Annotated in this window: 62 protein-coding genes, 1 other RNA gene and 8 pseudogenes (1 of these 71 running past the window's edge); 15 read left to right on the top strand and 56 right to left on the bottom strand. The window is 34.0% G+C overall.

The window, feature by feature from the left end; genetic code table 11:
- The 22 genes and pseudogenes from AB3I42_RS03125 to AB3I42_RS03020 all read right to left on the bottom strand — a co-directional run.
- Positions 1-23: the 5' portion of a DUF4231 domain-containing protein gene (locus AB3I42_RS03125; protein ID WP_181914422.1), read on the bottom strand. Its footprint begins 409 nt before the window's first position; only the first 23 of its 432 coding nucleotides appear in the window; the start codon lies at positions 21-23; the stop codon falls past the left edge of the window.
- Positions 24-273: 250 nt separating this feature from the next.
- A pseudogene (locus AB3I42_RS03120) lies at positions 274-1,008 on the bottom strand (N-acetylmuramoyl-L-alanine amidase); the annotation flags it as partial.
- Positions 980-3,286: a phage tail spike protein gene (locus AB3I42_RS03115; protein WP_368022261.1), complete on the bottom strand. Its 2,307-nt coding sequence runs from the start codon at positions 3,284-3,286 to the stop codon at positions 980-982. The pseudogene AB3I42_RS03120 and the gene AB3I42_RS03115, both read right to left, overlap by 29 nt.
- On the bottom strand, positions 3,283-4,023 hold the full coding sequence (locus AB3I42_RS03110; RefSeq protein ID WP_002298038.1) for a hypothetical protein: 741 nt from the start codon (positions 4,021-4,023) through the stop codon (positions 3,283-3,285). Before AB3I42_RS03110 ends, AB3I42_RS03115 begins: the two co-directional genes overlap by 4 nt.
- Positions 4,013-6,802 (bottom strand): tape measure protein, encoded by a 2,790-nt coding sequence (locus AB3I42_RS03105; RefSeq protein ID WP_368022352.1) that lies wholly within the window; start codon positions 6,800-6,802, stop codon positions 4,013-4,015. The genes AB3I42_RS03110 and AB3I42_RS03105 overlap by 11 nt, the downstream gene beginning before the upstream one ends.
- A 241-nt stretch (positions 6,803-7,043) precedes the next feature.
- A complete protein-coding gene (locus tag AB3I42_RS03100) occupies positions 7,044-7,385 on the bottom strand; it encodes a hypothetical protein (RefSeq protein WP_081123700.1) in 342 nt (113 codons plus the stop codon).
- Positions 7,385-8,002 (bottom strand): major tail protein, encoded by a 618-nt coding sequence (locus tag AB3I42_RS03095; protein WP_063627281.1) that lies wholly within the window; start codon positions 8,000-8,002, stop codon positions 7,385-7,387. The genes AB3I42_RS03100 and AB3I42_RS03095 overlap by 1 nt, the downstream gene beginning before the upstream one ends.
- Positions 8,003-8,380, bottom strand: a complete 378-nt coding sequence (locus AB3I42_RS03090; RefSeq protein ID WP_086272852.1) for a DUF6838 family protein — start codon at positions 8,378-8,380, stop codon at positions 8,003-8,005. It lies immediately after the preceding gene.
- A gap of 1 nt (position 8,381) precedes the next feature.
- Complete coding sequence (locus AB3I42_RS03085) at positions 8,382-8,777, bottom strand: HK97 gp10 family phage protein (RefSeq protein ID WP_368022260.1); 396 nt, start codon at positions 8,775-8,777, stop codon at positions 8,382-8,384.
- The gene (locus tag AB3I42_RS03080) at positions 8,770-9,141 is read right to left on the bottom strand and encodes a hypothetical protein (RefSeq protein WP_086272854.1); all 372 of its coding nucleotides are present in this window, start codon (positions 9,139-9,141) and stop codon (positions 8,770-8,772) included. Before AB3I42_RS03080 ends, AB3I42_RS03085 begins: the two co-directional genes overlap by 8 nt.
- Positions 9,141-9,481: pseudogene (locus AB3I42_RS03075) on the bottom strand (hypothetical protein). The gene AB3I42_RS03080 and the pseudogene AB3I42_RS03075 overlap by 1 nt, the downstream one beginning before the upstream one ends.
- Positions 9,482-9,492: 11 nt before the next feature.
- Positions 9,493-9,708: a hypothetical protein gene (locus tag AB3I42_RS03070; RefSeq protein WP_002311614.1), complete on the bottom strand. Its 216-nt coding sequence runs from the start codon at positions 9,706-9,708 to the stop codon at positions 9,493-9,495.
- Positions 9,709-9,730: 22 nt separating this feature from the next.
- Complete coding sequence (locus AB3I42_RS03065; protein WP_368022259.1) at positions 9,731-10,621, bottom strand: DUF5309 family protein; 891 nt, start codon at positions 10,619-10,621, stop codon at positions 9,731-9,733.
- A gap of 13 nt (positions 10,622-10,634) precedes the next feature.
- Complete coding sequence (locus tag AB3I42_RS03060; protein ID WP_238652733.1) at positions 10,635-11,249, bottom strand: DUF4355 domain-containing protein; 615 nt, start codon at positions 11,247-11,249, stop codon at positions 10,635-10,637.
- A 229-nt stretch (positions 11,250-11,478) separates the two neighbouring features.
- Complete coding sequence (locus tag AB3I42_RS03055; protein ID WP_368022258.1) at positions 11,479-11,799, bottom strand: hypothetical protein; 321 nt, start codon at positions 11,797-11,799, stop codon at positions 11,479-11,481.
- A 1-nt stretch (position 11,800) separates the two neighbouring features.
- Positions 11,801-12,852, bottom strand: a pseudogene (locus tag AB3I42_RS03050) (minor capsid protein).
- Positions 12,770-14,299: pseudogene (locus AB3I42_RS03045) on the bottom strand (phage portal protein). Before AB3I42_RS03045 ends, AB3I42_RS03050 begins: the two co-directional pseudogenes overlap by 83 nt.
- A gap of 11 nt (positions 14,300-14,310) precedes the next feature.
- A complete protein-coding gene (locus AB3I42_RS03040; RefSeq protein ID WP_368022257.1) occupies positions 14,311-15,726 on the bottom strand; it encodes a DEAD/DEAH box helicase family protein in 1,416 nt (471 codons plus the stop codon).
- Positions 15,716-16,513, bottom strand: coding sequence for a phage terminase small subunit (gene terS, locus AB3I42_RS03035; RefSeq protein ID WP_368022256.1), 798 nt, complete (start codon positions 16,511-16,513; stop codon positions 15,716-15,718). The genes AB3I42_RS03040 and terS overlap by 11 nt, the downstream gene beginning before the upstream one ends.
- Before the next feature lie 48 nt (positions 16,514-16,561).
- On the bottom strand, positions 16,562-17,389 hold the full coding sequence (locus tag AB3I42_RS03030) for a hypothetical protein (protein WP_368022255.1): 828 nt from the start codon (positions 17,387-17,389) through the stop codon (positions 16,562-16,564).
- 425 nt (positions 17,390-17,814) lie between these two features.
- Positions 17,815-18,261: a GNAT family N-acetyltransferase gene (locus AB3I42_RS03025; RefSeq protein WP_368022254.1), complete on the bottom strand. Its 447-nt coding sequence runs from the start codon at positions 18,259-18,261 to the stop codon at positions 17,815-17,817.
- Between the two features lie 505 nt (positions 18,262-18,766).
- Positions 18,767-19,234 (bottom strand): annotated as a pseudogene (locus AB3I42_RS03020) (ArpU family transcriptional regulator).
- Between the two features lie 208 nt (positions 19,235-19,442).
- Here AB3I42_RS03020 and AB3I42_RS03015 point away from each other — a divergent pair.
- From AB3I42_RS03015 to AB3I42_RS03000, 4 genes are all read left to right on the top strand, one after another.
- Complete coding sequence (locus AB3I42_RS03015) at positions 19,443-19,829, top strand: hypothetical protein (protein ID WP_010737832.1); 387 nt, start codon at positions 19,443-19,445, stop codon at positions 19,827-19,829.
- Between the two features lie 209 nt (positions 19,830-20,038).
- Positions 20,039-20,284 (top strand): hypothetical protein, encoded by a 246-nt coding sequence (locus tag AB3I42_RS03010; protein WP_368022253.1) that lies wholly within the window; start codon positions 20,039-20,041, stop codon positions 20,282-20,284.
- A gap of 190 nt (positions 20,285-20,474) precedes the next feature.
- Positions 20,475-20,834, top strand: coding sequence for a YxeA family protein (locus tag AB3I42_RS03005; RefSeq protein WP_010737833.1), 360 nt, complete (start codon positions 20,475-20,477; stop codon positions 20,832-20,834).
- 223 nt (positions 20,835-21,057) lie between these two features.
- Complete coding sequence (locus tag AB3I42_RS03000; RefSeq protein ID WP_368022252.1) at positions 21,058-21,273, top strand: DUF3955 domain-containing protein; 216 nt, start codon at positions 21,058-21,060, stop codon at positions 21,271-21,273.
- Between the two features lie 36 nt (positions 21,274-21,309).
- Here AB3I42_RS03000 and AB3I42_RS02995 read toward each other — a convergent pair.
- From AB3I42_RS02995 to AB3I42_RS02935, 13 genes and pseudogenes are all read right to left on the bottom strand, one after another.
- Positions 21,310-21,510: pseudogene (locus AB3I42_RS02995) on the bottom strand (hypothetical protein); the annotation flags it as partial.
- A gap of 92 nt (positions 21,511-21,602) precedes the next feature.
- Entirely contained in the window at positions 21,603-21,890 is a 288-nt protein-coding gene (locus tag AB3I42_RS02990; protein ID WP_368022251.1) for a hypothetical protein, read from the bottom strand.
- A gap of 17 nt (positions 21,891-21,907) precedes the next feature.
- On the bottom strand, positions 21,908-22,102 hold the full coding sequence (locus AB3I42_RS02985) for a hypothetical protein (protein WP_161638245.1): 195 nt from the start codon (positions 22,100-22,102) through the stop codon (positions 21,908-21,910).
- Entirely contained in the window at positions 22,103-22,432 is a 330-nt protein-coding gene (locus AB3I42_RS02980; RefSeq protein WP_113821206.1) for a hypothetical protein, read from the bottom strand.
- A gap of 15 nt (positions 22,433-22,447) precedes the next feature.
- Positions 22,448-23,326 carry a Lin1244/Lin1753 domain-containing protein gene (locus AB3I42_RS02975; protein WP_368022250.1) on the bottom strand — a complete coding sequence of 293 codons (879 nt, stop codon included), beginning with the start codon at positions 23,324-23,326 and terminating at the stop codon, positions 22,448-22,450.
- Between the two features lie 39 nt (positions 23,327-23,365).
- On the bottom strand, positions 23,366-24,241 hold the full coding sequence (locus tag AB3I42_RS02970) for a recombinase RecT (protein ID WP_368022249.1): 876 nt from the start codon (positions 24,239-24,241) through the stop codon (positions 23,366-23,368).
- A 1-nt stretch (position 24,242) separates the two neighbouring features.
- A complete protein-coding gene (locus tag AB3I42_RS02965) occupies positions 24,243-25,184 on the bottom strand; it encodes a YqaJ viral recombinase family protein (protein ID WP_088775714.1) in 942 nt (313 codons plus the stop codon).
- A gap of 71 nt (positions 25,185-25,255) precedes the next feature.
- Complete coding sequence (locus tag AB3I42_RS02960) at positions 25,256-25,501, bottom strand: hypothetical protein (protein WP_010718397.1); 246 nt, start codon at positions 25,499-25,501, stop codon at positions 25,256-25,258.
- Between the two features lie 40 nt (positions 25,502-25,541).
- Positions 25,542-25,727, bottom strand: a complete 186-nt coding sequence (locus tag AB3I42_RS02955; RefSeq protein WP_010718398.1) for a hypothetical protein — start codon at positions 25,725-25,727, stop codon at positions 25,542-25,544.
- 16 nt (positions 25,728-25,743) lie between these two features.
- Positions 25,744-25,974: a DNA-binding protein gene (locus AB3I42_RS02950; protein ID WP_010718399.1), complete on the bottom strand. Its 231-nt coding sequence runs from the start codon at positions 25,972-25,974 to the stop codon at positions 25,744-25,746.
- Positions 25,971-26,525, bottom strand: coding sequence for a hypothetical protein (locus AB3I42_RS02945; protein ID WP_034866881.1), 555 nt, complete (start codon positions 26,523-26,525; stop codon positions 25,971-25,973). Before AB3I42_RS02945 ends, AB3I42_RS02950 begins: the two co-directional genes overlap by 4 nt.
- Positions 26,526-26,588: 63 nt before the next feature.
- Complete coding sequence (locus tag AB3I42_RS02940) at positions 26,589-26,741, bottom strand: hypothetical protein (protein ID WP_167844238.1); 153 nt, start codon at positions 26,739-26,741, stop codon at positions 26,589-26,591.
- Positions 26,742-26,762: 21 nt separating this feature from the next.
- On the bottom strand, positions 26,763-27,017 hold the full coding sequence (locus AB3I42_RS02935) for a helix-turn-helix transcriptional regulator (protein WP_034698492.1): 255 nt from the start codon (positions 27,015-27,017) through the stop codon (positions 26,763-26,765).
- Positions 27,018-27,154: 137 nt separating this feature from the next.
- Between AB3I42_RS02935 and AB3I42_RS02930 the strand changes: the two genes are divergently transcribed.
- From AB3I42_RS02930 to AB3I42_RS02920, 3 genes are all read left to right on the top strand, one after another.
- Positions 27,155-27,547 carry a helix-turn-helix domain-containing protein gene (locus AB3I42_RS02930; protein WP_034698495.1) on the top strand — a complete coding sequence of 131 codons (393 nt, stop codon included), beginning with the start codon at positions 27,155-27,157 and terminating at the stop codon, positions 27,545-27,547.
- Between the two features lie 6 nt (positions 27,548-27,553).
- A complete protein-coding gene (locus AB3I42_RS02925; protein ID WP_010718404.1) occupies positions 27,554-27,982 on the top strand; it encodes an ImmA/IrrE family metallo-endopeptidase in 429 nt (142 codons plus the stop codon).
- A 170-nt stretch (positions 27,983-28,152) separates the two neighbouring features.
- A complete protein-coding gene (locus AB3I42_RS02920; RefSeq protein WP_034698498.1) occupies positions 28,153-29,376 on the top strand; it encodes a site-specific integrase in 1,224 nt (407 codons plus the stop codon).
- 103 nt (positions 29,377-29,479) lie between these two features.
- On the opposite strand, the gene AB3I42_RS02915 is transcribed toward AB3I42_RS02920, so the two are convergent.
- Positions 29,480-30,826 carry a glucose-6-phosphate isomerase gene (locus AB3I42_RS02915; RefSeq protein ID WP_010718407.1) on the bottom strand — a complete coding sequence of 449 codons (1,347 nt, stop codon included), beginning with the start codon at positions 30,824-30,826 and terminating at the stop codon, positions 29,480-29,482.
- A gap of 113 nt (positions 30,827-30,939) precedes the next feature.
- Entirely contained in the window at positions 30,940-32,289 is a 1,350-nt protein-coding gene (gene gdhA / locus AB3I42_RS02910) for an NADP-specific glutamate dehydrogenase (protein ID WP_368022248.1), read from the bottom strand.
- A 113-nt stretch (positions 32,290-32,402) separates the two neighbouring features.
- Between gdhA and AB3I42_RS02905 the strand changes: the two genes are divergently transcribed.
- A complete protein-coding gene (locus AB3I42_RS02905; protein ID WP_010737843.1) occupies positions 32,403-33,656 on the top strand; it encodes an NAD(P)/FAD-dependent oxidoreductase in 1,254 nt (417 codons plus the stop codon).
- Between the two features lie 99 nt (positions 33,657-33,755).
- Here AB3I42_RS02905 and ybaK read toward each other — a convergent pair whose 3' ends face one another.
- Genes ybaK through AB3I42_RS02890 form a run of 3 tightly spaced genes read right to left on the bottom strand, consistent with a single transcriptional unit; the run spans position 33,756 to position 36,203 of the window.
- Positions 33,756-34,241: a Cys-tRNA(Pro) deacylase gene (gene ybaK / locus AB3I42_RS02900; RefSeq protein ID WP_025480513.1), complete on the bottom strand. Its 486-nt coding sequence runs from the start codon at positions 34,239-34,241 to the stop codon at positions 33,756-33,758.
- A 26-nt stretch (positions 34,242-34,267) separates the two neighbouring features.
- Positions 34,268-35,017, bottom strand: coding sequence for a type I 3-dehydroquinate dehydratase (aroD, locus tag AB3I42_RS02895; RefSeq protein WP_081125520.1), 750 nt, complete (start codon positions 35,015-35,017; stop codon positions 34,268-34,270).
- A 13-nt stretch (positions 35,018-35,030) separates the two neighbouring features.
- On the bottom strand, positions 35,031-36,203 hold the full coding sequence (locus AB3I42_RS02890; RefSeq protein WP_010737846.1) for a class I SAM-dependent rRNA methyltransferase: 1,173 nt from the start codon (positions 36,201-36,203) through the stop codon (positions 35,031-35,033).
- Positions 36,204-36,432: 229 nt separating this feature from the next.
- Between AB3I42_RS02890 and AB3I42_RS02885 the strand changes: the two genes are divergently transcribed.
- The 3 genes from AB3I42_RS02885 to AB3I42_RS02875 all read left to right on the top strand — a co-directional run bounded on the left by AB3I42_RS02885 (position 36,433) and on the right by AB3I42_RS02875 (position 40,125).
- On the top strand, positions 36,433-38,574 hold the full coding sequence (locus AB3I42_RS02885) for an LTA synthase family protein (RefSeq protein ID WP_131773437.1): 2,142 nt from the start codon (positions 36,433-36,435) through the stop codon (positions 38,572-38,574).
- 329 nt (positions 38,575-38,903) lie between these two features.
- Entirely contained in the window at positions 38,904-39,632 is a 729-nt protein-coding gene (locus AB3I42_RS02880; RefSeq protein ID WP_368022247.1) for a hypothetical protein, read from the top strand.
- On the top strand, positions 39,619-40,125 hold the full coding sequence (locus AB3I42_RS02875; protein ID WP_010718415.1) for a hypothetical protein: 507 nt from the start codon (positions 39,619-39,621) through the stop codon (positions 40,123-40,125). The genes AB3I42_RS02880 and AB3I42_RS02875 overlap by 14 nt, the downstream gene beginning before the upstream one ends.
- Before the next feature lie 274 nt (positions 40,126-40,399).
- Here AB3I42_RS02875 and AB3I42_RS02870 read toward each other — a convergent pair whose 3' ends face one another.
- From AB3I42_RS02870 to AB3I42_RS02860, 3 genes and pseudogenes are all read right to left on the bottom strand, one after another.
- On the bottom strand, positions 40,400-41,842 hold the full coding sequence (locus tag AB3I42_RS02870) for a HAMP domain-containing sensor histidine kinase (protein ID WP_010718416.1): 1,443 nt from the start codon (positions 41,840-41,842) through the stop codon (positions 40,400-40,402).
- A complete protein-coding gene (locus AB3I42_RS02865; RefSeq protein ID WP_010718417.1) occupies positions 41,842-42,558 on the bottom strand; it encodes a response regulator transcription factor in 717 nt (238 codons plus the stop codon). Before AB3I42_RS02865 ends, AB3I42_RS02870 begins: the two co-directional genes overlap by 1 nt.
- Positions 42,533-42,890: pseudogene (locus tag AB3I42_RS02860) on the bottom strand (SdpI family protein). Before AB3I42_RS02860 ends, AB3I42_RS02865 begins: the two are co-directional and overlap by 26 nt.
- A 142-nt stretch (positions 42,891-43,032) precedes the next feature.
- Here AB3I42_RS02860 and AB3I42_RS02855 point away from each other — a divergent pair.
- From AB3I42_RS02855 to AB3I42_RS02845, 3 genes are all read left to right on the top strand, one after another.
- Positions 43,033-43,806: a Cof-type HAD-IIB family hydrolase gene (locus AB3I42_RS02855; RefSeq protein WP_010737850.1), complete on the top strand. Its 774-nt coding sequence runs from the start codon at positions 43,033-43,035 to the stop codon at positions 43,804-43,806.
- Between the two features lie 189 nt (positions 43,807-43,995).
- Positions 43,996-44,363, top strand: a transfer-messenger RNA (tmRNA) gene (gene ssrA / locus AB3I42_RS02850).
- Positions 44,364-44,583: 220 nt separating this feature from the next.
- A complete protein-coding gene (locus AB3I42_RS02845) occupies positions 44,584-44,886 on the top strand; it encodes a DUF5960 family protein (RefSeq protein WP_081125522.1) in 303 nt (100 codons plus the stop codon).
- 250 nt (positions 44,887-45,136) lie between these two features.
- On the opposite strand, the gene AB3I42_RS02840 is transcribed toward AB3I42_RS02845, so the two are convergent.
- The 3 genes from AB3I42_RS02840 to AB3I42_RS02830 all read right to left on the bottom strand — a co-directional run bounded on the left by AB3I42_RS02840 (position 45,137) and on the right by AB3I42_RS02830 (position 46,615).
- On the bottom strand, positions 45,137-45,400 hold the full coding sequence (locus AB3I42_RS02840; RefSeq protein WP_002337238.1) for a hypothetical protein: 264 nt from the start codon (positions 45,398-45,400) through the stop codon (positions 45,137-45,139).
- Positions 45,401-45,929: 529 nt separating this feature from the next.
- Entirely contained in the window at positions 45,930-46,127 is a 198-nt protein-coding gene (locus tag AB3I42_RS02835; RefSeq protein WP_285760938.1) for a cold-shock protein, read from the bottom strand.
- Positions 46,128-46,420: 293 nt separating this feature from the next.
- Positions 46,421-46,615 (bottom strand): hypothetical protein, encoded by a 195-nt coding sequence (locus tag AB3I42_RS02830; protein WP_053766822.1) that lies wholly within the window; start codon positions 46,613-46,615, stop codon positions 46,421-46,423.
- A gap of 392 nt (positions 46,616-47,007) precedes the next feature.
- Here AB3I42_RS02830 and AB3I42_RS02825 point away from each other — a divergent pair.
- A pseudogene (locus AB3I42_RS02825) lies at positions 47,008-47,273 on the top strand (transposase); the annotation flags it as partial.
- A 382-nt stretch (positions 47,274-47,655) separates the two neighbouring features.
- Here AB3I42_RS02825 and AB3I42_RS02820 read toward each other — a convergent pair.
- From AB3I42_RS02820 to AB3I42_RS02775, 10 genes are all read right to left on the bottom strand, one after another.
- Positions 47,656-49,206, bottom strand: coding sequence for a hypothetical protein (locus tag AB3I42_RS02820; RefSeq protein WP_368022246.1), 1,551 nt, complete (start codon positions 49,204-49,206; stop codon positions 47,656-47,658).
- A gap of 33 nt (positions 49,207-49,239) precedes the next feature.
- Positions 49,240-50,256, bottom strand: a complete 1,017-nt coding sequence (locus tag AB3I42_RS02815; protein WP_368022245.1) for a hypothetical protein — start codon at positions 50,254-50,256, stop codon at positions 49,240-49,242.
- Positions 50,257-50,506: 250 nt separating this feature from the next.
- Positions 50,507-51,523 (bottom strand): N-acetylmuramoyl-L-alanine amidase, encoded by a 1,017-nt coding sequence (locus tag AB3I42_RS02810; RefSeq protein WP_161440307.1) that lies wholly within the window; start codon positions 51,521-51,523, stop codon positions 50,507-50,509.
- A 10-nt stretch (positions 51,524-51,533) separates the two neighbouring features.
- The gene (locus AB3I42_RS02805; protein WP_034698416.1) at positions 51,534-51,731 is read right to left on the bottom strand and encodes a phage holin; all 198 of its coding nucleotides are present in this window, start codon (positions 51,729-51,731) and stop codon (positions 51,534-51,536) included.
- Positions 51,731-51,952, bottom strand: a complete 222-nt coding sequence (locus AB3I42_RS02800; protein WP_053766721.1) for a hypothetical protein — start codon at positions 51,950-51,952, stop codon at positions 51,731-51,733. The genes AB3I42_RS02805 and AB3I42_RS02800 overlap by 1 nt, the downstream gene beginning before the upstream one ends.
- Positions 51,953-52,005: 53 nt before the next feature.
- Positions 52,006-52,824 (bottom strand): glycerophosphodiester phosphodiesterase family protein, encoded by an 819-nt coding sequence (locus AB3I42_RS02795; RefSeq protein WP_181914388.1) that lies wholly within the window; start codon positions 52,822-52,824, stop codon positions 52,006-52,008.
- A gap of 53 nt (positions 52,825-52,877) precedes the next feature.
- Entirely contained in the window at positions 52,878-53,600 is a 723-nt protein-coding gene (locus tag AB3I42_RS02790) for a glycerophosphodiester phosphodiesterase family protein (RefSeq protein WP_058128549.1), read from the bottom strand.
- Positions 53,600-55,549 carry a hypothetical protein gene (locus tag AB3I42_RS02785; RefSeq protein ID WP_181914387.1) on the bottom strand — a complete coding sequence of 650 codons (1,950 nt, stop codon included), beginning with the start codon at positions 55,547-55,549 and terminating at the stop codon, positions 53,600-53,602. The genes AB3I42_RS02790 and AB3I42_RS02785 overlap by 1 nt, the downstream gene beginning before the upstream one ends.
- Positions 55,550-55,551: 2 nt before the next feature.
- On the bottom strand, positions 55,552-55,731 hold the full coding sequence (locus AB3I42_RS02780) for a phosphoribosyl-ATP diphosphatase (protein WP_073460762.1): 180 nt from the start codon (positions 55,729-55,731) through the stop codon (positions 55,552-55,554).
- A partial coding sequence (locus AB3I42_RS02775) for a phage tail protein (RefSeq protein ID WP_368022244.1) occupies positions 55,731-57,671 on the bottom strand: 1,941 nt, incomplete at its 5' end. The genes AB3I42_RS02775 and AB3I42_RS02780, both read right to left, overlap by 1 nt.

The raw sequence follows: 57,671 nt of genomic DNA, 5'->3' as shown, positions 1-57,671 counted from the left end.
TCCATCATTTTCTCTCCAATCATTTTATTAAAATCATTAACAAAAATATTATAATAGGATTTAAGTAAGTTCTAACTAATCACACATAAAAATAAAAAAACATTTGTATTTTATCAAAGTTTTATTATACTTGTCAATTTGTGTACATCCTAAAATATAAGCTATTTGTTTACTTCTGTAGAATATATACTTTCTTGTTAGATAAGTTGCACATGTTTATAGAATCTAAATAATAAATTTTTATGTACCGCCCCTCAAAGAGGGGGGAATTTTTTATCGTTGTGGAATATTTAAATACCAACGCTTGTCATGAAAATCTTGTGCTCCACCCTTAGTATTTCCTTCTGGATCGTTTGTTGCACGCATCATTACGTAAACTTTTTTATTAGGGAAGTTACGCATATTGAAAGATACATGATAACCAACATTTCCAGAAGTATTATAAGCTTGATTTACATCTGGTCTATATATTCCATCAGCTTTTACTCGAGCTAATTCTTTCCCAGTATTGTAATCCATAATGAAGATATACTCGTATTTATAGTTAGCAATGTGCCATCCAGCTACATGCAAGTTTGCGTTTTCGATTTCTCCAAACTGATCAATGTGGGCGTAATTTGTTCCATCTGTCAGTGTAGGATTTGCTGCACCTGCTCTAGTTGGATCAATGACTGGTTTATCCTCCGAAGTAGTTGGATTATCATCCGTAAAACCATGAGCTAAATCATATGCTAATTTTTCTTTACTTACGCCCATTTCAGAAAGATAACCGTAAGGATCTGTATGATCCCCCCAAATATTTTGTGTTACCCATAAATGCGATTTGATTCCTGGTTGGTTATAAGGCGTGTCCAATGTTAATGGAATACCATATTTCATTGCTGAATCTCTAGCCAATTCAACGTATGCTTTATAGTTTTTTTCAAAAGTTGCTTTATCATGTGTGTGCTGTAACTCAATCTGCACAGGACTGTTAGCATTAGCATACGAACCAGCACCGTTCTGGACTAGTTAATCCATGTAATTTGTTATACCAAGATTGGGCATAATTTTGGCGTTCTGGATGTGCAGAAGCTGGGCGTTCGAAGTTCATTTCAAAAGCATACGCTGCACTTTGGGCATCATTAATCGATTTAAATCCTGATACTGTGGTTGGATTTACTTTTCCGAGCCATTGACCGTTGAACATACACCAATCTAATAATTTTACTTGGGCTTCAATACTTCGATAATCTTCTTGAATCCCTGCGGTGTTCATCAAACGCTGAACATACTCTCGTCCGTTCCAAGTTGGTGATCCGACTAACGGATAAGCAGAACCATCCCATTGAACAATCCCATAAGCTGGACCACCAAGTTGTTCTGTATCAGGGTTCATACTTGCTCCAACTTCCCCTTGAATATTTCCTAGAATACCTGCAGCTGCATATTCAGAATAGCCACGAGCTTTCAGCATTGTCCAAATTTTCCATGCTCTTTTTTCAGCTTCCGTCATCAATTGAGGAGGGATGGTTCCAGGATCACTTCCTCCACTGTTGTTCCCTGTGATTTCTTTTCCGTTGACTGTGAGTTTGCCTTGTACATCTAAGTCTCCAAAATAAATTGCTTTACCATTTCCTAATAAAACTAATCCTTTACCAACTTTAGGAGAAATCAAAATATATTTGCCGTCTCCATTTGTACGAATAACTAAAGAATTATCTTCAATAGGTGTGGGAGTAGAAGCTCCAGGAAAAGGATTACCAGCAGAATCAGTTGTTCCAATCGTTCCAATTGAACTATTAGAATTCCAAAACTCCATTCCTTTTTTGGTTAACTCCATTATTTTCTTTTTGTTATTCCAAATTTGAAGTAGTCCATTAACTAATTTCAATACATCTCCAGTTTTATTAAAAGAGTTTTGAAAGATATCTGCCTTTATTAATCCTGTTTGAATAAAATTAGCATTGAATATACTATCCAATGTCCAAGCGGAATTAAAAGGACCATTCCAACCATTTTTAGAAAAGGCAATTCCATTTTTGTTCATTCTTAATACTTCTTTTGCCTTGTTTAAATCAGGGCTATCCATTATAAAAATATTTGAAGGTTTTTCTTTTGGCCATAAAACTACATAACCGCCTGCATTTCCTTGACCTGCAATCATAGAGGACACATAATCATTAAAACTACTCATATAATTATTCGTAGCATAATCTTTTAATTTATCTTGAATAGTAACAGCTTGTTGTTGATAAAAAGCAACTTGAGTATCCCCAGCTTCCAATTTCAAAACCTTTTCAGATAATGAATCATATTGAACACCGCTAACTTTCGATTCAAAATATAGTTTATATTTTCGATGATATATTTTAAACGTATCAAATAACCCATAATTTCTTATCTTAGCGAATTCTTTTCCTTCTTCGGTGTCCGTTAATTTATCGAACTCAACGGTAATAGAAATCTTCGGTTTATCACAGCCTGGATTAATTGTTTTGAAATAATTCTTAGCTATTTTATTTAAGCTATTAACGTCTTTAACTCCCTGTTCTTCTGTGAATTGAACGTGTTCTGTATATACATCAGGATAATTATTAATATATTCGCTATCTACTGGCGAGCCATAAATTCGGCTAGTTGTACCTGTATCACTTTGAGGATCAGCATACGGAATAATTCTTGTTTTCACGCCTGTCCAATCTAACTTAACTTTTAACCCAGATAAATCTTTTCCATATCGGATTGTGCCAATATTATCACGACCTCTTCGCTTTAATAAAGATAGCTTAAAAGGCTCACGTTTAATTTCTCCGCCCCAATACTGAAGTAAAGATCCTTGTTCACCAGCAATACAATTTAAAACATTTCTTGCTTCAAAAGTTGTACTTGATACAGTTGTAATATCAGAATATAGGCGTATATCTGATTTTTTATCCATATTGTTTTCAATAATTGCCATTGCTTCTCGGCCAGTTTTAGAGTCTACTTCAGCAAAAGTGACCGCTCGTCTTCCAAGCCGATTTGTACGACTCTGGGCATAAATAGTTACGGTATCTAAAAAGGTATCAATATCTTTATCATCAATAAAAAAGATATGATACTCTTCTTGATCATTTGACTTTGCTTTTATTTGATAGTCATTTTCAAAATATTCATCAAATCGAGTACCTAATGGATACTCCAACTCTAATTCATATTTTCCATTTGCTACTTCATATATCTCACATTTTGTGGTGTCCTTCAAAATCCCTAAACCATTCGTAGAAAAATCTGTCTCGGTAGGACTATATATTCTTGGTATCATACTTTTCTCCACCACCTTGGTATTATCTCAAACGAATGTATGTTATTCGTCCATTTGATTTCATTTTTTCCAGGGTATAGAAATGGAAAATCTAAAAATAAAGTGACATGATCTTGATGTTCTAAATTGTCATCTAGCTTTCGATAAGACTCTTCTAGTTTAGAATCTATATATAATTCTCTATCTAATAGTTTCAAATCATATTTATCATTATTAATATAAAAAGAAGCATCTCCAGAACCACTCAATTTAATAAGCGGTTTTGAAGCATACTTCTCTGGATTAAATAACTCGAAAGCTTTTATCTGTTGAATAGCAAAACGACCACTATAATTTTCTTTGAATGGTCGAAGACTAACTGTAAATTCAAATGGAACTATGTTCCCTGTTTTTCTTGTTCCTTTAAATTCTGGCGCTTCGGTTACTATAGCTTGATAGATATATTGTTGATCGTAATAAAGAATAAAATCACTGTAAGAGTTCATATCTAACCATTCAGTAATTCGATCTTCCCATTCCTGCACTAAATCAATCGATGGTGCTTTGTAATAACATTCAATTTTTCTAGTAACGTTTTTGTAATAGGCTTTATCGATAATAATTGAGTCATTGCCTTCACGCTCTCTCAATTCAATTACACGACTAGCTGAAACAGAGGCAGGCCTATTTTGAATATATACGTTAAACTCAGAAGAATAATGTTGATTGATAAAAAATTGTCCTCTTTTAAGTTGCATATAATGTCCCTCCTACTGCATCAGCATCTCGTTTCATTTGTCTCGTCAATTCTGTTTTCATCTTCTTGGCGATTTGTTTAATCATCGAATCAGGTAGATCTCCATAAACATTTAAATGCAAGTGAATTTCATTCACTGCATTTGAAGATGTATTTTGTTTAGCTTGTACCACTGGTTGACTATTAGACCCTGTAATAACTGGTTGAACCGACGGAGTTTTCACTAAATCAGTCATTGTCTGATCCAATTTACTTTTTTCTTTATCAATACCAACGATAATACCTTGAACAATATTTTTACCTACCATATCCCTCATCCATCTAGATGGAGAATGAATACCTAATGCACCCTTAATAGAATCTTTGATACTTCCAGCTATTCCTTTAATAGTCTTTTTCAATGCATTCCATTTTTCTACTACACCATTGATAAGTCCATCAATGATATTCTTACCGATTTCGAATAAATTGATTTCCCTTAATGAATCAAAGATTTCTTTCACCCGATTAATTGCTTTTGAAACACCATTTTTTAGATTAGTCCATGCATTTTCAGCGGAGTTAACAATTCCAGTAACAATATTCCAGAAAGATTCCTTGATGTTATTCCAAGTATTGATCATGGAATTCTTTATAGAAATCCATGTATTGTATGCTATATCTTTAATGTTCTGCCAAGTATCTTTGAAGAACTGTTTAATATTGTTCCAAGTAGTAATAGCATTATATTTTAAATCAATCCAAGTTTGAATAATCCCGAATTTTAATTCAATCCATTTTTGAATAGCAAAATACTTAATGTCAATCCAAAGATTAATAAAAAAGTATTTTACATTAATCCAAATTGATTTAGCTTGACTTACTACTTCATTCCAAATATTTATCAAAGTAAGTTTGAAACCTGTCCAAATATTAAGCGCAGCAAAATAAATATTTGTAACGTAACTAACAAAAATATTTTTTATAGACTCCCGAATATTTAGAGCACTTTCTTTAATATTATTCCATACACCAATCATGTTGTTTTTTGTTTCTTCCCATCCACCAGAAATCATGGAGGTAATAAATAAAACTGGCGCAAGTATAACATTTTTTAAAATCTCAAAAACATTTTTACCAATCTCAACTAAATTATTCCATAAGGTCTCTAAATAAAAAGTGACATGTAAGAATGCGTTCTTTAAACCTATAATCAATGGACCAGCAACTTCCATAATAGAACCTTTAATTTCATTCCATTTTTCAGTTGCCAATTCTTTTATACTCTGCCAAATATCAGAAAACCATTGCTTTGTATTTGACCATGCGTTTTTTACACTATCAACTGCATTCATAGATGTTTCTACTGTTTTATCAAATAAACCTGTTGCTCCATTTTTAATGTCTTGCCAAGTATTTGAAAACCATTCCTTTATTCCAGACCAAGTATTCTTGACACTCTCAACGGCATTTGATGCCAATTCTTTAGCAGAACTCCAAGTATCAATTCCCCAATCTTTTATATTCTTTAATACACCAAGTATGGAATCTTTTACATCATTCCAAACGGATATAACTTTGTTTCTAAACTCTTCGTTGGTTGCCATAAAATAGCCAAATACAGCAATCGCTCCAACAACGGCTCCAACAATCAAAACAAACGGATTTGCGGCGGCTATAGCCCCCATAATCTTTAGTGAATTTCCAACACCGATTATGGCATTCTTAAAACTATTGAAGCTTTTTATAATTGTTGGTATTCCTTTAAGTTGAAACATTAATGCGCCAAAAGCAGTAGTTGCAGGAACCAGAAATGGCATCATGAATTTCAATGCAGAGCCAAATTTTTGAACTGCATCAAAAAGATTACTTAAAAAAGACACTGCTCTAGGAATATTTGCAGCAATTACTTTCAAAAAAGATTCCATGGAACTGGCAACTTTATCAATAATCCCCTTAAATCCACCTAAATCAGCATCCACTAGGGCTTTATTTAATCCTTCTATTACTTCGCCAACACCACGAGTAACAGCTGTTTTGGCATTCTGGATAGAGGTTTTAATCCCTTTAGTTGAATCTTTTGCAATTTGATTTAATGATTTAAGTCCTCCGCCACCTTTAGTATCCATTTCTATTAATTGATTTTGGAACTCTTCAACAGAGATCTTACCTTGAGATAACCCTTCTTTAAGCTCTCCCATTGTAATTCCCATCTTTTTAGCGATAGCAGATAGAGTAGGACCAAGTTGAGCATTAATCATTGAATTCCAAGTTTGTGCATCTACTTTTCCGTTTGAGAAACTTTGAGATAGCTGAATAACAGCTTCATTTACTTGATCAGTTGAACCACCAAACCCAAGAATCCCATCATTCAATGCTTTAAATATTTGAGTCGAACGAGTCAAATTCCCAGTAGAAGAAGCAAGAAGTTGTACATGACTTATCGCATCATTCAAAGCGGTAGGAAGTCCTTGAATACCTTGAGATAAAAGCCCATTCTTTCCGATATTCTTCATAATTTCTGAGTTGCTGAATCCCATGTTTTGGAAATTTCGTAGAGCATTATTCATCGTATCTACTCGATCAATTGCCCCACTTATGGAACCTTTAATTAGATCAAAACCAGCTCCTACAATTCTAGTCACTCCACTGGCTAGAAAGCTACCAGCAAATATTTTCCAAATACTACCTAATGAACTGCCACTTTTTCTACTCGTTCTTTCGATAGTTCCATCAAAAGAACCTAGCTTTTTGACAGCATTATTCATGCCAGCAGTAAAACCTGATTCATCTAATATCATCTTCAGAATTAGGTCATCGTTATTCAAAGTATCACCTCCTAAAATTGGGTGAAGTTATCGTAGTACTCAACATCCTCATGCTCTTTTACTGCATCTCGAAAAGCAAAAAGACGCATTAACTCATCAAAGTCAGTACGTTCAATTTCTGGTAACGTCCAACCTGCTTCGAGTAATTGCGTCTTTAAATCTAATTCTCGATAAGTAATCGAATGTTTAAAAGAAGGATATTTGAGAGCTTCGCTTACTTTTTTTTCGTCTCCGTATAAGTTTCATCAAATCCTGCGGTAACAGATTTTAATAACTTTCCTGTCAATGGAGCAATTTCTCGAGCATCAATCCCTTGACGATAATCTTCACCAGTAAATTGTCCTTCAAACAAAGTATCTGCAATAAATGAATACGCTCGACTTAAAGCTTCTGACACTGATTTTTTGTCTACAGCATTTTGCATTCCTTCCATCACTTCTGCCGCTTCTTCTACAACTGGACCTGGTAGGAACTCAGCAGATTTGAATTGCACTTGTTTATATTTTCCATCTTCATTTTTTTTCATTAATTTAATTGTCGTTTGATATTTAGACATTATTTTTTACCTCCTGCAAGTTCTTCTTGTTCTGCTTCTTCAATTGGAATTGCTACTTTTGTAAACCAGTTTTCGATCATTGTTTGATCAACGCCTTCATCATCTTCATCAACTGAGTACATATATCCAAGTCCTGGTACATCTACAAATGAACCCTTCCAAGTTGGATGAGTAAAACTTACTTTACTTCCTTCAATAGTTGAAGTTTCATCTGAATCTAAAGCAAACTGCCCTTTATAAAAGACTGTATAACGATATTTTCCATTCGACTTTTTACGCCGATATGCAAAAGCCCCATCTTGGGCAATATCTTCTCCAGAGCGCAACGCACCACCTTTGACAAGTTTTCCTCCAGTGATTGCTGTTAAAACTTTATGACTATACCCATTTGCTTCTAATTCAACTTCTGCACCACCAAACGCAGTGAATTGATCTTGAACAACTGAATCACCATAGTCTTGTGTTGTTTCGTAATTAGCTGTAGGTTTGATACTAACTGCTGTTCCCATCGTCATTGCAGTATCATATACTGGAAGTTCTCCTGTCTCATCTTTCAAAGGAAACCAAGTAGGTTTTTCAACAGAAATAATTCCAGTTTTACTTCTTTTTTCTCCCATTTATTTTTCACTCCATTCAATATATTGTGGAAATCCTAATGTAAAGCGAATGTGTTGAACACCATCTGTTTCATCAGGTAAATAGTTTTCTGGAAATAGTGTTTGACTATCAATTGTAATCGTATTAAAAAAAGCCCCACAGCATGAGACTAATTCATTCACTAATTTTTTATCGGATTTATTATCAATCAATGCAATATCAATTAAGAAAGAAACATTTTGAACATCAATCCCTACATTTTCAGTCCCAGATTCCATTACTGATAAAACAAAGTAAAAATCTTTAGTTGACTGCATAACTGAATCAAGATATATTGCCCCATCTGGATATATTTCTTTTAATTTACTACTGATTTCAGCAATGATTTTATCTTTCATGTTATTTTCCTTTCTTAACGATTTTTATTGCCATTTGTTTAAATCTTCTAGGAATATAAGACATATTTGCAAGATTCGTTGCACGGGTCAACATAAACCGTCCTTTTACAAATCCACCATTTTTAGTCCTGTGTCCTTCTTCCACATACTTAAAGTAATGTTCATTATTTATAACTGCTCCAACAATACGACCAGTTGAAAGCTTCCTAGCTTTTACTACTCGATAACCACGTCTTAAATCACCTGATTTTACAGAAGTTAAAGGTTTAGCTAGGCTAACAACTTTATTCATCGAATCGTTTACAAAAGATATTCCTTCTTTTTGAGCAATTAAAGTCATATTTTTAAAATTTTCAATGATCTTTTCTGCATTAGATTCATATTTGAGATCACCCATTTTTTTCACTTCCTATCAAATTTACTTCACAATGACTAGGATAGTAAAAAGGCTTAGTAGCAAATATAGAAAAAATTAAGCCACTGGCCTTTTGAGTTATTGTTATTCGATCTCCTTTTTTGAGTTTAATCTTAGGATGAATAAATAATTTATATGTGTCAGTCGAAACATTTACCATTTCTCCATCTTCTATGACTGCTAGTCCATCGATTTGACCTTGTGAAAGAGCGCAAGGGATAGGATTATCATATACTTTTTTATAAACTTGAATAGTAATATTTGTATTAGAATCTTCAATGTCCATTAGTCTTTCGATAATACAACTATCTTCGTAAGTAGTTTCTAAAATATCTGCTTCATTCATTAAAAAAACTCCAATCCTCCACAACCAATAACCCTTCGTATCAAATCGCCATATCCTAGAAGTAACTCACTAACAGCATTCGCTGTTGACGCATAACTAATCGTCGTATCGCCACATCTAACTGAAGATACTTTTTTTCTGATTCATTTTTTATTATTTGATACAACACTTCACTAATCACGCTTTTTAACTTTTCCCATGAAACATCATTTTTACAACTATTGTATGATTCAATTTCTAGCAAAATTATTTCTAATAAATTAGTTATGCGTTCTTCACTCAAATCTGGAAAATCTTCTTTTATAGACTCAATGATTTCCGTTTTTAGCGATTCATCCATCAGATCACTTCCTAAATTTCATTAACATCAATTGCATCTTCCAAAATTGCAATTGCTTCTTTATCATCTATAGAAATGATAAATTCGTTATTTGAATCTGCTGTGATAAATCTACGAGTTTTAGGATGAACAAACCCAACAAAATTTTTAGTTTTACCTACTCTATATTTCACGACTTCATCTTTTTTAGTTTCATCTTTTTTTACCACTGTAATTCCTCCTATCAAAAAAGGGAGTACTAACTCCCATTTATTCAGACTTTAAATTTAAAATTGCCCCAGAGTTTGAAGCGTTGTATTCAAGAGAATATTCACCCACAAGACCGATACGTCTTGAATCAGTTGTTTTTGCAAGTTCTTCTGCTCTCCATTCACGTAATGGACGTAGTTTCACATAATTAGTATCGATTGCGGCAATTGTTCCTTTTGGCAATGATGGTTCTAGTAAAGCAATACCTGTGCCGTAATTAGACACGATATTTCCAATTTGCAATCCAAAAGTTACTCTTTCCCCGAACTGAACAATTTTTGTTGATTTTCCATCTAACTCATCAGTCATTAACTCCTGCATATCTGGAGAAATCAAGCATAATTTTTCTCCCATATAACCTTTTTCATACATCAATTTAAATAAACCATCGATATCTTTTCTTGTTACTGCACCCGCAGTAGCTGTTTCTGCCTTATTTGCTGAATTGATCAAGTTCAAAATTCCATTCATTCGACGACCTTTAGAACCATTTTCATCAGCTTTTACACCAGTAGTCAATTTTCTGTTCAAGTCAATTTTCATTTCCATACCACGTAGTGCTACTTGATTAGTTAACTCGTTTCCGACACCATTCACATTAATAGCATCTAATGTACCAGATACAGAGGTTGATTTTCTAAAAATTTCTGTATAGTTGTTAAACCAATTTCGACCCGATTCAGCATCTTGATAATCTCCGCCCTCAAGCTTTTCAGAAGAATCATCGTTGTTGATGTCATATTCACGCCATTTAATTTCTGTTGAATTTGCTTGCTCTGTCTTTCCAGCACCAAGTAAATAGCTTAAAAAAGGTGTATTTGGTACTTGCATAGCATTAATCGCTGGTGAAATATCCAAATACTCTAAATTATTTAAAGATGTTTTTTTCATAATTGTCACTCTCCTAATTAAATTGTTGTAGCATTTCGCCTAACTTACCCATTGGATCATCAATATTTTCTTGTTTATTATTAGTTGTTTGTTGCTGTTTTTTCGTACCAAACGCTGTCTGCATTTCTAGACTTTTAATTTCTTCGGAATGTTTCTCTTTAATAGATTCCAAAACGTTAGTAAAACCTTCCACAGCTTTTTTAGTGAATTCTGTATCAGAACTAACAAGATTATTTAACATAAATTGAGAAATAGAATCTTTTAACTCTCCATCTAGTTCTAGCCCAGCAATTTGTTCAGCAACAAATGCTTTGTTGTCACTTGTCACACGTAAAGCCTTCTCAGCTTCGAATTCAGCTTGTAATTTCTCTAGTTGTATTTGTTGAGGTGACTTGTTTTTCTTGGATTCCTCATATTCCTTGATAGTATCCTGTTTAATTTTATCTAGGTTATTTTGTTTCCAAGCTTCCAATTGCTTGTCAGCAACACTTTGAGATTGTGACTGAAGAAATTTTTGAGCTTCTTCATTAGATTCCGCAAAAGTTATGAAATCCTCAAAAGAAAACTGTGGATCGTCACCTTCGGCAAAGTATTGCAAATTCATTGGTATTAATGATTTGTTTTTCACGCTTATTCTCCTTTCGCCCCACGATTCGTTTTCACGCCCCGCATTGCTTTGAGTTTTAATAGTTGCGCCCCACCATTCAACCAAGCCCAGTATTGCGCTAGTTTAAGGTGATTTCGCACCAAGAAAAAGATAACTTATTAATTAAGTTATCTCAGACTGTAGACAAAAAGGAGTGGCTTAATTGCCAACTCCTTTTTGTTAGTATTTGTAGAAATTTGAAATAAAAAGCCTATTTACTAGACTTTCCTTCTTTGTAGTCAGTTCTAACAACAATACATCCCGTCTTTTCATACCAATTAACTGTTTCTTTTAAATTTGGTAATGTATGAGATAATAATTGAATCGTTAAATTAACGGTATTCTTATTAACTGGAGTATTCTCTTGATAATTAACAGTTTGATCGCCAATAACCACGTAGGCATAATTACTACCATTCCACTGATCTCTCAAGCCATTAGGATGATTCTCAGACTCAATAGCTGTTTTGTAGGCTTCTGCAATATCAGCTTTTACATTAATTGTTAGTACTGCTTCATGAAAATCTTTCATTCTACTTCCTCCGTTTCAAATTAATTCCAAAAGAATCATGTGCAAACTCATCTAATAAATCGCCAAATAATCGGTCATATTCTTCATCAATATCCTTTCCTAATTTTGGTAAATTAGGAACATCCGTACATCTGCAACGACTGTGAAAAGGTGCTCGATTCTCACCTATGACAGTATCTTTCAGTTTATAGGGATTCTTACTTGCCTTTCCTCCACAAATTCGGCAAACTCTCTCATCCTTTGCAGTTAAAACGTTGTATTCCTCAATACCTGTTTCTAAATATGATTTTTCAATACCATCTTGAGCAAATTTTGCATACTCCGTTCGAACGAGATTTTCTATCGCTTTGTTATACTTTGATTCTTCTAACTTAAACATGTCACAAATTTCTGAGTCTGTTCGTATGGTATTTAGTGCGTGTATAACACCTTCTCCACTAGCAACACTTTTTACAATAGCATTGGAGAGTTTCTGTTCGAGCGATGAAATATTTCCCCAAAGCCTCCTAGAAAAGGTTTTACCCGACCAAGGATAGTTTAGATAACTCTCTAATTCCGCTTGGGATAAATAATTCGGCAAGTCAACATTTAGCAATTGCGATAACACATTTGCATTTGAAGCATATGAACGTTGCAATATCTCTTCCAATCGATCTGAAAAATACTTGTTCACGTCTACATCCATTGCATGGTATGCAAGGATTTTAAAGATATCTGAACGTATCTGTAACAAACGATTAACCTTTGCATAATCAAAAGATGGAAAAAATTCATCGATAAACTCTTTGTATTTTGAATCGTACATTTTGAGAGATTTGTAATTTTTTTCCACATATTCACGATATTTTTTTGATCACTTTTGCTGTAAAACTCCATCATTTCAGCATAAGTAATATCATGTAAGTCTGCTTGAGATAATAGTTCTGCTTGTATCTCTTTCAGCGCTTCAGGAAATACACTAGCTAATTTTTTAAGTGTCTGATTTTCTTGTTTGAGCCTTGCTTGATCCTCCAGTTCTCGACGTTTGGTCCAATACTTCGTTTCTATCGTCATTATTGCCACCTCCGCCAAAATTGTATTCACTATCTGGATAAGCATTTCCACTTTCCAACTCCATTATTTCATTTTCATAATCAACATCTGTCACAAAGGGAATTTGTCTTTGAATGGTTCGTTTGGATACATAAGGTGCAAGCTTAGGTAAAGCTTCAGCTAAATAACTTAGATCAGTTGGCAAAGATCTAGAGAAAGTAAAAATAATTTTTTCTGGCTCAATTTCTACTTTGTCATGAAACTTAAGAAAAGCAGCAATTGTTTCTGCGCATTCTTTCAATCCTTCTCTAAAATATTGTTATTTAGTATTTGTTTTTGCTTCTAGGCTAATGATTTGCCACTTACGAGCTTCTCCAGAACTGTTTGATTTAAACACCTCATCATTAAAATCGATTGCTTTACAAATGGTGTAAAATTGTTTTTTCAATAGATCCATATGATATTCATTGAAATCTTTCGCTAAATCTTTGGTGACATATTCTGCTTTTGCTGTAGGGTCTTTTAAGTTAATAATCCCTAGCTGATTCATCATTTCTTTAGCAGTGTCTTTGCTCATTGTCGTACCAGTAACAAGCATGTACGCAAGCTTAAATTGTTCGATTTCGTTTTGTTGATCAGACAAAGCACGATCAATCGCATCTCCAATTTCCTCGGCTACTTCAAAATCACAATAACGATTCGTATTATTTTTAAATTCGGATAAATTAATCACTTCTAAAGGATTTTTTGTTTCATCGATTTTTTTGAATGTTCCGTTAGTAATAAAATTTAAATCACCATAACAAGCATATGTCGTAATTTCATTTCTAGTTATAACTTTCATTTCTTGGAAAAACTTTTTCTGATAAGAGTCATACTTTTCTTTAATATAGATTCCAGCATTTCCATATCTTTCAGCTCTCCAAGGCTCAATATTGCTTGCTCTTAACTCCCAACCATCATCTCCTTCCACAGGCTCTAACAATCGGAAAGCTACTCCACATGCACCTTGGAAAGTGGCTGTCTCAGGGTCAAGCATTGCAAATCTCATGGAATCAAGATTGCTTATTAATTTGTTAAAAGCTTCTGGAACTGTTGGAAGCTCTGTATCATTTTTTAAGAATTTATCTTTTAATCTTTGAATGAGTGTTCTTTTTTGTTCCGATACATCGTAATCCCATTTAATAGGTATACCAGTAAAATGATTGACTGCTTGATCTACGACAATCGAATACATACCAGCATGAAGTTTATTATTAACCTTTACAATATCAGTGTTAGGCTTTGGTCTTTTGTCTATTTCATTCTTTTCGCTAGTATACGCTAGATATTTTCTTTCACGATCAGCAAAAAATGGTTTCATATCTTCTATAAAACCATTCGGATCAAACATTCTATCTTCAATTTGTGTTGCATATTTAATACGTAGCTTCTTATATCTCTCTAAAGATAATACTGTACTAATCAAAAGCTCACCTCCTAAAATTGAATAAATTGATAGTTACTTGGTGGCTCATAAAATGCTAAAGCCAACGCATCAGCAATATCTGGACTACCAATGTTTCGCTTTTTCATATCATCTTTACTTTCTAAACGAATACGACTTCTACTCGTCATTTTGAATTTACGTGTACTCAGTTCTTTAATCAACGATCCATCATCAGGCAATTCAATAATCGGTTGTTCACCGTTAAGATTTGCTGTCATATTTTCTTCTAACATTTCCTTGATATTTCCCCATAGCTGAGTACCTAAATTATCGTAAAAATCGTCTTCTGATGTTGCACCATTATTCACTCCAAACACCTCAAAAGGATAATGATTATCTTCTATCAGTTCTTCGAGGCGATCGGTTACACCGCCTCCGACACCAGTGTCATCGACTTTAATCATCACTTTATCAATACTGGGATATTGACTCATTAGATTCTTGGCCATATTGATGACATATCCTGTTGTTTCCATGGTGCTACGTTTTGAATATTTCTCATACTCTAATGCCCTAGTAGCAATTCTAGGGAAAAGAATCGTAGAATCATCACCATACCGAGCTACGTCGACACCTATATGAGCAACCGTTGTTTTATTGACTAAAGAATCACTAATTTGTTTTTCTGTAGCCAATTCTACCGTTTCAAGACTGATAAATGAATCCAACGCACCTTTAGGAAATTCTCCAAAAATACGGACACGAGCAACGTCGCTTTCTTTTCCATACTTTTTAAGAATCATCTCTATGTTATCTTTGTTTGTGCGTTTACTATCGTAACTAGATACTTTATGGACTCTGTATTTATCACGGTCTGAATTGTGGGAATCGTAAAAGACACCTTCAATATTATTTGGGTTTCCACACATCAATAGCTTATTATCAAAACCTGATAGCGTACCAAGAATAGCTTCCATAATTGGATCAGACACACCAGAAGCTTCATCTACAACAATCAACATATGGTCCTCATGAAAACCTTGCATATTTTCTGGCTTCGTTGCTGTTCTAGCTGTAGCAAACCAACGCTCTGAATCATCAACCATATAAATTTTGGTCTTTGTCCACTTCAGTAAGTTTTTGATCAAGCTATCATTTAACCATTTAGCTACTTCCGCCCAAAGTACATCGTAAAGTTGTTTCATGGTTGGAGCTGTAGCAATCACTTTTGCGTATGGTCGATAAGTTAAAAACCAAAGTATTGCTCCTGCTTCTAATGCTGTTTTTCCAACCCCTTGTCCAGAACGAACTGAAACCTTTGGAAATTCAGCCAAATCATTCAAAACACTTTCCTGCCATTCATCAGGATCTAACCGCAATATATCTTGGCAAAAAGCTACTGGCTTATCATAGTAATAATCAATCGCAACACCTATATCAGCAAATGGGATAAAATCATTGCTCATTCTCTCTCACCGCCCGTTTATTTGCTGCATTTAAAACTGCTTGCTTCCATTCTTCCACTTCTTCGCCAGAATTATTACCGCCAATATCTGCTATTTCAGCTTGAATTTTCTCGGTTTGTGCTTTCATTAAATCAGTCTTGTAATCTGTTATATATAGTTCATTCATTTGCTTAATGGCTTTAGATAACTGATTGCTAATCCGAGTTAATGAATCTTCAATTGAAAGAATGTCATCTATTTTTCGATAAGTCTTTCTTGAAATCTGTACGTCTTGCATAACCTCACGCTTGATTTCTAGCTTTTTACCATCCTTTTCGATTGGTGTTTTAATCTTTCGCAGTTGTTGCAGGCGATCAATCTCTTCATCGTTTAAACCAGCCTCGGCTTGCTGAATTCTTTTCATCATTCGAAACTGCCTTATCTTTAACAACCGTATTTCCTCATACAAAACAAAAGAAGGATCATTATTCAAATTAGAATAGATGTCCTTCTCTTCATCGCTTAATGTTTCGTAGAATATGGTTTCATACTCGCCAGTTTTCAAAGCGTTCTTGTTTCCTACTGGCGGTGATGCCTTTTTATTTCCTTTGTTACCTACTGCATTCTTATTACCTTCAGGCGCACCCCTATTATTTAGTTGCACCCCTTCAGTTGCACCCCCTCTTTGCCATCCGTAACGTTTCCGCCATGATTTCAAAGTATTTAAGGGAATAGAAAGTTTCTCAGATATTTCTTTATATTTCAAGCCTTCTTCATACATTCGCTTAGCTTGCCCTTTATTACCCATACACCATATAACACCACCTCACAATTCTCACTAATTGAGTTTTGTTTTCTATTTTCCTTTTTTCGCTCTATCCCATTCTATTTTTAGATATAGAGCAATGGTTTTTGAAAAAAAATCTATAGCTTCTTGATAATTAATCAAGCTATCATCAATTTTATCTAATTTAGACTTGTATTTAGGAATAAATGAATTCTTTGCTACATAGTCATGCTCTTCACCTTCTAAATGCTCTATAGGTGTACTAGTTAATTTATCAAGTTCAGCCTCTCCTTTTGATAACGAATAATAAAAATTATCTTCGTATATTTTATTTAATAAACCAGTATAATATTTCTTTTCATTGATGATATTATTGTAATTATCGTCTTTATACAATTCTGTCAAGCATTCTATATATCTTCGTATATATGGATTCTTAGAATCATTTTCATTCGCCTTATCCAAAAGTATATTTTTTGCTGAATTTGATAACTCAATTTTACTTTTTTTTATATATATTTCTTCACTTATTTTTTTATTTTTAGTTGTTTTTTTCTCAGTTTCAGTTATATCTGTTTTTGAATTAAAATACAACTTCAATAATTCAGTTATCTCTTCAATCTTCGTCCACTGCTCATAATATACTGTTTCTCTTTTTTGTAAAGAAAGTAAAACAGATATAAGCTCTGATGATTTTTGTCTAACTTCTGTTATCCATCTTATTCTAGCATTTGCCTTTAAATTAGCATCTATTTGTTGCTGAGCAATCTCTTTTTGAAGTTTGCTATTTTTACTTGAACTCCTATAAGCTAAACCTGCAGCTACAAAACTAGCTAAAGCAGCAAAACTTGACCACATAAAATTACCATTATGGTCAACAAAAATATTTAAAATCATCTTTTGTCCTCCAATATTTTTAATTTAATTATCCTCTAACTATCAATATCTTTCAACATAAGATAAGCTCCATTCAATATCTTTAAATCGGAAACTTCATTAATTTAAATTGCATTTGTATCCCTCAAATTCTTGTTTATGTTTTCTTGAATATTCTGCTCACTTTTTTGATTTGTACTGATTGAACTACTCTAATTAGATCATTATTATTTGTTTGTGGATACCTATTAGACAGTGATACGTACCAGTAGTTTCTCATTATGTAACCTCATCTAAAAAAATAAAAAGACCACTCAATGAGTGATCTCAGAATATAGACAAAGTATATTTTGTTGTATCTTCAATTTTGACAATGGATAAAAAATACAATCCATCAGTTCACTTACCATAACTGATGGATTTCTAGAAAGTTACTAAATTGATGTTTATCTAGCTAAACTCATATATAAAAGTGGATATGGATTACCTTGCTCATCAACCTCTGTTCTTTTATAAACTTCAAACCCCATATATTCATAAAATCCTTTTGCAAGAGGATTTTGTTCATTAACAGCTAAATCATTAATCGAATATTTTTCGATTCCGTATTCAAGTAATTTTTTACCTGCCCCTTTTCCTCTTTCATGGTTAAAAATAAAAAGCATTTCCAGATGTTGACCCGCAATTCCCATAAAACCAATAGGTATTTGATTTTCGTTCTCTACGATAATTAAATGTGGTATTTCTTTTAATGCTCGTGGTACATACTTTTTAATTTCCTTTATTTCATTATTGGATAGAAAAAAATGCGTTGCACTTACAGAACTTTCCCAAACTTTTAATAACTGTTCTATCAATGCTGTATTTCTATCTTTTACTTCTATAATTTTCAATTTATTTTCCTCCAAAATTCAAATCTACTTGATTAGATCAGAGAAAACTGAGAAAAACGAAGTGCTGTACATTTATCCAAAAAAATTACAATATTCCCTAATTATAATTAATTTGCCTAAAACTGGCACACTACTTCATTCATGTTCCCTCCTAGCTTATTAATTACGTCGTTCTCATAACCGAGAAGTACTTAAATTTGCCTACCCTTTCCGCCACAGCGACATAATAAACAGACAGCAATCAGTTGATATAGATAAACAATGGAAAATGAAGGAGGTTTTCACTTCCTTTTTCATATTTTTGCGATTGATTAGTTGCTGTCCATCAAAGCATAATTTAAAACGATGAGAGAGATTTCTTCCCTTCGTTTATTTTGTCGATCCTTTTTCGCAATCTTTCGACACTATCATAATAAATCATTTGCTAGGTAGTTGATTGGTATAAAAAAGGTATAAAAAGGAAAGCATTTGGGTAGTAAATGGGTATAAAAAGTGTAAAAACTGGCTACTTAAAAGTAACCAGTTCTAACGATGAAGCAAATTGGATGATAATTCTGTTTGATTCTAGTTTGACAGATTCTTCGCTAGTATTATTTCTTTAAGCAGTTACATAAATGGGCAGACCATTGATATAACGATCATAGAATATCTTCTTCCGCCTTTCGGTCACGTCAGGCTTATGTGGATGCTGTATCGCTGAATAGCCTCGAACAAACAATTTATGCAAATACTCAAATTCTTCTTGTGCTTCTTCTTTATCGATCAGCATTCTTTCTGCTTCAAATATATGATCAGCTGTAGAGGGTGGAACCAAAGAATAAGATGCTGTAACTTTTGGCTCACGAGGCTGCCCCACTCTACATCTAGCCGATAGATATGCTGAAAGGAAAACACCAACATTGTGTTTCGTGCGTTCCATATCCACATCTTTTGCCTCTGGTGTCTCATACTTCTTTACATCGAAAAGTACCATCCATTGATTCCTCCAATTATGATATAATAATTGTGTCAGAATTATTAACCAAAGTCGGAGGAATCCGGCTTCTTTATTTAGATAAATTCTATAAATAAAAATTATTAGTTTTTGAAATTTCACTTTATCTGTCTATTTATTTTTTATTTTATTTTTATAATACTAAATATTGTGAATTTTTTTACAAACAAAACTTCAGGAGTAATATATGCCTTTTATTGTTTACTTTTTTATTTCTTTGTTAACTATCTATATTCCCCTACCAACAATAATGTTAATGTTTAATCGCCTTGCACACGAACATGACACTACTACGATGTTGCTTAAAATTTTTCTATCACTACTTGTAATTATTGATTACAAAATTAGCTTTTATTGGATATATAATTGTAAAATAAAAAAAAGATATTATTTCTACTTATTATTACTTAATTTAGTTGAATTTTTCATTCATTTTTACCTAAATTTACAATATCAAACAGCCAATCTAAAAATTATTTGTTCTTACCAAGTATTATTACTTTTTTGTATGATATTATTCCCTATGTCAAAGACATTCAAAAATTATATTTTCGGAGAAGAAAGTGACCAATAATTAATTGCTTTATACTTTTCTTGTAAAATTCCTTTTCTTTAACTTATTTATACATGTCTTTTTTAACATTACAAATAAAAGTAAATATATTATTTAATTTTATTAATCTACAGTGTCTGATTTTTATTCAATTCCTGCATTATATTTGGTTATTATCTGATAAAATGCTATGATCCTAATTGACCTAAGACTATTCAGGAAATGATACTATGGTTACAGTTAGCATGCTCTTATTTTGGATTCCAGTTTGCATTGGTATTATCTCTTTCTTCTACTTCACCAAGCACTCTAGAAAAGTGAGAATATTAGTGCTTTCTTTTTTACCCATAGCGTTTTTCATAGTAAAAATAATACGACATACCTTTTATCATCCCTTGTCAATACTGTTTTTGTATATCACAGAGTTATTTTTGTCTACAATTCTTTTTATTTTTGTCTTACGATATTTTTTTTAAAGTATTAATTTTCATGCTCTAATAATCACATCCTCTGTATATTTCTTTTTTCTTCCTACCTCTGAATGTAATAATAAATTGGATTTACCTAACGACTCCCTTACAATTGTGTTAGCTTTTTCTCAGACTTTAGTTTGATTTTTTTGATCATTCATTGATGTAATCTATTGTTTGAAAGGAATGATTTTATATGAAAAAAATACTGTCTTATAGCATAGTAGCTATTTTACTGTTAGGTGGAAGTTGGGTTTGGTACGACCAGACTTTTGCAACAACAGAGTATTACACTAAAATAGTTTCAAAAGGCGAACGTGTCTCCATTGGTAAAGGTAATGAAAGAAAACAATATCGGTATAAATACAACTTGCCAAGCTATACAGAAGATAATAAAGAAAAAGATATAGCTTTTGATTCTTTCAAAGATAAGCCATTAAAAGAGAATGCCTATCTTGTGTTACATGTAAATAAAAGTAAAGGAGTAGTAGGATGGGAGGAAGTCAATACTAAAGATATACCTTCTTCTGTATTGAACAAACTTGATAGTAACTAAGGGAGACGGTATTTCCGTCTCTCTTCATCTACTTGCCAGCTTTTAGAAGATGTCAGTTCGATGCTTCGTTTCATTGTTGCTTGCTTATCCACGCTCATTTCCCAATCTACTAAATTCCCTTTTTAAATACTCTGTACTAGAAAATTAAATTCTAACATTTTTGTCACTCATACCTTTTCTTAAACATTTTCATTTATTATTCAAAAATAAGGAGGAGATACTTATGAAAAGATATGGCATTTCTATTTTATTTTTTATTGTAAGCGTGATTTTATTTATGACTTCTGCAATTGTCGGTTCACATCTTGATGCAAACGGTATGTTGATTGAGCCTGCATTCTTTTGTGTTCCTTTAGGTTATTTATCATTTATGCTCTCCGTTTTTACCGCAATATATAGTTTCCCCAGAAATAAGTTCTACAAAAAATCAGCAAATTAAACGACCAATTGGTCGTTTTTTTAGCGAGATATCTTCCTACTTCTTCTCCATTACCGTAAATGGCACAATACTTTCTGACATGTAATTTACTTCATATTTGTATTCATTTACTTTAGCGCCTTCTAAATATTCAACCACATACACATTCCAATTAGGCATGTTCACAAGATGTCTTTTGTACTGTTTCTTCCCTGTTTCAACTAGAATAACGAGTTTCTTTTTATCTTCCGTATCAACATCTGTCGTAGACTGTCTTTACATATCATACAAATAGATAAATCCATGGTGTCTCATGTTCTGAGTCACACCAAAAGCATCCAACCTCTTAGTTAACTTCTGGAATGAATTTCTTTTTTCTGCTCATGCTTACTCATTTCTTGTTTCAACCAAGCCTGATTTGATTTTGACTGTTTTTCTTTTCTCAAATTTTTCCTTTTAAGTGAATTGATTTTATTAGTTTTTTGAGAATAATCTTTTACCTCCACTATTTTGCCATTACTCACATAGGCAGCTAATTCTGCCATTTCCTTTGATTCATAACGTTTAGCTCCCTTTAAGTTAGGAACTCTATATCCTTCTGAATCGACATAACACATTGCTTTTACAACGTATGCCACACTTAACCCTCCAATAGCTAATTTCTAAATGCTCTGCGTACTGTATACGCTTCGTTAATGATTTTCTTCAACGTATCCGATGGATAGATTCGACGACTTGTATTCTTGGTATCTTGTTCATATAACCAAGCAAGCTGTGCTAGAGTATCATCATCAAGAGAAAATCTCGGTCTTTTCTTAGGTGTCCCACCTGTTTGTTTTGGCTGTCCCACCTACACGACTACTCCTTTTGGTTGATTTTCTAAATATTTCTGTAACCCTTGATAACACTCTTCGAATGACAAAAGAGAACATTTCATCTTTCGTACATGAAGCTCTTCCTTTTTCTTTTTTTCCTTCACCAAAATATGTTCCAGCTTTGTTCGGTCTACGTATAGCGCATAATAAACACGCAACTTACTCCAGCTTGAACGATCATTTTTGATTTGGTCTTCGGTTAAATCTTTTAGCTGGCTATAAACAGCTTGCAAACATTGACGTTCATCACCTTGTTTGCATTCCCCCAGTTTTTTCACCAGTTTGAGATAGTTATATTCTTTCAAAATATCACCTCACGTTTAGAAAGGGACATCATCGTATCGATGCGCTTCTCTTTCTTTTCTGAGCCTTTCTTGTTCTTCATAGTCTGCCAGCCATTTCGGGATAGGTTCTTTTCGTGTTACGTTACGACTTGGCTGAGAGTTAGAGAAAGTCCTTTGGCTCTTCTTCGCTTCCCAATCTTCTTTCGCTTGGACTGCCTCCTGTAACGTAGAAACATTGTTTGACTTCCACGTAACAAGAATTTTATCCACGTATTTTTTTACCCCTTGCATTTCTACGCTATTCTCATAAGCAGATTGAAATGCAAATAAAATCATTTCTGATCCCCATTCGCGAATCCACGGACCTAATGCGCCTTGCAAAATGCCAGTAGGTGGTTTTCCCCAAGATTTTTGAATGAACTCGTACACGCCCATATCTTCTTCATAATCTTTTATTTTATTTAATTTACTTTTATTTCCTTTACTTTGGGGATTAATGTCATCATTAACTCTTTCATCTTGTGTATTAATGTTTGCATTAATTACATATTTAGTTGGTTTTGGTAATTTTCGTCTTTTTGTCGCTTCAAAGTAGGTGGCTTGGATATTCTCACTCGTAAGCACCTCGACCGAGTCAAACAGTTGTTTATCAAAAAAAACCCATTTGACTAAGCGGTTTACTATTTGATTGAGCATTTCCTTACTTACTCCTGGCAGGCGTTTTAAAAGAGTAGCTTGCGTTAAATCATTCCACAAAATGAAATATCCTTTTTTATATATCGCACAAAGCAGTTTGATTACCGCAATTTCTCCTTTAAGTCCAAATTCCCCAGCAATAGCCTCTATTTTTTCATCTTCGAAAACATCAACATCAAGAGGAAAATAATCAAGACCTTCTTTTGTTGGTCTTGCCACACTATCACCTCCTTAGATAAGCGAGGGGAAACTCCCTCGCTATAGTGGTGGATTCATATCATCGAACAATGAATCCTGTTGTTCGTCTGTATTTGCTGTTTCTTCGTATTCATCAAACGCTGATGATACGTCTTCCACTTTTTCTGCTTCTTTACGTTCTGGTATATCTTCTTCAACATTTGTATCGGATAAAATATCACCATTCTCATTGATATCTTTTACGACATTTTCATCAGTTACCGTTGCTTTTTGCATTTCCACTGATAGAATTCCCCATTTACTCAACATATTTCTTAAAACAGTTTTTTTGGCCATTGCATCAAAATCCTTCTTCCAACCAAAGTCAGATTTACTAAACTTTCGTTTATGCAATTCAATTTCTTGCTTTGTCCAATAAACAGTTTTTTTGAACCCATTCAATAATTCAAAATATCCAACATACCCGATGACTTTGTCAGATAAACGACCTTCTGGATCAAATTCAAACTGTTCCGTCAATCGATTCCAACCTCTTAATTCGCCTTCATATACTTCGATAACATTCAAAGACTGATATTGGCCCGAACGTTGTGCTAACTGTATATATCCTTTGTACCCTAACTGAAATTGGGCTTTTCCTTTATATGGAATAATCCATGCGTATCCTAAATTTTTATCCACTGGTAAATCTAAGGAAGCGGCAACCATTGCACTAGTAACAATGCTCATTGGATCGACAGAAGATAAATAAGAATCGTTATTTACCAAATTTAATACACTTGCCATGAAACCATCAGATTTCTCTTTCAATACTTCTTTAAATTTATTTTTCATTGTCGGTGTATTCATTAGAGCTTTAAGCCCTAATTTAGAAGGATCAACTGCTTGATTATTTTGTTCTGTTAGCTGATTCTTTAAATCTTTACTTGTTGCCATATCACTGAATCTCCTTTATCACTAATCTATTTGAAGTTGATAAGCTGTAAATTTCTTCATCTTTCATTACATATGGATATTTCTCTGCTATTTTCTTCAAGTTTTTTCGTTTAGAAACGACTGATTTTAAACAAATAATCCGATTAGGTGTGATACCTGTAGAGGCATTCTTTATTCCAAGTTCCTGGATAATTTGATTGTCGATTTGTCGAATACTCTTCTCTAGTTCCTTCTTATTTTTGAGTAACTCTTCTTTTTGATCGAGTAGAACATCATAATCAGCATGAAGCATAATTTCAGTTGAATCTAATTCCGAATAACGCTCTTTTAGAAAATCTGATGTTGCTTTACTTCCATCGATCAGTGGCTCTTCTCCGCCGATAATGTTCGTTTCCCAAAAATCAACTAACCGTTCTGTGATGATGTCAATCAGTTCTTGATCTCGTTCAACTCGTTTCCATATAAATCTTTGACCACCAATCAAAACAGCGATATAACAATAATCCTTGTTCAAAACATTCATGTAATGTTGCACTTGACACAAATAACTAAGTGGCACTTCTTCTCCTTCCCATTCTTTGCTAAAAAATTGATTCGCTGTTTTACATTCAAGAATGGCATTTTCTCCTACTACATCACGATCGATATTTGCTCTTAAGAAGGGATGTAACGGATGTTCAAACACTTGGTTTCTTCTACGGACCTTTTTGCCTGTTCGTTCTTGAAATTCTTTGGCAACAACTTCTTCTAAAACATTGCCCCAATAAGCTGGTTCGCTCTCTGAATCTTTTAATTCAATTTGACCCGTTTTCTCAAGCCATAATTGATAAGGGGATTTGTATTTATTCAATCCAAGTACTGTTGCGACATCAGAACCACCAATACCTCTTTTGCGGTCTTCGAGCCATTCTTGATGGCTCATGTCTAAAGTTGATTTACTCATCTTAATCCTCCTCAGTTTGTGGTCTTCCCCAATCTGGAGTATTTAGGTATTGATCTAACGATGAGGCAAAGTCATTCATTAAACATCATCTCCTTTGTAGCCTTACATGCAGGACAATCGCAATCATTAGTTCGTATACTTTCTTTAAACTTATCGTTCATTAGTGTTAGTACAATTGTTTGCAAAGCAAATGTTCCACCAAATACAACAGTTGCTTCATCTACACTTGGATCAATCGCCCCAAGAGTGATGGCTACATCACTTTCGTTACACTCATGTATTAGTTCTTCAATTAAATTTTTAATTTTTGGATTCATATGGTAAAATCTCCTTAGTTATGTTTTTTTATGTTACCGATTAGCGACGGCCATCGCTGGTCGGTCTTTTTTGTGTTGGCATTTTGAAACTTTCTCTTACAGCAGTAACAACTACTAAAGTTCCCCAATAAATCAGCGCATATGCCGGGTTGATACTTGTCAGTATGATTGCTACAAGACACATAAGCAAAGCGCTTTTGACAGTCATTTTAAAAACCGTTCTCATTGCTTCACATTCCTTTCTAATTAGTATTGCGTTCTTCCCATTCCTTCACTAACTCGAAGTCATACTGCAAAACACCTCGAACCCTTCGAGAAGGTAACGGATCATTTTTTGAATTCGTCCATTTAGAAATAGTAGCTAATGAGACACCGAAATATTCAGCAATGTCTTTAGCTTTCTTCCAAACTCTTTCTTTTGGTTGCTTTTTTTGAACTAAAGGGACCACTCTTTCCATTTGTGAAATCTTCATTTTAATTCTCCTTTCATGTATCCTTGACTGATCCAATAAGTTAAACGCTGCTCGCTTAGTTGACGAATATCAATTCCAAGAATTTCGCATAGTACACTGATAAGAGTCACTTCAATCATGATCTCGTCTAAAAACTCATATGCATATGAAATGATTTGCTGACGATCCTCAGCGGTTAAATAATCCTCATTTTTGAGAAGAATTTTTTCAACTTCTTGTTTCTTTTGTTTTCGCTCATCGGATTCTATCATTTGAAGCTTATCTAGTGACGAGGGGTCTCTTCTATAAACATCTCCATCAATTGATTTAAATAATCCAAAAAATTTATGGATTACATGGAGAGTAAAATCTGAATCTCGAAAATGATCAGTTAAAGCTTGAGCATTTTCTAACGTCACAGGCTTAGTATTATGTGGCGTTGTCCAATCACTCAATGACTGTTGAGATACATTAACTTGCTTTGCAATTTCTTTCTTCGTTTTGCCACTCTTATTTATCACCTTAATTAATGATTCTCGAATGACAGCTGATTTTTTTAACAGTTTGAACACCTCAATTTCTTATTCACACGTATATTAATACGAGCAATTTTTTTGTACTATTAATTTAAATAATCAAACAAAAGCTACTTCTTCTAGTTCATGTTGAAGGTCTTTATTGACTTCTTCAACTAACCGATCGAACTGATCATCAGTAGCACATTTGATGATGTGAACTAGTCTAGGCCTTGCATCGAGTACGATGTTTATTTTTTCTTGTTGTGTCATCAATAACGCCTCCTGTCTATTTTATTTCGTTACGTCTTTACTATTGTTTTTTGGCAATACTTCACTAAAAATAAACAGCTTATCAAAATCTTTTTCAGATAGATCAAAAGCTTTGAGTAATTTCGGAATGAGTTCTCCTCCAATTCCACGATCTCCGTTTAAAATTCGATAGACGGTTGATGGAGCAACATTCATCTTTTTAGCAAGTGAATAAGGATCATAGCCTCTTTTTTGCATCAATAAATGTAAATCATCCTGTTTAAGTAATGTTTTCATTTCCTCACCTCCATTGCCTTATGACAATATAATAATACTTTTCTTGTCATTTGGCAATGCTTTTTATTGCCAAATCGCAATTTTTTTTGCATTTATTGCCTAAAGGCTATATTCTTTAATAAGAAAGGGGCTTGATCATGGAATTTGGAGAAAAATTAAAAAAACTGAGAACTTCTAAAGGATTAGGTGTTAATCAATTAGCATTGAAATCTGGAGTTAGTGCTTCTCAAATATCTAGATTCGAAAAAGGTGAAAGAAAAGACCCTACTTTGGAAACCTTAAAAAAATTATCTTTAGCACTTGGTGTATCAATTTCGTATTTTGAAGAAAACTCACCTGTTAAAACCGAACTTATTCCTGATTGGGCTAACGAAGAAGATTTGATCGAACTAGACAAACTTCTAGAATCCAATGTGAATATGGCTTATGGCGGGGAAACATTAACTGATGAAGAGAAGCAAAGAGTAAAGGATGTTTTAACTGGTCTATTTTGGGAATTTAGAAAAGAAGACAAAAGTAAAGAGAAGTGATTTTCTATGGAGATGGACGTAATTAGTCTAGTCGGTAGACTAAAACAAAAATATAATTCTGCTAATCCCTTTACTATTTGTGAAAAAATGGATATTCAAATTAGATACGTTCCCTTTTTGAATAACCCAAAGGGGCAATTTCAAGAATTATTAGGACGCTCAATTATTCTTCTAAATCACGAACTGAAGTATTCTGAAGAACGGTTCTATATTTGCGCTCACGAACTTGGTCACGCTATATTTCATCGTGGGTTATCTAGCTATTACGTATCAACAAAAACATCCAGAAGTAAATCAGAGAGCGAAGCGAATTGCTTTGCCGCTAATCTCATTGTTTCTCTTTATAAAGAAGACAACGATAAATACCCTAGAAAAGTTGAGGAATTAACAAATTTGTATGGGCTTCCTGAAAGCGTGTATAGATTTTTAATTTAAATGGTAATAACCAAAGATTAGCCTTAGGGCTTTTCTTTTTAAACGCAAAAGAACATAAGTTCGTATAAAAACTCTATTGATACGAAGATTTTCTAAATTTTCGTTCAAATAACATCCCTCCCCTAAAATATTCTTATTATTAGGACTGAAATACGAAAGGAATGATGTCAGTGGCCTCCATTAAAAAATATTACTTAAAGAAATCAAAAGAATATCGTTATGAAGTATATATATCAAATGGAATTAATCCTGGTACTAAGCTACAGAAAAAGATTCATAAAAAAGGGTTTAAAAGTCACGAAGAAGCAGAAAAATTCGCAAAAATTGTTGAAGGACAAATAGCTTCTGAAGAATATATACAAAATAATCCTAAGAAATTAACTATAGAAAAATTCATGGACGATTGGATTAATAACTATAAAATGAATGTTAAAGAAGGAACAAGAATAGTTCATAGGGCAAATATAAAAATGTACATCAATCCATATATTGGAAAATATAAACTAGATAAATATACTAGAGCTGATCATCAAAGATTCATCAATCAGTTACTTACTAAAAAGGGCTTAGGTAGAACTAAGGAAGGTCTCTCAGTAACAACAGCCAAAAGTATCAATGCCACTCTTAGCAATGCTTTCAAAAAAGCTATTCAGTTAGGATATATAAAGAATAACCCTACTAGTTTTGTTGAGTTTCCAAGAAATCTATCTGATAAAAAGAAAGTTAAATATTATACTTTTGATCAATCTGAACTATTTCTCGAATTTGCCAAAAAAGAGAAATCATTTATATGGTATCCCTTTTTTCTTATTATATTTGATCAAGGATTGCGAAAATCAGAAGCTTTAGGGCTACAATGGGCTGATATTGATTTTTCTCAGAATACACTTAATATCAATCGTGAACGACTTGGGGCTGCTGAAAAAGGACCTAACAAAGGTTTAATTATTACAGATGACACAAAAACCCCATCTGGTACACGATCATTGCCTATGACAAAACGAGTAAAGAAAGCCTTATTGACTTTAAGAAATCAAGTAATAAAAGAATTTGGTTTTTTACCTGAAACAGATGACCACGAAGCATTTATTTTTATAAATACTTACGGTAAAAATAAAGGTATTCCAATAAGAGATCGAACCGTTAACGGTGCTTCTCATAGAATTGAAAAACATGCCAATCTCCCCCACATAACTGTGCATGATGGTAGACATACTTTTGCAGCTAGAACGAGACAAGCAGGAATACCTTTAGAAGATATCAAAGATTTTTTAGGTCATAAAGATGTTTCTACTACACAAGTCTATGCCCATATTTCTCCCGAAGTGAAAAAAAGATCAATGAATCAACTAGAAAACTATATAGAAGAGCAAATAAAAAAGCACTCAAATTGAGTGCTTTTTTTAAGTTCACTATCACTAAAACTATCACTAATTTTATTTAGAAGCGAACATGTTTCTATCACTGATTTTTTAAATCTAGCGAAAAACCCTTATCTTACAGGCGTTCGTTCAATTCTTTCGCAAGGTCTTCAAAGCCTGGTTTGCCTAGAAGTGCGAACATGTTTTTCTTATATGCTTCAACACCAGGTTGGTCAAATGGGTTAATTCCATTTAAGTAACCTGAAATACCTACAGCAATTTCAAAGAAGTACATTGTATAACCTAATGTGTAAGCATCCATTTCTGGAATTTTAACTAATAAGTTTGGTACGTCGCCATCTGTATGAGCCAATAAAGTTCCTTCAAAAGCTTTTGTATTGACGAAATCTACTTCTTTTCCTTCCAAGTAACCTAAACCATCTAGGTCTTCAGCTTGTTCTGGAATTGTAATTGATTTACGTGGTTTTTCAACTTTAACGATCGTTTCAAAGATGTTACGGCGTCCTTCTTGAATATATTGACCTAGTGAATGTAAGTCAGTTGAGAAGTTCGCACTTGAAGGGTAGATTCCTTTTTGGTCTTTACCTTCTGATTCACCGTATAATTGTTTCCACCATTCAGAGAAATATTGCATTCCTGGTTCATAGTTGATCAATAATTCAGTTACTTTCCCTTTACGGTAAAGGATGTTACGCATTGCTGCATATTGATAAGCTTCGTTTTCTTCTAGTTTATCACTTGAATAAGCTTTGCTTGCATCTGCAGCTCCTTGCATCAACGCATCGATATCTGCTCCACTAACAGCGATTGGTAGTAATCCTACTGCTGTTAAAACAGAGAAACGTCCACCGATGTCATCAGGAATCACGAATGTTTCCCAACCTTCTGCGTCGGCTTCTACTTTAACTGCACCTTTTGCTTTATCAGTTGTTGCATAAATACGTTTATTCGCTTCTTCTTGACCATATTTTTTAACAAGTAATTCTTTGAAGACACGGAATGCAATAGCTGGTTCAGTCGTTGTACCTGATTTTGAAATCACGTTTACTGAGAAGTCACGATCTCCGATTACTTCAATCAAATCAGCGATATAAGTTGAGCTGATTGAGTTTCCTGCAAAGAAAATTTGTGGTGCTTTACGTTGTTCACCATCTAATAAATTGAAGAAAGTGTGGTTTAAGAAATCGATTGCTGCACGAGCGCCTAGGTAAGAACCACCGATTCCGATAACTACTAAAACTTCAGAATCAGATTGGATTTTTTTCGCTGCTTCTTTGATACGAGCAAATTCTTCTTTGTCGTAATTAGTAGGTAGATCGATCCAACCACGGAAATCACTTCCTGCGCCTGTACCTTCACGTAATACTTTATCTGCCATTGATACTTGGCTTTGCATGTAACCTAACTCATGTTCATTAACAAATGGTGCTACTTTTGAATAATCAAAATGAATATGTGCCATTTTTTATTCCTCCTTTAAAAGATCAATATACAGCTTATACTTTACGTTTTTTTTTACAATTTTTCAAGCAAATAAATGAATTGAAGCTAATATTTACAAGAAAATTTCAAACACTAAACTAATCCTTGCGCATACATCACTTTCGCTACTTTTTCAAAACCTGCAACATTTGCTCCTAGCAATAGATTTTTTTCATTGCCATAAGCTGCTGCCGTTTGGCGACACGTTTGATAAATATTTTTCATGATTTCATCTAATTGGCGATCCACTTGTTCACTTTCCCAAGACAATCGTTGAGCATTTTGACTCATTTCTAATGCTGAGACAGCGACACCGCCGGCATTAGCTGCTTTCCCAGGACAATACCACACATTGGCTTTTTCAAAAACATTGACAGCTTCAAGAGTACATGGCATGTTTGCGCCTTCTGCGATGATTTTCACTCCACATTCAACCAAGTTGTTAGCCAGCGTTTCGTCTATCTCGTTTTGAGTAGCGCAAGGAAGCGCGATATCTGCAGTTTCTTTCAAAGTCCAGACAGATTGACCAGCATGATAGACAGCAGAATCACGTTTTTCTGCATAAGCGGTCAACCGTTCCCTTTTTTCTTCTTTGACTTCTTTTAATAGTGCCAGGTCGATTCCTTCTGGATCATAGATAAACCCACTGGAATCAGAACATGTGATGACTTTCCCACCTAATTCTTGAACTTTTTCAATGGCATAGATTGCAACGTTTCCGCTACCAGATACCATAACTGTTTTTCCTTCAAAAGAGTCTTTTTCTGCTTGTAAAAGATGTTTGACATAATAAACCAATCCGTATCCAGTTGCTTCCGTACGAATCTTACTTCCCCAAAAATCTAATGGTTTTCCAGTAAGGACACCGGCATCATATTGTTTTAATCGTTTATATTCTCCAAACAAATAACCGATTTCTCTGGCACCGACTCCAATATCTCCAGCAGGTACATCGATGGATGGACCGATATGCTTGGATAGCTCCATCATGAAACTTTGACAAAAACGCATGATTTCATCGTCTGATTTTCCTTTTGGATCAAAGTCACTTCCGCCTTTTCCTCCACCAATTGGTAGACCAGTTAGACTATTTTTGAAAATTTGTTCAAAAGCTAGAAATTTAAGAATACTTAAATTCACACTCGGATGGAATCTCAACCCACCTTTATAAGGGCCGATTGCTGAATTGTACTGAATGCGGTATCCACGATTGACTTGCCAGTTTCCTTCGCCATCTTGCCACGGCACGCGAAATTGAATGATTCTTTCTGGTTCTGATAACAATCCTAAAATATTTCGTTTGATGTATTCAGGATGTTTTTCTAAAAATTGAGTAGCTGAAGGCATAAATTCATCAATGGCTTGTAAAAATTCGACTTGTCCTGTGTCTTTTTGATGAATATTATTTTGAATTCGTTGGACGTATTCTGTTGCGTTTGTCATTGTTTCACACTCCTTTTATAATCTTCTTTTATTTTAGCCTATTTTTATTAGATGCTCAAAACATTTCCTGCTTTCTTTTCATAAATATGCTACACTTTCTCTGAGGTGAGGAAATGGAAACAACCTATGATGTGATTGTAGTCGGTGCTGGAACTAGTGGTATGATGGCTGCAATTAGTGCGGCTGAATATGGCGCAAAGGTTCTCTTAATTGAAAAAAATAAAAAAGCTGGAAAAAAATTATTAATGACAGGTGGCGGAAGATGTAATGTCACGAATAACCGTCCAGTTGATGATTTGATTGCTCATATTCCTGGAAATGGCAAATTTTTATACAGTACATTTTCCCAATGGAATAATTTTGATATCATGGAATTTTTCGAATCTCAAGGTGTTCATCTAAAAGAAGAAGATCATGGTCGGATGTTCCCTGTGACGAATAAGTCAAAAACGATTATCGAAGCCTTGATCCATCGTTTAAATGAATTAAATGTTACGATGCTCTTTGGCACCCGAGTCGAAAAATTAGTGCATAGCGACGGAAAAATCTATGGCGTACGAACGGAATTTGAAGAATTTCAATCCTCTTGTGTCGTATTAACTACTGGGGGGCGAACCTATCCGTCGACTGGTTCTACAGGTGATGGCTATAAAATCGTTAAAAAAGTCGGTCACACTGTCACTCCCTTGTATGCAACAGAATCTCCACTGGTTTCTGAAGAAACTTTTATCAAGGATAAAACCTTGCAAGGATTATCTTTACAAGATATTTCTTTAAGCGTATTAAACAAGAAAGGTAAAGTCATCACCGAACATGTTATGGACTTGCTTTTCACGCATTTTGGGATTTCTGGACCTGCGGCATTGAGATGTTCAAGTTTCATCAATCAAGAGTTGCAAACGACTGGAGAACCTGTCACGGTCGTCTTAGACTGTTTTCCGAATCGTTCGCTTCAAGAATTGATCAACGAATTGACTGCTAAAAGCCAACAATCGAAGAAAACATTGAGTAATGCTTGGCATGGCTTTTTACCTGAACGCTTGCTTCTCTTTTTCCTTGAAAAAAGTGGATTAACGGAACAAACTGGTAGTCAAACGACAGAAAAAGAGATCCAACAATTTGCGGAGCTTTGCAAAAATTTTTCTTTCAAAATAACCAAAACTTTTGCCATCGAAAAGTCTTTTGTGACTGGTGGTGGCGTTTCACTAAAAGAGATCAATCCAAAAACATTAGAAAGCAAATTGGTCAATGGATTATTTTTTGCTGGTGAATTGCTAGATGTTAATGGATATACTGGTGGGTTCAATATTACTGCGGCTTTTGCAACTGGACATGTAGCAGGAATGAATGCCGCTTTTCTTAGCTAATTAAACGAAAACAGTAACGAAGGGAGTAGAAGATGTCTGACTCTTTTCGTTACTGTTTTTTCTTTTTTTAGTTGATAAACTGATGAATTGCCGACTGCATCACAGTACAAGATCAGCAAAAGTCCCTTTAGTTAAATCACAAATGGCTTGAGGTGCTAGCTCCATTTGGTGTCCTCTTTTTCCTGCTGATACAATGATCGTTTCTTGTGATTGTGCTGTTTGTTCTAAATAAGTAGGAAATAATTTCTTCATCCCAATTGGCGAGCAACCACCACGAATATAACCAGTGGTAGCTTCTAAGTCTTTCAGATGTAACATTTCTACTTTTTTGTTTCCAGATACTCTTGCTAATTTTTTTAGATCTAACTCTCGATTACCAGGAATGACCGCTACGATCGTTCCTGTTTTGTTTCCAACCGCTACGAGTGTTTTATAAATGCGGTGTTCACTTTCAGAAAGTTGCTCAGCGACAGAAGATGCACTTAAATGTGCTTCATCCCAAGCATACTCATGTTCAGTATACTTGATTTTCTTTTGTTCTACTAAGCGGATCGCATTTGTTTTCACTTGTTTTTTCTTTGCCAACATTTTCACCTTCAAATTAGATTGTTTCAATTTAATAATTTGATTATTGATTTTAGTTCCTTTACAGTGATTTGTCCAGGTGCTGATGCTTTTTCAGAGGTTAACGCACCAAAAGTCATGACCGAACCAGTCAAATTTCCCGATAAGCGCGAAATCATTCCGAGCTGTCCCATTGACATTGTAATCAGAGGCATGGACACAAACGCTCCTGCCCGTCTCGTTAGCTCCATCAAACGTAACACATCTCGTTCGTTATGGGGCATTACCGCTATTTTACCGATATCTGCACCAAGATGTTCCATCATATTTAATTGATACAATAAGACTGGATCAGCTGGGGTCTCTTTAAAATTATGACTGCTGATAATCATCGGGATGTTGCGCTGTTTGATTTCTGCTAACAACTCTTTTTCAAGGCTTTCAATTTTTTCTAATTCTAAATCAACCATATCGACTAAACCAGAGCGGATCATCTGTAGGTACAACTCGTGGTATGCTCGGATCGTTATATCTCGTTTGCCACCTTCTGCTATTGTTCTAAAAGTGAAAAGCACCGGTAACCCGTCGAGCATCTCATGGATCAGCACCAACGTTTCTGTGACTTTTTCATATTGAAAGACATCTTCATAATAATCAATTCGCCACTCCACTAAATCAGCACCAGCTTCTTTGGCTAAAATTGCTTCTCGCAAAAGTTCTTCACGAGTGTCTCCGATCATTGGCGCACAAATTTTAGGATGTCCTTTTCCTAAGTTTAGTCCTTTCACTTGCACCATCTTTCCTCCCCCCTTATTTCCTAATTTGATAGATAAATACTTTTAGATAATCCCCTTCTGGAAAGGCTTCAATGGTTTGGAAATCTTGTGGTAATCGAAAACGAGTGATTTCTTCATATTCAACATTGGCTAGCATTAGTTCATTTTCGATCATTTTTTTGAACTGATCGGTACTCACGTTAGCTGCGTTCGTTGAAGCGATAAGCGTTCCCTCGTCCGATAAAATAGCCAAGCTATCTTTAACCAATTCGCCATAATCTTTGGCTACTCGGAACACTTTCTTTTTGTTTCTCGCAAAACTTGGAGGGTCAAGCACAATGAGATCATAAGTCAGCTGCTTTCTTTTAGCATATTTAAAATAGGCAAAAACATCCATCACAATGATTTTTTGTGTCTGAAGATCCAAACCGTTGATTTCAAATTGTTCCTGTGTTTTTTTCAAACTTCGCTTTGCTAAGTCAACACTCGTGGTCTCCAAAGCACCACCCATTGCTGCCGCAACTGAAAAAGCCCCAGTATAGCTAAACATATTCAAAACAGACTTTCCTAGACCAAGTCCATCGATCAAAGCTCCTCGGACTTCTTTTTGATCTAAAAAGATGCCTGTCATCAGCCCTTCATTCAAATAAGTGGCGTAAGAGACGCCATTTTCTTTGATGATTAAAGGTTCAGGAGCTGTTTCTCCATAAACATACTGACTTTCAGGAAATTCATTTGTTTCAAAACGGATTTTTTCGTAAGCACCCTTTATCTCAGGATAAACTTGTTGAAACGCTGAGAAGAGCAAATGTCGGTAAGTATAAAGAGTTTCATTATACCAAGAAAATACTGCATAGTGTTCATAATAATCAATGATCAGACCACCGATGCCATCCCCTTCTCCGTTAAATAAACGAAATGCTGTTGTTTGTTCATCTATGAAAAAAGCTTGTCTTTTTGCTTTAGCTTCAGAAAACTTTTTCTCAAAAAATGCCTGGTCAAACGTTTCATTTTGTTGACTCAAAACCCAACCGATTCCTTTGTTTTGTTTACCTAAATAGCCCTTAGCTAAGAAATTATCTTGTTGATCAACCAATTCGATCCACTGCGTGGTTTCATTGTACGACTGGACCAAATCTTCCTTTTGAATCAATGGATAACCGTTCTTGATACGATTTCCTGCTTTTTTCTTAATTTGTACTTTCATTGACTCACCTACTTTACCTTTATCATTAATCAGTATACCAAATATTAAGCAGGCTGTCTTAGTGCTAGCGTTCACAAAAGAATAAGAAATCCTTAATCACCGGTGTAAGCGTTTGGTTTCGATTGACACTGGATTTGCGTACTAGTAAAATAGGATGGAATATGTAGTTTGAGCAATCATAACTTCATAACACTCTGTAAATGAGAAGAGTGGGGAAAGGGAGATTACATTGAGACGAATAAAAACACCCGCCTTTTTGAATAAAAGGCTCGGATTTTTTTCTTTATTAGCTGTTTTACTTTGGCTAAAAACAATTTTTGCCTATTTGTTTGATTTCAATTTAGGCATCGAAAGTGGCATACAATACTTTATACTGTTTATCAATCCGATCGCTACCACGTTGTTGTTAATGGGGATTGCGTTATATGTGAGACGGACGAAAGCGTCTTATATTACAATGATGGTCATTTATTTCCTATTGACTTTACTGGTGTTCTCCAACGTAACTTATTATCGTGAGTTTACGGATTTTATTACGATCAATACCATCTTGGGGGCAGGAAAAGTAGCTAGCGGGCTTGGAGAAAGTGCTATTCGCTTATTTAGACCATATGACGTCCTTTATTGGATCGACTTTATCATTGTCGCTGCATTATTGATAACCAAAAAAATCAAAATGGATCCACAACCGATTCGTGCACGAATGGCTTTTGCGATCTCGACTTTGTCAGTCATGATTTTTTCTGGAAATTTATTTTTAGCAGAAGCCGATCGCCCAGAGTTATTGACTCGTACTTTTTCTAGAGATTATTTAGTCAAATATTTAGGTATCAATGCGTTTACCGTCTATGATGGTATCCAGACTTACCAAACGAACCAAGTACGAGCAGAAGCAAGTCCTAATGATCTGAAAGAAGTAGAAAGTTATATCAAAGATCACTATGCTGAACCAAATGATGAAACATTTGGTATTGCTAAAGGAAAAAATGTGATTTATATCCATTTAGAAAGTTTCCAACAATTCTTGATCGACTATAAACTAAAAGATGCCAATGGTGTAGAACATGAAGTAACGCCATTTCTGAATAGTTTATATCATAGTAACAGTACATTTAGCTTTGACAATTTCTTCCATCAAGTTAAAGCAGGTAAAACCAGTGATGCTGAAACCTTATTTGAAAATTCACTATTTGGTTTAAATCAAGGATCGTTATTCACTCAATTAGGTGGAAAGAATACCTTCCAAGCTGCTCCTGATATTTTGAGTCAGACACAAGGTTATACGAGTGCTGCCTTCCATGGTAACGCTGGTACATTCTGGAATCGTAATGAGACCTATAAAAAATTAGGTTACAACTATTTCTTTGATGCTTCTTATTATGATGTCAATGACGACAATTCATTCCAATATGGATTGCATGATAAACCGTTCTTCCAACAATCAGTACAATATTTAGAACATTTACAACAACCTTTTTATTCTAAATTTATTGCGGTATCTAATCATTATCCTTATTCTAAGTTCACAAACGAAGAAGCAGGCTTCCCACTAGCTACGACAAATGATGAAACGATCAACGGATACTTTGCAACAGCGAATTATCTCGATACAGCAGTTGAAGAATTTTTCAACTATTTGAAAGCTAGTGGTCTTTATGATAATTCTGTCATCGTCCTTTATGGTGATCACTACGGAATTTCTAACTCTAGAAATAAATCGTTAGCGGAACTAGTGGGTAAAACAAGTGATACATGGACCAACTTTGACAATGCACAAATGCAACGAGTTCCCTACATGATCCATCTTCCTGGACAAACAAACGGTGGAATCAATCATACCTATGGCGGACAAGTGGATGCATTACCTACTCTACTCCATCTGTTAGGAGTAGATACCAAAAATTACAATCAGCTAGGACAAGATCTCTTCTCTAAGCAACATGATCAACTTGTTACTTTCCGTGATGGTGATTTTATTACTCCTAAATACACTTATTATGGCGGAACGATTTACGATAACAAAACCGGACAAGCCATTACAGAACCGACTCAAGAAGTTCAAAATGAAATTGATGTATTGAAAGAAAAAGCGAATAAACAGTTAGCTGTTTCAGATCAAATAAACAATGGTGACTTACTCCGCTTTTCTACAGATACTGGGTTAGACCCAATTGAAGCAAGTCAATTTGATTACAAAAACGGCATGAAACAGTTGCTTGAAAAAGAAAAAGAACTAGGTGACAAATCAACAAGTGTCTTTAGTCAAAACAATAACCAATCAACAAAAGATCTATATGAAACCAAAACTTACCAACAAATAAATGGGACACAGACGAGTGATTCAGTTCCTTCTTCTGAATCTGATAAATAGCTAGCCTTTCTTTCAAAAAGATTACGTGCCCATAGAAGTAATGATTATAAAAGCTAAGATTGACGAAAACCAATTCTTGTTTTTTCGTTAATTCTTAGCTTTTTTCATGCACTTTAATTTGAGTTACTCTGGCGTTTTTCTAGAAAATAGAGCTTAAACTCACGTATTAGAACCATCCATGAACATTGGATTTTATTCACAAAATATAGCGGAACAGTTGATTTATCGTCATTTTCGTTTATTAAAAAATAGGGATTTCCTGATTTTACTATATGAATTTCATACTTTATTCATATTCATTTTCTATAATTTAAAATGAGGTGAAAGTGATGAGAATACTCCGCTATTCAGTTGCAAGAATGCGTTATTATAAAAAACAGACACTTTTTAGTTGCTTATTTACAAGTGTCACTGCTTTTTTATTGATGCTTGTATGTAACTTATATCATTTACAATCAACACTTTATGCACAAATTGAAGATCGTCTTAGTTTCTTGGACACGACGTCCTTAAAAGTACACTTTCCGTCTTTTCTATCAGTGAAACAATTTTATGTCGAGCTGATCTTGTTGTTACTGTTCTTGTTTGTTGGCGCATTTATCTTTTTCTTTCAGCGAACATTAAAACAAGACCAACGTGAATTGATCAACTGGCGTTTAGCTGGTTTATCGAAAACTAGAATTTTTCTTTTGATCATCTGGCAAATGATCTTACCATTACTGATCTGTTGCACACTCTTATTTATTGGAATTGTGCTTTTTCAAAACATTTATCAAGCACTGTTACAACATCTTAATTTTTGGAGTCTAAGATTATTTGAATTACCTGACATCCATTCACTTATATCGACTACTCGACCATTAGCCATACCGATGGATCAACAAACTTTTTTTAAAATTGATTTTGTAAACGATGCTTTTTTCTTCGATACGTTTAAGAGTTTCCTACAAACGGTTGGCCTTCTTATCTCCATCAGTCTATGCATTAGTCTCTTACAATTTACGATTTTCTATCAACGTTTAAAAAAAGGTAAGGTGATCTTTCATGAATACATGTAAGCCAATAATGTCTTTAGGAGAATTAGCTGTTATTCTTTGCCCAAAAGCAAAACAAGAAGAACTATTAACAGCGCTAAAAGAACAAGCGATTGTATCGAGTCCCAAACAATTACTTATCGTCCAAAAAGATTGGCCTCTCTTCCCTTATTTAAAAACCAAAGATCAAGTACTACTGAATTTATCTGAAAATAAAAAAGAACGTTTATCTTTTCAAGAAATGCTCAAAATTGATCCAGCACTTCTTAACAGAGAACCTGATCAACTCTCTCTTTTTGATAAAATCAAACTTCAATTGTTGCATGCGTTACTTGCTAAAAAAGACAAACTCATCATTGAAGAAGTGCTGGATGAACTTAAAGTAATTGAAGCACAAGAAATTCTTGATCTATTTGATTATCTAGTCAAAAACAAAAAAATCGCCATTCTATTACTGACTCATGATGAAACCATTGCTCATAGTCAGTATGTCGACCAAATCTATGATGAACGATAAAAAGAGGTCGTGGAAAGAGCAACTCGACCTATGCAATAAGGATGAAACTCACAGCTTCCTATGTTTTGAGAGTTTCATCCTTATTGCCAAAGATCAGCTCTTTGAACACTATTTAGCTCCTCTCTTAATTGTTGAGGAGTTGTTTCTTGAACGCCGTTTAGCAAGAGGCTGTGAAAGAAGCGCTTATTGTTGAGGAATTGCTTCTTGAACGCCGTTTATTCGTTTTTAGAGATACTAAAAGAGACTGAACCAATTTTTGGATCAGTCTCTTTGTTTATTTTATTTCTACATCTGGTAATTTAACTGTAAATGTTGTTCCTGTCCCCAATTCGCTTTCTACTTCCAGCTTTCCTTTATGAAGCCGAACTAACTGTTGAACGATTGGAAGTCCTAGTCCTGATTCCCCGTATTTTGTATTCTTTCTTGAGGGATCAACTTTATAATAACGGTCCCAAATACTCTTCATTTGTTGTTCAGTCATTCCGATACCTGTATCCTTAATTCGGATAATCGTTTCTAGATAACCTTTTTCTAAAGAGATCGTGATCGTTCCATTTTCTGTAAATTGAATCGCATTTTGGATGATATTCACCATGATTTGCACAAATCGGTCATAGTCTGCATACACTTCCACATCGTCTTCTGCTTGTAAAACTAAAACATTCCCTGCAGCTTCTGCTTTTGTTTCAAGCTGTGCCACAATATTTTTCAATGTTTCTGTACCATTGAATCTTTTAATAACCATACTGATTTGATTGGTTCTGATTTTTTCATAGTCTAGATTTTCGTTAACTAAGCGTATCAGTCGTTCTGTTTCATTTTTCATCAAGTTGATCGCATTTTCTCTTTGGTCTTCAGGAATTGCATTATATTTTAGACCTTCAAGTAACCCGTTGATTGTGGTTAGCGGCGTACGCATTTCGTGAGAAGCATCTGCCATAAATTGTCTTCGGCGGTTTTCTTGCTCTTCGATTTCAGCCTGTGATTCTTTTAAAGAATTCGTCATTTTGTTGAAGTCATCCGCTAATTCATCAAATTCATCTTTATCATGAACTGGCAATTGGACATCAAAATTTCCATTCGTGACTTCTTTCGTTGCATTACGTAAACGATTGATCCTTTTAACCTGAAAAGCAGCAAACGCATAACTCGCTAATATAGCAACAATACTTGAAAAAATAAAACCTTTAAACAGATTCAATGTGACCGACCGAACACTATTATCGATATTTTTAGCCGGTTGACTAACAACCAAGCCACCATAAAATTCATGATTTAAATTAAAAGGTACTAAGGCATAAGACGTCGCTTGATTTTGTCCTAGTATATTTTTGTTGGAGGTAAATTTTACTTGTCTTCCATGACGCAGATTATCCCATTGTTCCGCTTTAATCGTAAAGTTCAATACCACATTATCAGTAGGATAAATGACCCGTTCGTTCTTATCGATAAAAATAAAATTGACATTTTGTTCTGATAAGACTTGTTCCGTTAATAATAATGCATTTTGAAACGCTTGATCTTGGCTTAATTGAGGAAACGTGTCTGTGTATGTCTGTGTTGTCTTCTCGACAGATTCTGCATAGCCAAAAAGTTGTTGGTAATTATTTTCTTCAATGGTTTGCTTAGTCAGTTGCGTAAAAGAAACACCTACGATCAAAATGATCATCGCGATCATTCCGCAAAAGGCTAATAACTGCTGGTAAAGATAGCGCATTAGGCCACACCAGAATCATCAAATTTATAACCTACGCCCCAAACCGTTTGAATGACTTGTGGTCCAACCTTTTCGATTTTTTGTCGAAGCTTTTTGATATGCGCATCAACCGTTCGTTCATCACCAAAGTATTGATAATCCCACACTAATTCCAGTAATTGTTCCCGAGAAAATACTTGGCGTGGTTTTTTAGCTAGTGTAAATAATAGATCAAACTCTTTCGGTGTCAAACCTTCGATTGGTGCTTTATTTAAATAAGCTTCACGTGTTTTTGTATTCATCTTAAAGTGATCTGTTTCGATATCGAAGTGATCGTCCGAGTTGTTTGTTTCTTCTTTTACCTCTACCAATTCACTACGACGGTGTAAAGCTTTCATTCGGGCAATCAAAGTTAGTGGGCTAAAAGGTTTGGTCACGTAGTCATCTGCGCCCATCTCTAATCCAATAACCTGGTCACTTTCAGAATCACGAGCTGTTAACATAATGATCGGAACTGTACTAGAGACTTTCCGAATTTCTCTTCCAACAAGCATACCATCCATCGTTGGCAAGTTCAGGTCTAAAGTGATCATGTCCCAGTAATTCGGTCTTTCTAAAAAAGCATCTAGACCTTCTTTTCCGTCATATTTAAAAGTTGCTTCCCATCCTTCATTCAAAAAAAACATCTGCATCATTTCAGATACGGATTGATTATCTTCTATCATTAAAATATTCATTTTTTATTTCCTCCAATACTATCATCGAGTTCTTGTAATTTTTTTTCAGTTAAGATAAAAATCGGCATAATTGGAAAAACTAAAACCAACATCTCGATTATAAAATAGTTTGTCTGTCCAGTTAATTTTAGTAAATAGCCGATCAAGGCCATCAATAAACCGAAAATAAAAAAATATTTTCCACTTGTTTTTTGTGCTAACCGCCAGTGAACATCGGATTTTGTGGCACGCGGTGAGTGGTAACCATAAAAAGGCAGATTCCCTTTAGAAGGGATAAAAAGAAACAAACAACCTAGGATAGTCAAAAATACTCCGACAACTAAAAAAATCATATGATCCCTCCTAAATCTCTCTTTCTAGTATACTCTAAAAATTAACTTGAACCAATATATTCGGTAATTCTTCACGAAAGGTTTGTCTTTTGTTCATTCTTTGTTAAGATAGGGGTAATCGAATAAAAAAGGGGTTTTTTTTGTGTCAAATTATCGTGCAATTACTTTTTTTGATCTTGATGGAACACTGTTAGATGCTCAATCAAAAATCACACCAGAAGTGGCCGAAGCAATGCAAGCACTACAGGCAAATAACGTCCTGCCAGTCATAGCAACTGGACGAACTGAAGCTGAAATCAAACATATTATGTCAGATGCTGGTATTTCCTCTGCAGTTACGATGAATGGTTCTTACATCAGCGTGGATGGTCAAGAAGTTCATTCTGAAATAATCGCAACTGAAGACTGTCAAAAGATGCTCGAACATGTCCAAATACAAGGGCACCAGCTCTCATTTTATAACCATCAACATATTTGGTGTACTGCACACACACAAACGATGATTGATGCCTATAACTTTATCCATTCAAATGTACCAGAAATCAATCCGCAAGCTTATTTGGATCATCCAATCAATATGTTACTTATCCTCTCTCAATCTGGGGATGAATATTATCATGAACAATTTCCTGATCTGACTTTTTATCGAAATGGTCCTTACTCGATTGACACGGTCAAAAAAGGAATCTCGAAAGGTGCAGGAGTGAAACGTTTAAAACAAGAATTAAACCTTGTTGATGTGCCTACATTTGGATTTGGTGATGGACCAAATGACTTTGCACTGTTAGAAGCATGCGACAACAAGATCGCGATGGGCAATGCTTACAATGATCTCAAAGAACTATCCACTTTTATTACAAAGAAAAACACTGAGGGCGGAATCGTTCATGCGCTCAAACATTTTGACTTGATTTGATTTTTAATCGAAATACGATGTATATTTCCGAGTAACTGAGAGATGATTTTTTACAGTATTAGCTATTGAGAATCATCTCTTGATACTTCGGACGATTTGCTTTTTCCGTAATCGTTTCTCGTTGAAAAAATTCAATTTTGTGCTATAATATAAATTGTATGAAAAATACACGTAACCCTTGTTTATAACGGGGACGTTACGGATTCGACAGGCACAGTTTGAGCTTGAATTGCGTTTCGTAGGTTACGTCTACGTTAAAACGTTACAGTTAAATATAACTGCTAAAAACGAAAACAACTCTTACGCTTTAGCTGCCTAAAAACAGTTAGCGTAGATCCTCTCGGCATCGCCCATGTGCTCGAGTAAGGGTCTCAAATTTAGTGGGATACGTGACAACTTTCCGTCTGTAAGTTGTTAAAGAGATCATCAGACTAGCGATACAGAATGCCTGTCACTCGGCAAGCTGTAAAGCGAAACCACAAATGAGTTGACTATGAACGTAGATTTTTAAGTGGCGATGTGTTTGGACGCGGGTTCGACTCCCGCCGTCTCCATTGTGAGATTTCGGTAGATTTCACTAAATGCTTAAACCCTTATTTTAAAAGGATTTAGGCATTTTTTATTTTCGGTAGTTTTCGTTAAATGAATGAAAATGGCATTCAAAATGGCATTCAAAAAGAACACTTTTTAATATATATGTTCCATCCATATTATCAATGATATTCCATCTTTACAAAAAGAACATTCGTTCGTATACTCTTTTTGAGGTGAACTTTTATGCTTATGGAAGGAAAAATACAATTATGGTTTAAATTCGATCCTTCGAATAGATTTATCAAAGATTTTTATAAAGTATGGGATTCAGAAGTTTTCTTTTTAGCAATTGAAGACAGTTTATTAATCAATCTCTACTATTCTAATAAGAACTACTTTAAAATCCCTGCTGCGAAAACCAGAATGAAGAAAGACGTATATTTTTTGTTTGATATCGTAACTGACGTGCCGGACGCACGTAGCGATCATCGGCGTTATGACTATATAAAGTATACTTTCGTTGATCCAGAAAGGTATAAAGATTAAAGTAGGCTACCTAAAAAGGTAGCCCGGAACGGATTTTATCACCATACTTATAAAAGGGATATTTTTTAAGTTAGTATTAAGATTGTGTAATATGATGACGTTATCATTTTAACATAATTAAATTTATTTTTTTTATTTTTTTATACTTATAAATTAAAATAAAGAAATAAAGTGCATATCAAATATGTTTGAAAAATAATTTCAATTATAGATTAACTTCCCTATATAACATGTCAAAAAACATAAGATATTAACCTATTGCAAAAAATAATAATATAAAATATCCTACAGGGATAATATTTAACAACAATCCACATACTGAGATAACTTTTTCAATAAGACTACTATTTTTACTTAATGACCAAATAGAAAGTATAAATCCTATTACTCCCATTAATAAAACAGGAATGAGACTAGAAAATAGCATACCAAACCAGGTTGTAAAAATTTCTATACTTACTAATATTCCTATTAATAAACTGAGAATATTGATAAATTTAAATCTTTTATCCATAAAAGTTCCTCCTTAATGGTAACTAAATTTTTATGTGCCCTGTAGAATTAAAACCTCCAATCAGATAGTTATAAGCCATCTGATCTGACCAGCTGAGCTAAAGGTACGGAAAACCATCACAACTACTGCAAACAAAAAGAATGGACATAGACTAGATAATAATGGGTTTCATTCTTTGTTGTGATGGCATATTTATTATTACACATTTAATAGCAAAAAACTAGATTCGTACTTATTCTTTGTAAAAGATATTATTTTATGCTATTATTTCCAAGTCATAAAAAGAAAAAAGCTTCAGATACTTATCTTTTTGGGAAAAGACTCTAGGGTGAGGGAGTATCTGAAGCTTTTTTCTATGTTTATTATCTCACATAGTTATTTTTTAGTCTATTATTTGCTTAATTTTTTATATTATAATAATTTTATTTGCTCCTTAATTAGTAACGAACTACTCTAAATTGCTAGCAATAATTACGGTATCTAGCTTAAAATAAAAAAACACCTCAAATGAGGTGTTTAAAGTTCAACATTATTTTACAATATTTACTGCTTGAGGGCCACGTTGACCTTCTTCAATATCATAAGTAACTGCTTGGCCTTCATCTAATGTTTTAAACCCATCGCCTTGAATAGCTGAGAAGTGTGCAAATACGTCATTTCCATCTTCACCAGTGATAAATCCAAAACCTTTATCTGAGTTAAACCATTTTACTGTACCGTTATTCATATATATTTCCTCCTAATACGTATATAATACGTGTTTTGTTGCAATTAATATTACTTGGTAAAAGGAGTTTTTATAGTGTGAATATATCGCTCAGATTACGTTTCAAATTAGATTACTTAATTACTATAACACGGATGCAATGGTAACACAAGGATAACTGCTTGATACACTTTTTAATACAAAATTTGGAGTAAATATTTAGAATGATTAATTAAAGGATGAAAAATTTGAAAATAAACGACTAACGCCACTAATTACAATATTACATCATTTACTTAAAACTTTAATAAATTTTACTTTTCTACTATATTGACTATTGCTTTTCCACAAATTAGTTCTTGTTCTAAAAATGATTTTATTTGCAATGCACATTCTTTTGAAAATGGTTCAGCCTCTTTCCATGATCCTAATAGTGGATAATTATTGATTACACTTTTGACATATTGTTTGTTTTTTACTCCTCGTGTTTGTACTTCTACATAATACATAGTGATACCTTCTTTATTAGTTTTTTATGTAAAGACTACTCTTATGAGCAGTCTCATAGATAATAAATCGCAGTAAAATACAGGAGATCTTTGTGAGGTTGATCGTAGTTACTACGAAATTTATTTTGTGCTACATAGTTTAACCTGAATAATGCGAATACAACATGTAATATCTTGTAGCACATTATAATTATAATCTATTAAATTAAGTTTTTTTATTTGTTTTTGTTATATCTAATATAAAAAATATTACCTAATAATAAAAAACATTATATTTAACCAAAAATGGCAGAATAGAAATACAATCTATTTTTTATAAAATAGATTAATCAAAAACAACTAAAAAGAGCTACTCTTTCAAGTAGCTCTGAGTAGATGTCATCAATCTTAAAAAGAAAAGAGATCATTCACTATTTGAGGACTGTTTATCCAGAGAAGTCAGCCGGCTACCTGAAACTTATGCGACAACTTTGCGAACATTTAAAAAGTTTCTGCCGCAGATCCAAAACGCCCTCCGCTACAGTTATTCAAACGGACCACTCGAATGTTTAAACAACCATATTAAAGTATTAAAAGCAATGCTTATGGGTTTCGAAATTTTTATCATTTCAAACGTCGGATCATGATTCGACACGGTAAAACTATTTTAACCAAATAAAAAGAACGGAAAGAAGTTTTTCTTCTTTCTGCTCAAATTATTCTAAGATTTCTCTTTACCAACATCATTTGACAAAGAGCCTGGGAAAACCGTGGGAAAAACAGATGAAAAAGGGTCTAGCTCAATGGCTAGACCCTTTGCTATTTCTTCGGTTCATCCTCATCCATTTTCAGAACAGCCATGAAGGCTTCTTTTCGCTAGGTTACAACTATACGCTTCCCTCATAATCTGAAATAAGCTCTAACTAACTGTTAATCAGTGTTCCAAAGGTAGCGATTATACTCTGCTATTTTCAAACTTGCCTAAAACATCTGTGAAAATCTCAATTTACGGTGGCAAACTGGTGGCAAAAAGTGCAAATATACTTGCGTAATATGTCGTATTATATTAATTTAATTTTTTCTAAGCTATTTAAAAGATTATTACAAGCATCTATCAATAAAGAAAAATCTCCAATAATCACTAACGTGGTAAATATTATTATTATAGAAGAAATCCAAAGAACGAGTATATTTTTTCGTTTTGTTACCATGATTGCTTTGCTTAACTCCATGTCATTGGCAAAAATGCGTTCAATGTCTTTTTCATTTAATATAGAACTATAATATTGTTTATTTTTTTCATATTGTTGGTTTAATTGATCTATTTGATTGTTTATTTCAAAATTGCTTATTATTAAGTAAATAATAGATATTATTAGCATAGCAACTGTTATAATCGTTATCTCAGGAGTAAATATATTTTCTATTTTCCCAGTAGATAATGTATTAAATAGTATAGTGGATATTATAAATGTAAAAAAACTGGTGAAGTTTTTTTTGAAATCATTAGAAAAAGCTGTTGCTTTATCTTGAATTTCTGTATCCAAATTTTGAATAAGTAAAATTACATTATTCAAAATTTGGATATATCTATCTACATTTTCTTTTAGATATATTTCATAATTAGATTTTATTGAAGGTAAGATGTTTTGAATGTTATTAAAAATAGAATTACCATCATAAAAAAGCGTTATGATATTTCTAGTAAGGCTGATTTTCTCATATGAATCTTTATTATAAAAAACCCAGCAATATATTTCATAAAAACTATTTACAATATCTTTATCAGTTACTAAAGTAGAAAAGTTAATCTCTTCAGCCACTGTTTTTTGACCATAAAATTTAATATTTAGAGTGTCATCTTCCAAGACAGAAATATTTGCCAATGAACTTAAAGATAATAGAAGGCATAATTTGTCAAAAAACTCAGTTAAACCTATATTTTCTTGGGACTCCTTAACAAAAAAATCACTAGGGGAAAAAAAAGGTAACGGAGAAATATTGGTATATTCTGTCAAATTGGCAATATATTTTTTTTCAATTGTTAAGTTTTCTTTTTTTAATTGTCCTAGCTTAGAACTAAAGATAAAATGATCAGTTCTAAGTTGTATATCATCATCAAAAAGATCAAACAGGTATATAGCTTCAGTATCATAAAAATATCTTTTTAATTTTCCAAGAATCTCATTTACACTAAGTTTTCGGGAACAATCATCATTATAAGTGAGAAAAAGTGAGAAAATTTCTAAATCATATATAGATATAGTTATAAACCCTTGATATTTTTTTTCCTTTTTAGAAATATAAATTTCACATAAAAAGCAATCTTCTTCGATTAGTTCTGCTCTACTCAAAAATTCATTGATATTTCCCTCTAAATTTTTACGAATTTCAGAAAATTCATTTTCAAATACTATATATTCTTTTTCATCGCCGGATTTATCTGAAAAAGTAATAGTAATACTATCCCTGGCTTGGTTAATTGATTGATATAAATTTTCTAAAATACATAATATTTCTTCAGAGTTTTTATCGTTAACAAGAAGAGGTTCAAACATCACTTCATTTAGATTTTCTTTTTTGACGGATAACTCTTCCTTAAACTTTTCCATACGAAGCAACCTTCCTATCATTTTATCACTTATTTACCAACGAAAACTTTCAAAGGTCTTCTCTTCAGTCGATTTTATTTTGATGAATTTTTCGCCATCAACTTCTTCTGCAGAGATGTTGTTTTTTATTTGATCTGAAGAGCCATTCAATGTGATGTCCACAAATTGATTAACAGTTTTTGTTTCTTGCCATTTTTTTTTATTTATTACTTTGGATTTAATACTAAACTCAGTATCTTTAAAGCGACGATAATAGCTACGAGCGAAATTCCCCTTCAACTTATCAATATCTAAATCTTCGGATTCTGGAGTATAATTATCAAAGAGGTTCTCAACTACATCTTGTAATCTAAAAGTTGGTTGAGTTTTATAAAAAGATAAAAGATTGTTTCTACATAAAGTATAATCAGCTGGATATTTTTTTTCTAAAGACGATTTTAAACTATTAGATAATACAGTAAATGATGTTTTCGTATTTTCTTCATCTGTTGTCATTGGTTCCAACTCAAGGAATAAATTGTACCAATAATCTGATATTTTCTTATTATTGTCAGAAACTATGACTTCCTCAATTTCACTTTGTTCATTAAATTTAAACACACAAGTTTTCAAGGATTTATTCTCAAAAATCAGACCTGCTCTTGAAACTAAATCATCCTCATCCAAGAAACGATTTGAATCAATTTTAGCAATAACAAAATACGTAAATTCACTATCACAAAATAAGGATTGTATTAGACTACCTTTTTTTATTTTTTTACCTAATTTACTAATTTTTTCTTGAGTTTTGGTTTCTATATCTAACAATCTTTTAGCTACTGTATCTCTTTCTTCATCAGGAAGTATTTTTTTTATGAAAGATGATCGAACAACTCTAACCACTTCTGTTCCATCCCTTCTGATAGAAAAATGCTTCTTATTAGGATTAAGTAATACTTCATCAGTTAAATCGGATATATATTTTTGTGCATCTTCAGCCTGAATCTTCTTGAAAGTTACACTAGCGCTTGTTAAATCAATATGATGCATTGTAGTAAAAAAAGTTTCCATATGTATATTCCTCTTTTCATATCTGCTAAACTAATTAAACCAAAAGAAAGCCCTAAAGACAATAGCTTTCGGGCTTCTTAGCAGATATAATCTTTGAGGATTATGGAATTACTTTAACATATAGGGAACGTAAGTTCAAGTTAAACGTTTATGACATTAAAACGATATTTGATGCAATTCGTAACATTAAATTTGTAATAAAAATGTTATATATAGTTTTTATGTACAGCCCCTCAACGAGGGGCTATTTTTATCGTTGCGGAATATTTAAATACCAACGTTTGTCATGGAAATCTTGCGCACCGCCTTTAGTGTTTCCCTCTGGATCATTCGTTGCCCGCATCATTACATAGACTTTCTTATTAGGAAAATTACGCATATTGAAAGATACATGATAACCAACATTTCCAGAAGTATTATAAGCTTGGTTTACATCTGGTCTATAAATTCCATCAGCTCTTACTCGAGCTAATTCTTTTCCAGTATTGTAATCCATAATGAAAATATACTCGTATTTATAGTTAGCAATATGCCATCCTGCTACATGCAAGTTTGCGTTTTCGATTTCTCCGAACTGATCAATGTGGGCGTAATTTGTTCCATCTGTCAGCGTAGGATTTGCAGCACCTGCTCTAGTTGGATCAATGACTGGTTTATCATCTGAAGTAGTTGGATTTTCATCGGTAAATCCATGAGCTAAATCATATGCTAATTTTTCTTTACTTACGCCCATTTCAGAAAGATAACCGTAAGGATCTGTATGATCGCCCCAGATATTTTGTGTTACCCATAAATGCGATTTGATTCCTGGTTGGTTATAAGGAGTGTCTAATGTTAATGGAATACCATATTTCATTGCTGAATCTCTTGCCAATTCAACGTATACTTTATAGTTCTTTTCAAAAGTTGCTTTATCATGTGTGTGTTGTAACTCAATCTGCACAGGACTATTGGCATTAGCATACGAACCAGCACCGTACTGTACATAACCAGGTTGACCGACTTGATAAACAATTCCGCCGTCTCCCACAATATAAGCAGTGTAAGCGCTAGTCCATGAACGTTGCATATACTGCGCTTCATTTCGTCCTGTTGCTGTTTCGTTAGCCGTCTCATGCAGTAAAATGTACTGATTATTTGCTACTTGTGAGCTACCTTCATTTACACCTAAATTAAATTCATTGTTAATAGTGTAGGCAAAAGCATTCGAAGGCAATAAAAAAAGAGCCGTTAACAGGCTCAATGATAAAATGATTTTCTTCTTCATTTGTTTCCTCCTATTTTTTCAAATTATAAGCAGACACACCAGTGATAACGCCTAAAAATGTTGCTACTGCATTGATAGTGAGTACTGTCATGTCTGTTCCATTCCATCCATATGCTTTCCCTAATGTGGCTACTAATACAGATAAGGCAGGCAATACCGTAAGTACTGTCCATTTAATAATTTGATAATATTTATCGGGTAAAATCATTACTTCTCGCCTCCTTTCATTTCCTGAATATCGTGTTCTGCTTCATTCATCCGTCCTTCTAATAGAAAAGTACGTTCAACAATATGGTTATGCTTTTCAACTTTTTTCTCCAATTGTTCAATTCGATAAATGGTCAGTTTGTTTGAAAAAACAATACCTGCAAACGTACCAATTAACGTTCCTGCAATACTTAAAGCAGAAATAATCGCATCAATACTCATAGTTCACCAACTTTCCAACAAAAAAAGCGCACTCTTTGGAGTGCACTTCTATACTAATTATTCTGTATTTTATTCGGATTGATTGTATCTGTCTCTACTATAGGTACCTTTAATGATTTTAACTTTTTAAACCTTTCAGCATCATTAACACCATAAATCTGGTACATAATTCCAGATTTATTTAATTTTTCAATTACTTGGTTTGTTGCTAAGTCATTTGATACTGACAGCAAAGCTTTATTGTATTGTTTAACTTGTTGTATATCATCATCAATGTTATTTTTTGAATCATATAACCATGAAACCGTACAATCAGGATGATTCTTTACTACCTTATCTCTAATTTTTTTATTTGTAAGGACAAAAAAAGAACGATCATATACATTGTATTTTTTTAATGTATTTACAATTGATCCAACAAATTTATCGTCATTCCAATCTCCCTTTGATCCATCCACATTAACAATTAATTTGTCTTTACTTATTTCTTTAATTGCTTCGTCAAAAGTTGGTATATTAACTTTTTTATCTTTATATTTTGGATAATTTGAAGTATCTATCGACAATTCTTTAAGCTGTTTGATTGTAAACCTTTCTGGTTGACCTTCTCCGTTTGTTGTCCTATCAAGAGTGTCATCGTGCATCAAGAAATTCACTCCATCTTTACTAGTTCTTACATCAACTTCTACTGCATTATAGCCAAGTGACTTTGCTTCTCTCATAGCTTCAACTGTATTCTCAGGAGCAACTATATGTGCACCTCTATGGGCTACTAGGTAAGTTTCTTTATGGTTCAATAAATTATTGGATGCAGAAACACATCCAGTCAAAACAAAGGAAAACGCAATTAATGTTCCTAATATTTTTTTCACTTTCAGAATCACCTCAAAAACAAGTATATCAAAATAAAAGGATACAAAAAAGACTACGGCAATAAAGTATCTGTTTCTACCATCCGAACTTTTTTTGAAGTAAGGTATTTCAGATCGATTATTCTATTCACATTATATATTTGATAATAAATATTTGTATTTCTCAATTTTTCAAAAACTACCTCTGTTGCTAACTCTAAAGGAATAGACAATAGCGCTCGTTGATATTTTTTTGCTTCAGAAATTGCAGAGTCAATCAAATTCTCATCTGTAAGCAACCAAGATAGTGTCGCATCCGGATAACTTTCATTAAATTTAATTCTTTGATTAACATCTGAAATAACAAAAAACGATTTTTTATAGACCCCATATTTTTTCAAAATATCAACTGCCCTTTTCGCAAATATAGCATTTGACCAATCAACTTTTGATCCATCTACATTTAATATAATATCCCCTGTAGAAATTATTTTTACAGATTCTTCAAACGTTGGTACACGTAATACTTTACTCTGATATTCCGGATAATCCGATGCATCAATTTCCAATTGTCGAATTTGCCCTGAAGACATATCAGCAATATATCCAGTCCCGTTTGTTGTTCTGTCAACTGTATCATCATGCATAATGAAGATTTCACCATCAGAACTAATCCTTGGATCCAATTCAATTGCTCTATAGCTTAAATCAATCGCTTTTTGATACGCTTCTACCGTATTTTCCGGAGCAACTGTGTGTGCTCCTCGATGGGCCGATAGTCGTAAATTTTCAACCATCAGCCAGTCGGGAAAGGGTCATCTGTATACCACCGCCCTGATACGTAGTGATTACCAGTTGAATTCGAACCTATTCTTAATAAATTTGTTCCTCGCCTTTCAACAAATGCACCTGCAACATATGCGGTTGGATTGGCAGCTTTTTGTATGTTTAATGGTACGTTCCAAGAAGTATCATCGAAATCTGAACTTAATCTAAAACCAACAGGAAGCTCTTGCACATTTACAATGTCAGTAGCTGCTTTAAAGTTAAACCTACCATAAAATTCTATGATGTTTCCTATACGTCTATACCGCCAGCTAGCTTCGGTAAGTTTATCCTTTGCCGTCAATGTAACGTCTTGAGTACCATAATTAGCAACTGCAACTTTTGTTCTGTCTTGATAGTAGGACTCCAGAGCTTTTGGTGTAATTAATTTATTTATGTTTGTACCAATTATCGCTTCTTCATCCGTGGCTATGCGTTTCGTTATGGTTTGACTAGTTCTTTGCGGTGTCATAAATTTATTTGAAACTTGTCCCTCTTCTGCATCATTTTGAGAAGCCGTTTCGTAATTATCTACTAATCCTAACCCAACATTTTCTTTTGTTAATTCAGTTTTTTCAGCAAATTTTTCACTTGATTCTTCTTTACTATAAGCTCCCACCTGGTTAGCAGTTACTGAATGAGGGTTTTCTTCATCATCAAGATGTTTTTGAAACTCAGTTTTATCTACTTTTAACGCCAAATCATCTTCATTAGCAAAACCCGATTTATTTAGTACTGTTAGTGGATTCAAAGATACCATCAACTGCACACCAATATAATCAGTATTGATATTAGAAGCTGTTACTCCATTTGAGCTATCTGCATACGATAAAACATGAATAAAACCATTTGAATCAATGAAATTATTATCGTTAATTTCTGTTGTGAAATCAGTAAAATCTGTTGCATCTCCTTGAATCTTCGTTGTATAAGAGTCAGCAGATTCAACAAAAACCCCGATTTTTATATTTTTATTGTTTGGAGAGCTCGCTTTTGCTCGTGTCGTAACTGAAAACGAAATAAAATTATCTTTGATATATTTTACTTTTTCACTAACACTCATCCCTTCGAAAATTCGTGGTGCTAATTGTTCAATTGCTTTTACTGTGTCAAATTTGCTTAATTGTTGAGGAATAACACTTCCTTGGCTTGAACCAACAGAAACACCCTGATCATCACGCCCGACCAACTTATTATAGTTTTCTTGAGTGATTTCAGCCCAAGTCGCTGACGGTGTCTTTAAGCTAGTAGCTGTATAATCTGTATAAACTGAATGAGGATTTGCTTCAATATTTCCAGCGACTTTTCCAGCTAAATCCATCATTTTAGGAACATTGACTGGCCCGCTAAATAACTGAATAGCATCTGCATTTGTTAACCGTGTACTAAAATCTGCTGTCAAACGATTCTGTAACGTATTTTGTTTAACCCCTTGTGTATCCGTTCGAGCTTGAACAATTTCGGGATTACTATCACCAGATTCGGCAACTAAATCATCAAAATCATTTCTAAGTGCATCGAATTCTTGCTTGTTTTGATTAGCTCGTCCAATCGCTTGATTGGAATTATCTACCGCTGTTTTCGAATCGGCAATGGCTTGATCCGCTTTTTTATTTGCTTCTAAACCGGCATTTTCCGCTATTGCTTTTGCTTCATTTCCAGCTGTCTCAGCAATTGTTTTAGCTTCTGTTGCAGCTGTAGAAGCGGTTTGTTTGGCTTCGTTACCAGCAGTTTCAGCTATACTCTTTGCTTCACTACCAGCATCTGTTGCAATTTTTTTTGCGTCTTGAATCCCTTTTGCTAAGTCAATTTCGAATTGGTCAACTTTAATAGATGAATTGTTTGCTAAATCAATTGCTTCATTTATCTTGATACGACCACGATTAAGTGTATCAGTCTCTTGAATATGTTCTACTGCCATTATCAATCACCTACCTTATCTTTATAAACAGATTCAATTGTCATTTTCTGTTCAATACGTTCTCCAAATAAAATAAAAGAACCGTCTAAATTATTAGACAGTTCATCATAAATTTCCTGAATAGTTTGATTCACTTCTGCAATGAATTCTTCACCATTAATTTTTTTTACTTTAACTAGCATTAAAATTGACCTCCTAATTGAGATTGGATAAAGACACGACATGTGACTTGTGCTTCAATACGAGCTAATTTGTTTGGCTTAATTTGTATCGTGTGGCTTCCGCGCTGTATTTGTCTGCTATTTGTTTTTTTCAAATAATCAACTAAATTCAATCTGCTTTGACTGGTTTCATGATGCGGGATTGTTTTCCCATCAACGACAATATCCACACTTGAAGGCGAATCACTTGCTTGGAAAATTCCCCATTCTAACGGATGCGTATGTTCCGGAAGCACCACATTATGTTTATGGCTCGGAATTTTCACTGTATGCGTATGGTTCGGTATATTTACGCTATGTGTATGATTGGGAATATTGACGCTATGGGCATGGCTTGGGATAGAAACGTTATGCGTATGTGCTGGCACATTAATTGTAAAATTATGCGAATGATTTGGAATACTTACATTATGCGTATGATTATCCGCAGCTTCTGCCGTATAAATTTTCCCTGGGGATCCTTGCATTTGCATAAGACTACTTCCATAAGCTTTATATCGTGTTGTTTGAATAGGGCCAGAACCATCGACCGACTCAAACATCATATGTCTGTGTGTACCATTTGCACTAGAGGTTTGTGTTGAGCCTCCTCCCACGCTAGTTGAAGAACCTTGATAAGAACCACCACCAGAGCCGGATGTTGTTACTCCGCCTCCGCCAGCTGTAGTCGATTGAACGGATCCACCACCGGCCGAGCTTGTTTGACGACTTCCACCACCTGCTGAACTGGTTTGTGTCGATTGGCCACCCGCTTCGCTGGTGATCGTTTTAGCGCCACCGCCTTTTACCGCTTTGGTATAACCTCGGTAACGTTTTGTTTTGAAAGTCAGTTCGACGGTATTCACATGGAAAACATCATCATCTAGATAGAACTCAATCTCAGCAGGATAAGCAGATTCGCAATTGTCCTGGTATGAATAATTCAAAATATTGGTGGCTCCTTGACTATACGTCTCATTAATCTGCTGTTTACGACTAAGATCGGACATCGTTGTACTGATATCATCTTTCAGATTTCCTAGTTCTAATTGAATGGACTGCGGTGCACCGAACACATCTGATTTGCTTTCTTTTTTTATTCTTAGGTTAAATGATCCATACTCATTTGTATTGATCATTACGACTGTACCTTGTCGCAATTTATCGATTTCTAAAGGTGTATCCGTCAATTTGATTAAATCAGCTGCAGATACCTTCCAAGACACTTTCGGAATGGACCACTTTTTCAACATGCTGATTGCATTGTCTTTCAGTGCTTGGGCAATGGTAAAACGTTGATCCACCCAAACGTACTCGATCAAGCCATATTTCTTTATCGAATCGGTATCTTCTACATATGGAATATTATTATTGACTGATTTAATATTCAGTTGATTCACGCCTTCGCCAGCACCAAGCGGGTATACTCGATTAACCAAATTATTCGGATCGGTCTCAATTTCAAATCCTTCCATGTTATAGCCTTCTTGAATCCGGCAAATCGGTTCTGTCGGTGGTCTTACAAGCGATAACTCAAATGGATAGACTTGTGTATTCCATGTCCACATATAATCTTCATCAAAAGCTTTCGGTATAGAAAACAACGCATCAGCTAACCCATTTTCGTTCTCCCAGGCATAGCTGAAATATCGAGTGAATTCACATTTTTTTAAAACCCAATGCTTTGTTTTCTGCTGATTCAATACATAGTTGATCACGTCGGTAGTTGTTCGGTTAACTAACTCATGGTAACCAAAAAGGACACTATCCAATAGCGTCCCTATTACATGTATTGCTGTGTATTTGATGGAATAATTACTTGGATCTTTTTGGATCGTTGATGGCATAATCCGATACAAGCCAATATATTCATTTTCGTTATCGGTTAACTCCACATACTGCAGCGCTTGGATCATTGAATT

The organism is Enterococcus sp. C53 (genome assembly GCF_040887425.1).
Lineage (GTDB): Bacteria > Bacillota > Bacilli > Lactobacillales > Enterococcaceae > Enterococcus_B > Enterococcus_B hirae.
Note: the sequence above shows the minus strand (reverse complement) of the source record. Positions and strands in the feature narration are given on the sequence as shown.

Bases quoted from the DNA above. Each gene is read 5' to 3' on its own strand.
- AB3I42_RS03010 (WP_368022253.1), top strand. From the start codon at position 20,039: ATGGTTACAGTTAGCATGCTCTTATTTTGGATTCCAGTTTGCATTGGT.
- AB3I42_RS03085 (WP_368022260.1), bottom strand. From the start codon at position 8,777: ATGGGTGATCTCAAATATGAATCTAATGCAGAAAAGATCATTGAAAAT.
- AB3I42_RS02865 (WP_010718417.1), bottom strand. From the start codon at position 42,558: ATGAATATTTTAATGATAGAAGATAATCAATCCGTATCTGAAATGATG.
- AB3I42_RS02815 (WP_368022245.1), bottom strand. From the start codon at position 50,256: ATGGAAACTTTTTTTACTACAATGCATCATATTGATTTAACAAGCGCT.
- AB3I42_RS03100 (WP_081123700.1), bottom strand. From the start codon at position 7,385: ATGTCTAAATATCAAACGACAATTAAATTAATGAAAAAAAATGAAGAT.
- AB3I42_RS02835 (WP_285760938.1), bottom strand. From the start codon at position 46,127: ATGAATAACGGTACAGTAAAATGGTTTAACTCAGATAAAGGTTTTGGA.
- AB3I42_RS02905 (WP_010737843.1), top strand. From the start codon at position 32,403: ATGGAAACAACCTATGATGTGATTGTAGTCGGTGCTGGAACTAGTGGT.
- AB3I42_RS02790 (WP_058128549.1), bottom strand. From the start codon at position 53,600: ATGGTTGAAAATTTACGACTATCGGCCCATCGAGGAGCACACACAGTT.
- AB3I42_RS02930 (WP_034698495.1), top strand. From the start codon at position 27,155: ATGGAATTTGGAGAAAAATTAAAAAAACTGAGAACTTCTAAAGGATTA.
- AB3I42_RS02805 (WP_034698416.1), bottom strand. From the start codon at position 51,731: ATGATTTTACCCGATAAATATTATCAAATTATTAAATGGACAGTACTT.
- AB3I42_RS02960 (WP_010718397.1), bottom strand. From the start codon at position 25,501: ATGAATCCAAAAATTAAAAATTTAATTGAAGAACTAATACATGAGTGT.
- AB3I42_RS03015 (WP_010737832.1), top strand. From the start codon at position 19,443: ATGCCTTTTATTGTTTACTTTTTTATTTCTTTGTTAACTATCTATATT.
- AB3I42_RS02800 (WP_053766721.1), bottom strand. From the start codon at position 51,952: ATGAGTATTGATGCGATTATTTCTGCTTTAAGTATTGCAGGAACGTTA.
- AB3I42_RS03090 (WP_086272852.1), bottom strand. From the start codon at position 8,380: ATGAAAGATAAAATCATTGCTGAAATCAGTAGTAAATTAAAAGAAATA.
- AB3I42_RS02925 (WP_010718404.1), top strand. From the start codon at position 27,554: ATGGAGATGGACGTAATTAGTCTAGTCGGTAGACTAAAACAAAAATAT.
- aroD (WP_081125520.1), bottom strand. From the start codon at position 35,017: ATGGTGCAAGTGAAAGGACTAAACTTAGGAAAAGGACATCCTAAAATT.
- AB3I42_RS03110 (WP_002298038.1), bottom strand. From the start codon at position 4,023: ATGCAACTTAAAAGAGGACAATTTTTTATCAATCAACATTATTCTTCT.
- AB3I42_RS02830 (WP_053766822.1), bottom strand. From the start codon at position 46,615: ATGTATTATGTAGAAGTACAAACACGAGGAGTAAAAAACAAACAATAT.
- AB3I42_RS03055 (WP_368022258.1), bottom strand. From the start codon at position 11,799: ATGAAAGATTTTCATGAAGCAGTACTAACAATTAATGTAAAAGCTGAT.
- AB3I42_RS03095 (WP_063627281.1), bottom strand. From the start codon at position 8,002: ATGGGAGAAAAAAGAAGTAAAACTGGAATTATTTCTGTTGAAAAACCT.
- AB3I42_RS02915 (WP_010718407.1), bottom strand. From the start codon at position 30,826: ATGGCACATATTCATTTTGATTATTCAAAAGTAGCACCATTTGTTAAT.
- AB3I42_RS02785 (WP_181914387.1), bottom strand. From the start codon at position 55,549: ATGGCAGTAGAACATATTCAAGAGACTGATACACTTAATCGTGGTCGT.
- AB3I42_RS03030 (WP_368022255.1), bottom strand. From the start codon at position 17,389: ATGATTTTAAATATTTTTGTTGACCATAATGGTAATTTTATGTGGTCA.
- AB3I42_RS02955 (WP_010718398.1), bottom strand. From the start codon at position 25,727: ATGAGAACGGTTTTTAAAATGACTGTCAAAAGCGCTTTGCTTATGTGT.
- AB3I42_RS02950 (WP_010718399.1), bottom strand. From the start codon at position 25,974: ATGAAGATTTCACAAATGGAAAGAGTGGTCCCTTTAGTTCAAAAAAAG.
- AB3I42_RS02935 (WP_034698492.1), bottom strand. From the start codon at position 27,017: ATGAAAACATTACTTAAACAGGATGATTTACATTTATTGATGCAAAAA.
- AB3I42_RS02820 (WP_368022246.1), bottom strand. From the start codon at position 49,206: ATGGAAAAGTTTAAGGAAGAGTTATCCGTCAAAAAAGAAAATCTAAAT.
- AB3I42_RS02965 (WP_088775714.1), bottom strand. From the start codon at position 25,184: ATGAGTAAATCAACTTTAGACATGAGCCATCAAGAATGGCTCGAAGAC.
- gdhA (WP_368022248.1), bottom strand. From the start codon at position 32,289: ATGACAAACGCAACAGAATACGTCCAACGAATTCAAAATAATATTCAT.
- AB3I42_RS02880 (WP_368022247.1), top strand. From the start codon at position 38,904: ATGAGAATACTCCGCTATTCAGTTGCAAGAATGCGTTATTATAAAAAA.
- AB3I42_RS03080 (WP_086272854.1), bottom strand. From the start codon at position 9,141: ATGAATGAAGCAGATATTTTAGAAACTACTTACGAAGATAGTTGTATT.
- AB3I42_RS02875 (WP_010718415.1), top strand. From the start codon at position 39,619: ATGAATACATGTAAGCCAATAATGTCTTTAGGAGAATTAGCTGTTATT.
- AB3I42_RS02840 (WP_002337238.1), bottom strand. From the start codon at position 45,400: ATGGATAAAAGATTTAAATTTATCAATATTCTCAGTTTATTAATAGGA.
- AB3I42_RS03040 (WP_368022257.1), bottom strand. From the start codon at position 15,726: ATGAGCAATGATTTTATCCCATTTGCTGATATAGGTGTTGCGATTGAT.
- AB3I42_RS03005 (WP_010737833.1), top strand. From the start codon at position 20,475: ATGAAAAAAATACTGTCTTATAGCATAGTAGCTATTTTACTGTTAGGT.
- AB3I42_RS02940 (WP_167844238.1), bottom strand. From the start codon at position 26,741: ATGACACAACAAGAAAAAATAAACATCGTACTCGATGCAAGGCCTAGA.
- AB3I42_RS02780 (WP_073460762.1), bottom strand. From the start codon at position 55,731: ATGCTAGTTAAAGTAAAAAAAATTAATGGTGAAGAATTCATTGCAGAA.
- AB3I42_RS03105 (WP_368022352.1), bottom strand. From the start codon at position 6,802: ATGATATTAGATGAATCAGGTTTTACTGCTGGCATGAATAATGCTGTC.
- AB3I42_RS02810 (WP_161440307.1), bottom strand. From the start codon at position 51,523: ATGAAGAAGAAAATCATTTTATCATTGAGCCTGTTAACGGCTCTTTTT.
- AB3I42_RS03000 (WP_368022252.1), top strand. From the start codon at position 21,058: ATGAAAAGATATGGCATTTCTATTTTATTTTTTATTGTAAGCGTGATT.
- AB3I42_RS02870 (WP_010718416.1), bottom strand. From the start codon at position 41,842: ATGCGCTATCTTTACCAGCAGTTATTAGCCTTTTGCGGAATGATCGCG.
- AB3I42_RS02970 (WP_368022249.1), bottom strand. From the start codon at position 24,241: ATGGCAACAAGTAAAGATTTAAAGAATCAGCTAACAGAACAAAATAAT.
- AB3I42_RS03115 (WP_368022261.1), bottom strand. From the start codon at position 3,286: ATGATACCAAGAATATATAGTCCTACCGAGACAGATTTTTCTACGAAT.
- AB3I42_RS03065 (WP_368022259.1), bottom strand. From the start codon at position 10,621: ATGAAAAAAACATCTTTAAATAATTTAGAGTATTTGGATATTTCACCA.
- AB3I42_RS02845 (WP_081125522.1), top strand. From the start codon at position 44,584: ATGCTTATGGAAGGAAAAATACAATTATGGTTTAAATTCGATCCTTCG.
- terS (WP_368022256.1), bottom strand. From the start codon at position 16,513: ATGGGTAATAAAGGGCAAGCTAAGCGAATGTATGAAGAAGGCTTGAAA.
- AB3I42_RS02890 (WP_010737846.1), bottom strand. From the start codon at position 36,203: ATGAAAGTACAAATTAAGAAAAAAGCAGGAAATCGTATCAAGAACGGT.